Genomic DNA, 57,671 nt, shown 5'->3' with positions numbered 1-57,671 from the left:
TCAAGTACAATAAAAAAGTTTCCTAAATAGGAAACTTTTTTATTGTACTTGACGAAGAACTTATTGTTCCTCCACACTTTTATCATTTCATAGGAACTTGTATTTTCCCTGAAACAATATCCTCTTTAGCTTTTTTGACAGCAACAGATCCCTCACTAGACAATTGATGCTCTTTAATATCTACACCACTATCCTTTAGACCAAAAACTGTTACTTTCCCTCCTGGATATTGTTTTTTCTCTGTTAATTCTGCTACAGATTGGAGAGATTTCCCCACCTCTTTTATAGTAGATGCCAGAACAAAGTTTGCTTTCTTACCATCTTTTGAAACATAATTGCCTTCTTGACTTTGATCTCTGTCAACACCAATTACCCAGACTTTGTTAGATTCCTTGCGGGTCTCATTTTCAGTTTTAGCCTCACTAAAAATTCCTGCTCCTGTACCACCAGCAGCCTGGTAAATAACATCAACACCTGTTGCATACTGTGTGGCAGCAATCGTTTTACCTTTAGCTGCATCTGTAAATGAGCCTGCATAAGATACCGCAACTTTAATAGCCGGATCAATTGATTTTACTCCAGCCTTAAATCCTGCTTCAAATCGCTTAACAACGACGCCTTCCATCCCTCCTATAAAACCAACTGTTTTTGTCTTAGTTGTCTTAGCTGCAGCAACTCCAGCTAAGTAAGCAGCTTCATTGTCTGCAAAAGTAACACTAGCTACATTTTCTTTACCTTTAATGATATCATCTACAATAACGTATTTAACATCTTTATTATTTTCTGATACTTTTTCAATAGTATCATGAAGACCAAATCCAATACCAAAAATTAAATTATAACCACTAGAGGCTGCCGTATCAAGGTTATTAGCATGATCTGATTCATTAGATGACTGGAAATAATCAAAGCCATTACCTTTTGTCAACCCCTTCTTTTTTCCCCACTTTTGTAGCCCTTCCCAAGCTGATTGATTAAACGATTTATCGTCTACTCCACCTTGATTAGTTACCATCGCAACTTTGATATCTGATTTATTTGCAGACTTATCTGAACGATTACCACATGCTGTTAATGTTAGTACAGATAAAGATAGTAGAGTTAAGCCAATAATTTTTCTGTTCACCGAGAATGAACCTCCTAATAAGTTATAGTCACATAAAAACAGATTTCTATCATAACATAAAAAAATCATTTAGCAAACTTTATTCTATTTTTCCCAGAGAAAGTTTGGTTTTAGAGGCTATAGCCGTAGAATTATACCAACGATAGACCTATTAAGCTGATCGATACAATAATAAATATCATTAAAGCTAAAATACTTTGCCAAGTTTTAAATAATAAAGAACCATTTTGTTTTGTCAAAAAAATAGCCACCAATACTCCACCAACTAAACCACCAACATGGCCTGCTAAACTCACTCCGGGTGTGAAGATATTAAAAAATAAATTTAACAAGATCATCACTTGATATGATTTTCCAACTTGTTTTAAATAAGGATTTTTTCCAAAATACCCTGCGATTGCTATAGCAGAAAAAACACCAAATAAAGACGTTGAGGCTCCTGCTGCCACCACATGTGGAGTAAAAAATAGCGTAAAAATATTACCCATTAAGCCAGATAAAATATAGAGAATTAGAAATCTCAAACTTCCCCAAATACTTTCCCCCATTTGTCCTACGAAATACAGAGCTAAACCATTTAATAAAAAATGTTCCCAACCAATATGAACAAAGATAGGACTTATTAGTCTCCATAGATTTGTTGGATATGCTTTTAGATAATCACCTTGTATTCCACCAAATTGAAAAATAACTTGGCTAGACTCCGCTTGACTTCCATAAGTTAGTTGCATCAATAAAAAAACAAGGGTTGTCAGACTGACCAAGAGTACTGTCGTCGGATACTCTTTAGCGAACTTCTTCATAGACATAATACCTCCTTAACTGCTACGTCATGCTTCTCTTCTACAAAATCCTGTCTCTGACACCTATAAATAGTACTAATAGTATCACCTTCAAAATCACTCAAATAGCGATCAAAATAACCTGCACCATAACCTATACGAAAACCTTTATTGTTAAAGATAAGTCCGGGCACATGAATTAAGTCTATACTAGCTTTTTCAACAGCTCTATCATTAACAGGTTCTAATAAGCCAAACGGTGTTGTCCTCAAGTTATCTTTTTGATAGTCCACAAAAATCATTTTACCTTTTGGATAAGTTTTGGGAACAAGGACACGTTTGCCATCACATAAAGCTTGTTTAATAAGAAGTTGTGTATTGTATTCGTAGTCAAAAGATAGGTAAGTAGCAATTACACAACTATTTTGATAAGCTTTAGTTTTTATAAAAGCCTCTAAAAGTTTACAGTCAACTTCTGATTTGTAAGCTTGAGGTTGAGATTTTAAGGTTATCAAAACTTCTTTTCTTAATAATTTCTTTTCCATATATCTATGATACCATTAATATTGACCATTTATACAAAAATAGTATAGGGGAAAATAAAATGATAAAGTATGAATTTTTAAGGTTTATTTAAGGTTTCTACTGTATACTAGTATCATCCTAAAATAAGCGGTTTATCCTAGCCGTTAGGAAAATATTATCCTAAATTATTTTCCTTTTTCATAAATCTCCTGAGAAAAGTTAATAACTTTTCTCAACCCTTTTTCCAACCCACTATCGCTACCGGTGCTAGTGGGTTTTTAGTTATCCTACAACAAAACTAAAAAGTTCCTCTCTTTGAGGAACTTTTTAGTTAGATATTTTTAAAGACGTGCATTCAATTCAGCGCTAAGCTCTTCGAATCCAGGTTTACCTAGAAGAGCAAACATATTACGTTTATATGCTTCTACCCCTGGTTGATCAAATGGATTTACTGAGTTAAGATAACCTGAAAGGCCAATTGCTAACTCAAAGAAGTAAATAGTGTAACCAAGGGTGTAAGCGTCTTGTGTAGGAAGCGTTACAAACATATTTGGAACCCCACCATCTGTATGAGCAAGGAGTACACCATCTGTTGCTTTTTTATTAACAAAATCTACATCTTTTCCTTGAAGATAACCAAGACCATCTAAATCTTCGGTTAATTCAGGAATAGTCACATTTTTACGAGGTTTCTCAACGCGAACAACTGTCTCAAAGAGGTTACGGTAACCTTCTTGAATAAATTGACCAAGTGAGTGAAGATCAGTTGAGAAGTTTGCTGATGTAGGATAGATACCTTTTTGATCTTTACCTTCTGATTCACCTGCTAATTGTTTCCACCATTCACCAAAGTATTGTAATGATGGTTCGTAGTTAGCTAAAATCTCTGTGATATAACCTTTGCGATAAAGAACATTACGAACTGCAGCGTACTGATAAGCAATGTTTTCAGAGATTTTATCTGAAGATAAATCTTTACGAGCAGCATTTGCGCCTTCCATAAGAGCAGTAATATCTGCTCCTGAAGCAGCAATTGGAAGAAGACCTACGGCTGTCAGTACTGAGAAACGACCACCAACATTATCAGGAACTACAAATGTTTCCCAATTGTTAGCATCTGCTTCAACTTTTACGGCACCTTTAACTTTATCAGTTGTAGCGTAGATACGTTTATTAGCTTCTTCTTGACCGTACTTTTTAACTAGAAGTTCTTTAAATACACGGAAAGCAATCGCTGGTTCAGTTGTTGTACCTGATTTTGAAATGACATTTACTGAGAATTCTTTATCTTGGACGTATTCAACTAAATCGGCAAGGTAAGTAGATGAAATAGAATTTCCAGCATAAAGAATCTGAGGCGCTTTACGTTCTTCTGCGGTTTGCAAATTAGCAAAATGATTATTCAAAAAGTCAATTGCTGCTTTTGCGCCAAGGTACGAACCACCAATACCAATAACCACGAGTACTTCGCTATCTGATTTAATCTTTTCAGCGGCTTTTTGAATGCGAGAAAATTCTTCTTTGTCATAGTTTTCTGGGAGGTCCATCCATCCGAGAAAATCTGAGCCAGGACCAGTCCCTTGACGAAGGAAAGCATCTGCTGCACTTACTTGTGGTTGTAGGTAGTCTAACTCGTGTTCGCCTACAAATTGACCCAAGACTTTTGAATAGTCAAATGTAATATGTGTCATTTTATTTCTCCTAACAATTATGTTTCACTATCATCTTACTCTTTTGTGAGTTTTTTTTCAAGGTTTTTTAACTGTATTTTCATATTTTTTGAAACGCTACCAATTTTTATGAAACTTTCATAATTATTTCCAAAAACACTTTGACTTTTGAAAATAAAAAGAGCACACATTTAGCATCGCTTAGGGCTGCTGGATTCCTCCCCTGACCCACTTCACGAGTAAATGTTGCTCCAAAGATATTATAACAAAACTAATATTTTATTGCAAGCTATCAAATCTTAGTTTTTTCACTTAGTTTAGCTTCTTTCTTGCGTTGTCGTCCTTTTCGAAAGAAATCCTGCATTATTTTAGCGCATTGATCTTCTAAAATGCCGGTTTCAACCTCAACTCTATGATTAAGTCGGCTATCACTTAAAATATCATAGAGACTTCCCGCTGCTCCAAATTTCGTATTCTTAGCGCCATATATAACGTGGGGAATTCTAGCTAAGCCAATAGCTCCACTACACATTACACAAGGTTCTACAGTAACAAATAAAGTAGTATCTAATAAGCGCCAATTCCCTACCTTCTCATTTGCATTGTTAATAGCCATGATTTCAGCATGTAAAATAGCTTTATTAAACTCTTCACGAGCATTATGTCCTCTTCCAATAATATGACCATCTTTTACAATGACACAACCTATAGGAATTTCTTCTTTCTCTAAGGAGGATTTTGCCTCCTTTAGAGCTTCTGTCATAAACCATTCTTTTTCTTCTTGGGTAAATTTCTGCATTATAGTTTTCCTAAGTCCCAAGATTTATGTGGCTGAGCTAAATCAACAGAGATGCCACCTGCATACTTTTCAGACTGTAGTCGAAGTTCTTCCAAATGATTTTCGGGGTTTATTCCTTCTCCCGGAAACTGCGGAACATGTGTTAAAACTAATTTCTTAACTTTAGCGTTATAAGCAATCTCACCTGCTTCTTTACTAGTCAAATGTGCAATATGATTTTCATTTCCCTCGTAAAGATAAACGTCTGCTAAAAATAAATCTGCGCCTTTTGTAAAAGGTACAAGGTCAGCAAAATACCCAGAATCTCCTGTAAAGACTAATACTTGACCAGTTTCTCTTTCTGTAATCCTCATGGCATAGCAGACGACTGGGTGGACTGTTTTGATAAACGTAATATTGAAGGGACCAACTTGCTCAACTCCATTGGTATGATAAGCAATTCCTTGAGCAACGTTAGGTAATGTCAATTTAGAAAACTCATAATCATCCTCATTATGTCCATAAACTGGCAATACTTTGGGTTCCCATTTATCTTTAGGGTATAGCAAACGATAATGATACAACACACCCAAATCTGCTACATGATCTGGATGATAATGACTGATGATAACTGCATCCAAATCCAACGGGCTTATTTCTTTTTCTAGCTCATTGATTGAACGACTTCCCGCATCTATTAATAAGTGAAAATTATTTTCTCCAGTTAATAGAAAACTTGTGGTTCCTCCATCTTTATAAGGATAACCACCCCAACAACCTAACGTTGTTAATTTCATGATAATCCCCTCCTTACTGATTTAATGCTATTATACCAAATTTTATTAAGAATAACTGTTTTAGATTTTATGCACAAAAAAGACTAGTAAATCTAATATATAGCAATCTTGATTATTTTTCAGTCAAGAAAAAACTATCTTTATATTTAACAGCAACAACAGCAGCTATAATGGCTTTTATTGTATCTCCTGGGATAAATACTAAGTTTTGAAGAAGTGATTTATCTAATGGGATGTTCGTATAAGATGCCAGCCAAACTGCTCCTGCTACATCTACAAAAAGGACCCCTGCTAGCCATACAATAAGGAAAATAGCTATAAAATTCTTTTTATTTACTAATTTTACACCATATGAGATAAGCAAAGGAACAAACAACCAAGCAATAACATAACCAGCTGTTGGTCCTGTCAATACAGGTATAGTCGAACGTAAACCTGAGAATACAGGAATAACTAAACCGACAAGAAAGAAGAGCAAAATAGATAAACTCCCTTTTCTTCCGCCCAAAATAACACCAGCCATCATAACCCCTAGGTTTTGTAAGACGATAGGGACCGGAATGAAACCAAGTGGTAGAGCAGGAATGAAACCAAGTACCACCAATAAAGTAGCCATCATAGCCATCTGGATTAGGCTTTTTGTGTGAAACATTAAAAATTACTCCTTCGAAAAATAAATAGAATCATGGCGTTGACAATTTGGATTAAAAAGCATACGACAATAAGGACAAAAACCAGTTTTATACTCTTTTAATGTCAACATCTGACGACAAGAACCGCATAAGACAGGAAACGTTTCATCAGATTTTGTTGCTGCAAAACAATGCTCCTCGAGTGCATCATGACATTTATAACAAGCATAATATTTTTGACAAACAGCACATTTTAAAGCGACAATATCCAATTTAGTATGATAGTGGTAACAGCGGCTGCTACTATCAAGACCAATACCAAAGTACTCTTGCATCATGATTCCTCCTATAACATATTATACAAAAGTTTTTCTATTGTCAACTTTTTTAAAAAAACGGTTAACAAACAATTCAAAAAAAAGCCCTGTTTTACCAGGAACTTTTTTAAAAATTACGGTTATTCATGCCATAGCCATAGCGCTCCATAAAATCTTGACGGAATTCTAGAAGATTATCATCCATAATAGCTTGTCTGACATCTTTCATAAGATTGACAAGGAAATAAAGATTATGGTAACTAGTCAAACGAATACCAAAAGTTTCATCTGCTTTCAATAAGTGACGAATATAAGCGCGTGTATAATTTTTACAAGTATAGCAATCGCAATTTGGATCAAGAGGCGTAAAATCTTCTGCAAATTTAGCATTCTTAACAACTAAGCGACCTTGACTTGTCATACATGTCCCATTTCGAGCAATACGAGTAGGTAAGACGCAATCAAACATATCTACTCCTCGGATAACGGCGTCTATTAAACTATCTGGTGCACCAACTCCCATCAAATAACGAGGCTTATCATTCGGAAGCATTGGAACAGTAAAATCAAGAACTGCATTCATCTCATCATGTGTTTCTCCGACCGCAAGCCCTCCAATTGAATAACCTGGAAAATCCATCGATACTAAATCTCGTGCTGATTGACGACGTAAATCCTCAAACCCTGCCCCTTGAACAATACCAAATAGTCCTTGATCATGAGGACGGCGGTGGGCATTTAATCCACGTTCTGCCCAACGGCTTGTTCGCTCAATTGATTTTTTTACATAATCATAAGGCTGGTAAAATTGTGGACACTCATCAAAACTCATCATAATATCAGAACCAAGGTTATTTTGAATTGAAATAGCTTTTTCTGGTGATAAAAACATTTTCGCACCATTTAAATGGTTTTTAAAGGTTACTCCTTCTTCAGTGATGTTTCGACTATCAGCCAAAGAATAAACCTGAAAGCCTCCACTGTCTGTTAGAATAGCCTGATCCCAGTTCATGAATTTATGTAAACCTCCAGCTTTAGCAATCAATTCATCACCTGGACGTAACCATAAATGGTAGGTATTTGATAGAATAATTCCTGAACCCATTTCTTTTAGTTCTTCAGGAGATTGTGTCTTAACAGTTGCTTGTGTCCCAACAGGCATAAACATTGGTGTCGGAAATGTACCATGTGGTGTGATTATTTCACCAAGTCTGGCTCCTGTGTGTTTTTCCTGTTTAATTAATCGATATTTTATTGGATGATCAGTCATCGTTTTCTCCTTGCTTCCATGAAAAACAGTCATGGGCTTTAGTGCTAATCAATATCTAAATGTAATACTTTGTATTAATTTCTTTTTTAGCCATTAAGATTTTATCAAAAAAATGTACTCTTGTCATGCTCATCTTAAGGAATGTGTTATAATGAAATGAATTGTACTTTTGTGTATGGAGGAGATATGACGAATTCAGAAATTAAAAATGAGGCAAAAACTATATTAAGCAATCTTCAAGGTAAGAATCAACTTTTTTTACTCCCGATTCTCCTTAGTATTATTACGTTATATATATCATTTTATTATCAATATAATAATATGACACTACTTGATTTTTTTGTACCTCTTCCAGTTTATTTCTTTTACACACTTTTTATTATTTCAGTCAGTTTTGTAATGTTAGATGTCGTCAAAAATCAGAAACTAAACGTTAGATTCTCGGACAATACTTATGTATTTTCAAGCCATATTTTCTGGAAATTACTCTCAGTACTTGTTCTAAAAGGACTAATTTTATCTTTCTTTTATCTACTAAGTACTTTTGGTCTACTAATCATCATTTCAAGTTTTAGGCTACTTTTGAGTGGTAACCTTATCCTTGCCCCTGTTTTAATAGTTGTTAGTAGCCTAATTACTACTAAGGCAGTTATAAAACTCGTTCAACAATATTACTCCTATAGTATCTCAACTTTAGTATTTTACACTCAATTAGAAAGTGGAAACTATGAGGGACCGTCTAAAGTACTGGTTGCTAGTCGAGAACTAATGAATGGTAATAAACTTAGACTCTTCCTTTTAGACTTAAGTTTTATTGGTTGGCAGTTCCTTACAATCTTCAGTTTCGGATTAGTCTATATCTATCTCCTTCCTTACCAAACTACTGCGCGCTTAATCTTTTATAGAAACATTACAAAAAATAGCTAGGAATAATTCCTAGCTATTTTTGTAATTTAAGTACTAAAGAGAACTTACTGCCTTTTTGATACTGACTTTCGACCAAAATATCCCCATTCAGTTGATGTGCAAGTTGTCGCGCAATATAAAGACCTAGACCATGTCCTCCTGTCTTCATATTTCGTGAAGATTCTACACGATAAAGACGATTAAAAATAGAAGCAAGATCTTCATCTTTTATCCCATAGCCTTGGTCAATAATATCGATAACGATATCTTGACGATTTGAATAGGCCTTGATAGTCAAGGGACTTCCAGGATCAGAATATTTGACTGCATTGCTAATCAAATTCAATAAAATTCGTGATAATTTATCATATTGACTAGATAATTTCGAAACATCTGGCGCAACATCAATCATTACTTGGCGATTTTCTTTTTCAAACACCAATTGAAATTCAGATAAAATATCAATCAGTAGTTTATCCAGATAAATTGTTTCTTCTTTATGAGGTTCAGCCGTGTCTGACATAGTCTCTAATGTAATAAAACTTAATTCTTCAACCAGATAGTTAAGACGGTTTGTTTGACGAGAAATGGTATTGAGATAATAGTTAACTTCTTCTTCAGATATAATACCATCTAAAATACCTTCTACTGTTGATTGTATAGAAGTAATTGGAGTCTTGATATCATGTGAAAGTTGTGCAATCATCATTGTTTTTTCGCGTTCACTCTCGTTTAGAGATTTAAACGTTGACTCTAACTCCGAAGACATTTGGTTAAAGGCTGTCTCTAAATCCTTGAATTCTTGTGGTGAACAAATTTGTGCTTTTGTATCAAAACATCTTTGAGAAATATCCTTCATTTTTTGTTTTAACTTTTTCAAAGATGTAAATACACTTGATAATAAGAACAAATTAACTATACCACCTACAATACAGGCAATAATTGTAACTGAAAGGATGTAGTAAACACCTCGAGTCTCAATCAGCATATGATTAAGCCCAAAGAAAACACCTGCTACAGTTATTAACATAGAAATAAGGTAACCAATAACAATATAATATTTTAATTTCATTTTATTCCTCTAATTTATACCCTAATCCCCAAACTGTTTTGATAGTTGGGGTATTGTCTGTACTAAATTTAGCAAGGTCATTGCGTAAGGCATGGATATGAACATTCAAAGTATTAGTGTCATCTAAAAATTCTTCGCCCCAGACACGTTCATAAAGCTCTGTTTTTGAAAAAACACGATTCAAATGATTTGCTAATATCCAAAGCAAGTCAAATGATTTATTGGTTAAGGAAATTGTATTGCAGTCCACCATTACCAAACGTTGTTTTTGGTCGATAACCAAATCACCAATCGTCAACACTTCAGATTGTTGATGATTCCCATAGATACGTCTTAGAATATTTTTAACACGTAAAACTAATTCCCTAGGACTGAAAGGCTTGGAAATAAAGTCATCTGCACCCATACTCAAAGAGTAAATTTTATCTGGTTCAGATACTTTAGCGGTTATAAAGAGAAAAGGTTGGTTGGGTTCTCGAACTAGAACTTCACTAATAAAATCATAGCCATCCATTTTAGGCATCATAATATCACTAATAATTAGGTCAAAACGATTCTCATCTACCTCTTTGAGTGCTTCTATGCCATCCGCAGCTACTGACACTTCATATCCTGCTTGCTCTAGATAACGTCTATTAATATCAATAATTTCAAATTCATCGTCAACTAATAATAATTTTTGTGTCATTCTACTCTCCTAATGAGTCAAAATAGTGCTATACCTCTAGTATAACACTATTTTACCACGATAACCCTCAATAATTTTAAACAAATTTGGTGTTCTGAATTAAATACTATCCCTATCTTTGTTTAGATTTTTTAAGGCCTAGCGCAGTTAGACCTGTCGCAAAGGCTAGACTAAGCATACCTAGCACACCTACATTTTGTTGCTTTGTTTCACCTGTATTAGGTAAATTTTTAGACATCATAGACATTTTTTTACCAGCTTTATCATTTGATTTGGCTTGTGATGACATTTGCATATTAGCTGACATCTTGTTGTTAGACATCATCATACCGGTATTTATTTTAGATGAAGTCATTTCTTTCTTCATAGGCATTGTCATCTTATCTTTTTTCATCATCATTGATGTGCTATTCATATCTTTTTTAGCGACATTAATATGAATCATCACTGTCTTTTGTCCTAAAATAGTATTCATATCAACTTTGCCATCTTTCGTACCATAAATAGTGATAGTTGCTTGATAAGTATGGCTTCCATTTGCCTTAATTTGATCTAAGAGAGCTTGGCCTTTTTTACCGGCTGTATTGCCATTAAGAGAGACTTGGTAGAAGTATTTACCCTTAGTTAAATCTTTTAACGGTAATAATGGACTATTTTTACCAACACCATTGTCTGACCATTTTGCTCCCTCTGAAGCTTTAAGGATTAAACGCGTTAACATGCCATCCCCACCAAACGCTTCATATGGAATCGTTTCGTTAACACCTGCTAAAAATGGACCTTTAGCTTTTGCAGCACTAACATATTTTGCTGGGACGTCTACTTTTTCTTTAAAGGCCATCTTTAGAGAATTTTTTACTTCCATATCAGTTGTAATGTGAGGAATGTTAATGGTTACCATTTTTTGGCTAATCATGTTTTTTAAATCAACTTTACCATCTTTAGCACCATAAACTCTAATTGTGGCTTGGTAGCTATGTTTATCATTAGCTTTAATTTGATCTAAGAGAGCTTGTCCCTCTTTACCTGTCGTATTACCATTTAAAGAAACTTGATAGAAATATTTACCTTTAGTTAAGCCTTTCAATGGTAATAATGGACTATTTTTATCAACACCATTATCTGACCATTTTGCTCCTTCAGAAGATTTAAGGATTAAACGCGTTAACATGCCATCTCCACCAAACGCTTCATATGGAATCGTTTGATTTACACCTGCTAGAAATGGGCCATTCCCTTTTGCTGCATTAACATAATGAGCCGGAACGTCTACTGTCTGTTTAAAAGCAGTATCAGTTGATTTCTTTACCTCATCTACACTAGTCGTTTTGGTCATCGCTACAGGTGTCGGCGTTGCCATCATTTTTCTAACAGAGGTAGCCACCATCATAGGTTTGTCACTCGTTTTTTCAACTTTTGCCATATTTTGCATTTTAGGCATTTCTGAACTTGTCTCCATCGTAGTAACTTTTGATAATGCCTTATCAGTACTACTTTCTACATTTGTAGAAGTGTTAGCTGTTGGAGCTGTAATGGTTGTTTTAGGTTGGGACATCTCATCTGCTGAAACAATATGAGATTGCCCTAAAGCAACAATGCTTCCACTAGCAATCATTACAGATGCAGCTCCAACTTTCAATCGGCGAATTGACCATTTATTGTATTGTGATATTTTCATAAGGGATTCCTCTTTCTTTTTGTTAATGAGAGTATACCAACAAAAAATAAATCATTTTTTAAGCAATTATAAATTATTTCTTAATTATTACTTAGTAAAACTTAAACTTTTTCTCTTAGTCTATAAACAAAAAAAGATTGAACAATTACGTTTCAATCTTTTTTATATTTATCCTTACGCTTCCTCTGACACTCCGGACAGATACCATAAGCTACTAACTGAACTCTAGTCACTTCAAAACCTGTTTGTTGGTGTGCTTCTCTAGAAATATCCAATAAGTCAACATCGACAAAATCAACGATTTTCCCACAATCTTCACAGGCAATGTTTAGGTGCTGATGCCCCATAAAATCATAATAAGTTGTACTATAATTGCAAAGTTTTAGCTCTGTCACAAACCCCTCATCCACAAGGACCTTAAGGTTATTGTAAACTGTTGCCAAGCTCATGTTAGGATATTCTGGTAATAAATCATTGTAAATCTTTTCTGCACTCGGATGCTCACGACTATTAACCATATAGGAAATAATAGCTTTTCGAGTCTCAGTAATTCGAATACGTTTTTCACGGAGATGCTCTAGGACGTTTTCATAAGCATCGAGAGGTCTATGACCATGTGAATGACTGTCCATAGGACTCCTTTCCAGCACGAACTTTAATTTAGCATGGTTATTATAGCATAATTTATATTATTTGCCTATTAAACACGGTAATTAGTTAGTTTCTGAGTGTAATTTTTGGCATTCAACTTTCAGACATTTATTCATGACAATCTGTTTGTGTCCTGCTTGCTTTAGAATTGTCTCTGCTTCTTGACTTTCAAGTCCAAGCTGAGCCCAGAAAATATCAGCGTCTACTTCTAAAAATTCTCTTGCAATATCAGGTAAATACTCGCTACGTCGAAAAATATTAACAATATCAATATGTTCAGTGACATCCTTAAGTGAGGCATATGTCATTTGCCCAAGTATTTTCTGTCCTGCATTTTTAGGATTAACTGGAATAATTTGATAACCTGCTTCTTGCATTATTTTTGATACTTGATAAGCTGCAGTTTCTTGACGGTCTGACAGTCCTACAACTGCGATGGTCTTTGCTTTTGTTAAATAATTTTTTAACATAAAATCACTTGGATTTTGAAAATGATAAACCATATTAATGACTCCTTTACGTATGTTGTCCACTACTTCGCTTCATACCAAGTCTCACCTGCGTTCTCATCTGCAATCAAAGGTACCGATAAACTAATTGCTGACTCCATTGTTTTTGTAACCAACTCCCTGATTGCTCCTATCTCCTCGTTAGGGACTTCAAGTACAATTTCATCATGAACTTGCAACAGCATTTTTGATTTATAACCACCTTTATCAAGTACCCTATCTAAATTTATCATTGCAATTTTAAGAATATCAGCTGCACTTCCTTGGATTGGTGAATTGATTGCTGTGCGCTCTGCAAATTGGCGAATGTTAAAATTACGAGAATTAATATCTGGTAATGAACGACGACGATGGAAAAGTGTTTCAACGTAACCCTTATCTTTTGCTTCACGAACAACTGTTTCCATATAGTTTTTTATTCCAGGATAACGCTCAAAATAGGTGTCAATATATTGCTTCGCTAGTTTACGAGGTATTCCTAAATTATGCGATAGACCAAAATCTGAAATACCATAAACAATTCCAAAATTAACAGCCTTAGCATTTCGACGATCATTGGGAGTGACATTCTCAGGTTTTTCGATACCAAAAACACGCATAGCTGTTGAAGTATGAATATCAGCTCCCTCTTTAAAGGCAGCGATCAAATGTTCGTCTTTTGAAATATGTGCTAACACGCGCAATTCTATTTGAGAATAATCTGAACTCAATAAAACAGCATTGTCTTCTGATGGAACAAAAGCTTTTCGGATAAGCCGTCCTTGCTCTAGTCTAACTGGTATATTTTGAAGGTTTGGGTCAGAACTTGAAAGACGACCTGTCTGAGTCAAATCTTGAACATAACGTGTATGAATTTTACCATCTTCTAAAATATAATCTTGTAAACCAATAATATAGGTTGATTGCAATTTAGTGATTTGACGGTACTCTAAAATTTTAGTTACAAGAGGAGAAATCGGAGCTAAGCGCTCTAATACATCTACTGCAGTTGAATAACCTGTTTTTGTTTTTTTAGTCATTTCTACAGGAAGACCTAACGTTTCAAACAACAACTTTCCTAACTGTTTTGGAGAATTAATATTAAACTCTTGCCCAGCCAATTCATAGATTTCTTGTGTTAATGTTTCGATGACTTTTTGATTTTCAATGGCCATTTCATTCAAGGTATTTTTCTTAACCTTAATACCTCGAATTTCCATTTTAGCTAAAACATTCGCTAAAGGTTGCTCCATTTCAAACAGCAATTCTTCTTGCTCATTAGCTTTAAGCTGTTGCATAATATTAGCCTCAGAATCCACTAAAACTTTTACTTTTTTAGCTAGATGCTCAAGAAATCGTGTTTTTTCTGGTATAGCGCGTTTAGCACCTTTCCCATAAACAGCATCATCAGTATCCAGTGGCAGATTTGTATATAACCTAGCAATTGTTGATACTAGATTATCCTCAGTAGTAGACAAAAGGTACTTGGCCAATCTAGTATCAAAGGCTGGCTCTGGTAAATCAATATTAAAACGATTTAAAAGGACCTTACTTCTTTTAAAATCATAAGTTTTGATAGGTTTTGATAAAGCTTTTTTAAATAAAGCTTCTTGCAATAACGATACATTACTAGTAGCGTAGATTGTATCGCTATTTCCCCAAGCTATCCCAATTAAATCTTCTACATGGTAGTTATCACCCAACATCTCAAAGTAATAAAAATCATTATCGGAGAACATTTCTGTTTTTAATTGCTCCACTTCAGTAAAGTCAACCTCAAAATCTTCCTGACTTGTCTCCTCACCCAGAGCTGCTTTAAACTGTTTAAAATCCATCTCATCATAAAATTGAGACAAGGCTTTTATATCTTGCGGTCCACTATAAAGGATATCTTCTAAGCCGATTGTTATAGGTGATGCTATGTTGATTGTAGCTAGGGTCTTTGATAAGAAAGCTTGCTCCTTATCATTGATAAGGTTTTCTTTCATCTTAGACTGTTTCATAGCCTCAATATTTTCATAGATCCCTTCTAAGGAACCATATTCTGATAGCAACTTCAAGCCAGTTTTTTCACCGATTTTAGTAACCCCAGGAATATTATCTGATTTATCTCCCATCAAAGCTTTTAAATCAATAAATTGACTCGGCGTAATTCCCATTTTTTCCATAAGGTAAGCTGGCGTGAATTCTTCAAACTCAGCAACTCCCTTTTTAGAGATTTCTACTACCGTGTTAGTGTCTGTTAATTGAATTAAATCTTTATCCCCAGAAACCACCGTTATATCAAAATGTTCATTACTAGCTTCGGCTTGTTTTGCAAGAGTACCAATGATATCATCGGCTTCATAATGTTCCAATTCATAATGTTTGATGCCTAAGACATCTAATTGTTGACGAATGTAAGGAAATTGTTCACGAAATTCATCCGGAGTTTTAGCACGCCCACCTTTATAATCTGCATACATTTCCGTACGGAAAGTAGTTTTTCCGGCATCAAAAGCCACTAAAATATGACTAGGCTGGACACGACCTAAAATATGATTCAACATCAAATGGAAACCATATATGGCATTAGTATGAAGTCCAGAATTGTTTTTAAAGCGGTCAATTTGATTATAAAGAGCAAAAAAAGCACGAAAGGCTACAGATGAGCCATCAATTAAAAGTAATTTATTCTTGTTTGTCATAGGTCTATTATAGCATAAGCTATCTGTAAACTTCTGAATTTTGTTAGTTTATTAAACAAAAGAACCCTAAACAAACAGTGTTTAAAGTTCCCTTTATTATTCTATATCTATTTTAACGTAAAGCATAGTCATAAATAGCTTTAGCAACCCCTGCTTTGTTATTATCCACCGTTATATATTTACATCTAGATTTAATCTCATCTGATGCATTGCCCATAGCAACGCTATTGGGAACTAAATCTAATAATTCAATATCGTTAGGAGCATCACCGATGGCCATAACTTGATTAATATCCAGTCCTAATTTTGCTATCAAGGATTTTAAGCCTCTTGCTTTTGTTACTCCTTGAGGCATAATCTCATAAATATAGTCTTGGCTTCGAACTCCACTAAATTTCGAGATTAAGGCTTCTTCAACAGCTTCTTGAAAAGCAGTTACATCTGCATCTAATCCCATGTACATTGCTTGAAAGACAATTTCTTCTTGATTGCGAAGAGCATCTAAACTTGTTGACTTTGCTTTTGTAAAAACTAAATCAGCATCATAAGCAACAATTTCAGGAACTTCCTCTCCAACAGCGTAAAATGTATTTTCAGCTGTTAATGTTAAACAAACGTTGGGAAATTCTTTAACAACCTCCTCAAGAAAGATGAGTTCATCATGTGTTAAAGTTGCAGAATCAATCAATTGCCAATCTTTCGTGCTATAAGTGCTACAACCATTATTCATGATAATATACTCCTCTTTTGTTAAACCTAGTTCATTAAAATAAGGAAGTATACCTGACATCGGTCGCCCAGTACACAGTACAATTTTAATACCTGCTTGAGTTGCTTCTTTAATAGCTTGGATATTTTCCTTTGGAATTTTCTTTTCATCATTTAAAAGCGTTCCATCCATATCAATAGCAATTAATTTTATCATCTTTTTCTCCTCTATCATTTCTTACGTGGTCTGACAACTGGCAAGTGCCATTGTTTCTTATAACCCAACATCCTTAGGCTAGTTACAACTAACACTAACAAATAATAGTCAGTTGTTGTTTTAGCAATTTTAAAATATAAAATGATCCCCACTAATATTGACCAACCTGCATATATTTCACTTCTTAGTACTCCAGGTTTTCGGCCAGCCAGAACATCTCTGACAATACCACCACCTGCACCAGTTAGTACTGCTGCGACAATGACAGCACTAAGAGGTTGATGAGATTGAGTCGCATATAGTGCTCCTTGAACACTAAACGCTGCTAACCCAATAGCATCTGATACAACTTCGGCATCCCGTCCCTTACCACTCAACAAATTAGGGAAAATCATAATAAATAAAATAGCTGCTGCTGCTGCATAAAAAGCAATTCCTTGACTCCAAAGTGTTTCAATAGGCAAGCCAATTAGTACATTTCTAATAGCTCCACCACCAAATGCCGTTACAAAACCTAAGATAAAAAGCCCTAGAATATCAAATTCTTCCTCAATCGCCACAATAGCTCCCGAACTTGCAAAAGCTACGGTTCCAACCAAACTTAAAATGTTCCAAATATCAATTGACATCTGCACTCCTCACAACTAATTCTATTCTAGTTTATCATTTTTAGAATAAAAAAGAAGTGAGAAACTGCTCAAATTAAGAAATTAAAAGCTGTAACCACTTCTTTAGTTATTAATTTATTTCCTCTTCTAGTGAATACTTTGTGTCTTTTAAAGAACGTTTTAAAAGCCATTTGAATGTTTTTCCACTTACGACAACTTGATTTTTAGTCAAATCAACATTAACCTCGTCAACACCAATCACACTTGATAACTTATCAGAAACTGTTTTGGCACAACCATCACATTTCATGCCACTAACTCGATAGGTATGTTTCATATTCTTCTCCCTTCATAAAAATTCAGTCTTATTATCTTTATTATTTTAAGACTTTTAAGCGAAGTGCGTTTAAAACTACTGAAACTGAACTAAACGCCATAGCTAAGCCTGCCAACATAGGATTGAGTAAGGGACCACCAAAAAGATGTAAAACACCCATTGCCACTGGAATCGCTAAAACGTTATAAAAGAAAGCCCAAAATAAATTTTCCTTAATAATTTGAATCGTTTGTTTACTGATAGTCATTGCTTTTAAGAGATCTGTTAACTCAGGTTTCATCAACACGATATCTGCTGATTCAATAGCAATATCTGTTCCAGAACTCATAGAGATACCTACATCACTGCTAGCTAGCGCAGGAGCATCATTGATGCCATCACCAACCATCGCAATCTGTCCGCCTTTTTCTTTAAGTTCTAAAATAACGTTTGCTTTCTGATCAGGTAAAACTTCTGAAACAACTGTCGTGATACCCAATTTTTGTGCTATGGCATCTGCACTAGCCTTATTATCACCAGTAAGTAAAACTAAATTAAATCCTAATCTTTGTAACTGCTTAACTGTTTCTTGGCTATCTGTCTTTAGCTGGTCCGTTAAAGTTATTAAACCGCTCAACACTCCATTTTCGGAAACGTAAACCACAGTTTGTGCTTCTTCTTGAGCTATTTCTATATCAGCCTTTGCTAAATCTAAATTAACATCATTCTTAGTCATTAAGTTAGCATTACCTACAAGCATAGTTTTACCATTAATAGTTGCACTCAAACCGTAACCCAAAATATTTTTAAAAGCCATGACTTCCCTTAAGGGAAGTTCTTTCTCTTTTGCTTTATTAACAATTGTTTGGCTAAGTGGATGATTTGAAAGTTTTTCTACTGATGCTACCTGACCTAAAAACTCCTCTTTATCTCCCCCATATGTTTTGATAGCAACTACTTCTGGTTTCCCTTTGGTCAAGGTTCCTGTTTTATCAAAAACTATTGTATCAATGTGGTGAGCCTTTTCCAACACTTCACCACCTTTAAATAAAATACCATTCTCAGCTGCTTTACCACTAGCCACCATAATAGCTGTAGGAGTTGCCAACCCTAAAGCACATGGACAAGCAATCACTAAGACTGCAATCATAATCTTCAGAGAGAAGGCAAAACTTTGCCCCAGAATTAAGTACCAACTCAAGCCTGATAAAATTGCAATGACAATAACAAAAGGGACAAAGACTCCTGATACTTTGTCTGCTAAGTTAGCAATTGGAGCCTTACTTGTCTGTGCAGCTTCTACTAAGTTAATAATTTGTGATAGAAGGGAACCGCCAGCTTCTTTTTCAACGAAAATCGTTAAGCTACCTTGCCCATTAATGCTGGCACCGTAAACCTTACTACCAACCTTTTTTTCAACTGGAATACTTTCACCTGTTAACATGGATTCATCAATACTTGATTCTCCTGCTACAACATGGCCATCAAGAGGAATTTTTTCTCCAGGTTTGACAAGAATTGTTTCACCTATTTTAACTTTATCCAAAGGAACCATATAGTCTTCACCATCTTTGATAACTCTTGCTTCTTTTGCTGATAAAGTTAATAATTTTTCAATCGAGGCCGAAGTACGCCCTTTGGATAATATTTCAAAATATTTTCCTAGAGTAATAAGTGTTAAAATAACTGCAACAGATTCGAAATAAAGCTGGTGAGCGTAGTGTATGTCACCCTGTAATATTTCGTACAATCCATATAAGCTATAAATGAAAGCCGCTGTTGTGGCTATAGCAACTAATGAATCCATATTGGGATGCCTTTTAAAAAGTGCTTTAAAACCATTTTGGTAAAAGATACGCCCAAAATACATCACCGGTAGTGTTAACAATAATTGTATCATACCATAGTTTAGAGGTCCCTTATCTGGCATCAAAAATGATGGTAACCATAAGTTAATCATTGGTCCCATGGAAATATAGAGAAGAGGTATAGTTGCAACTGCTGACATCCAAAAGCGATGCCACATCTTTTCAATGGCTAATTGGTGCCGTTCAGATTGGCTTTTAGAAGTTTCCTCTTTGAAAAGCGATGCTTCGTATCCACTCTCAGAAACACACTCTTCAATCACATTTGGCGATAAGGTTGTATCATCAAACGTAACTGTCATTTTCTCTGTTGCTAAATTTACTACTGCACTATCCACATGGTCTAACTTGTTGACAGCTTTTTCTATCGTTAAAGCACAAGATGCACAAGTCATCCCATCAATCAAAAATGTTTCTTTTCTATTAGCCATATTTTCTCCTTTCTAATGGCATTGACACTGACCAGGAATGCAATTACAAGCTACACGTTCAAGTGTTTTGCCTTTCTTAGCTTCTAGTGATGATTGCAAATTTAATCGATCCTTCTCTGTCATTGGTATACTTTCCAATAAGTGTCTAACAATAGCAACATGTTTGGTCTGGCAAACTTTTTGAAATACACTATCTACCTCTGACATCATAGCTAAATCTTCATCAATTAAAGGAGAATAGCTAAATCCTTTTCCCATTTTTTCTCTGCTCACGTAGCCTTTATCTAAGAGCCTTCTTAATAAGGTTTTGACAGTTGAAGGAGTCCAATCATACTTCTCTAGTAAAACTGCTAGTATCTCATTACTGGTTGTATTCTGCTGTGCCCAAACCACTCTCATAATTTCCCATTCTGCGCTTGAAATAGTCATTTTCTCACCTCTTTCGATTTACGTTTGTAAACCAATTTTAGCAAATAAATCTACATTTGTAAACCGAAAAACATTTCTCATCTTTCTTTATTCTATTGACAAAGATGTTGGTTTTATTATAATAATATTACACAAAAATAACATTATATTAAGGAGAATACCTTGAAACCGTCCTTCAAAAAACTATTGCTACTATTTAGTATTATCACCATTTTATCCATCGCCTGTACACCACATGCAAAAGCAAGTGGGCGTTCATGGAAAAGTTGGTTTATCGAACAATACTTTTGGCTAAAGCGCGATAAAAGTTATTATAAAGTTCAAGATGAAAGCTCATTTCAAAAGTACTTAAATGCTAGCCGTGAACAATCTGATAAGGGTTATTACTTAGACCCAAACTCTGTTAATGGAGGGCTTGTTCAAGAGAGACTTTTTGATATGCAAGTCTATTCTTGGAATGACAACGGTAAAGCTAATCAAAAGACCATTTTCTATTTAGCTGGTGGCTCTTACTTAAATAATCCAACGCCTTACCATATCAGCATGCTTAAGACGCTCTCAACTAGTCTTGATGCAAAAATTATTTTACCAATTTATCCAAAAACTCCTCGTTATACCTATGATTATGCTATCCCTAGATTGGTTAACCTTTATAGACACTTTCATGAAAAAAACGCTAATCTCACTTTGATGGGTGATTCAGCTGGCGGAGGATTAGCACTAGGATTAGCGCATGCATTGTCTCACCAATCAGGGCAAGAGGCTATTCCTCAACCTAAAAATATTATCCTCTTATCTCCATGGCTAGATGTGACAATGAAACATCCAGAAATTCCCAAATACGAAGATACTGATCCTATCCTATCTGCTTGGGGTCTCGCACGTGTAGGTGAAATTTGGGCAAATGGTTCTAATAATACTAACCATACATATGTTAGTCCTAAAAATGCCCCTGCTACTAAACTCGCTCCTATTACGTTATTTACTGGAACACGAGAAATATTCTTCCCAGATATTCGCGATTATGCTGCACAACTCCAAGCAGCTAATCACCCCGTTAACTATATTGCACAAGAGGGAATGAATCATGTTTATCCAATTTACCCTATTGAAGAAGCTAAAACAGCACAGTATCAAATGATTGATATCATCAATAAAACTCCTTAATACTAGCTATCTCAACTCTAAAGCTATAAAAAATAAACCATGATTTTGACATGGTTTATTTTTTATTATTCTTAATCTTGATTCTAATCTTTTTTATCTAGATTGCGCAACATTTCATCAATCTTATTTCCGTATTCAATAGATTCATCTTTAACAAATTGTAAATCTGGTATTTTATACATAGTAAGGTTTTTGCCAAGTTCACGCTTAATAGTACCAGTTGCTTTTTCTAAACCAATTTGTGCTTTTTGATTATCAGAAGCAAGTGTCGAATGAATAGTATAAAATACTTTAGCCATTGAAAGGTCACCCAACATCTGAACATCAGTAATTGTGACATCTTGTACACGTGGATCATTAACTCGGAGACGCAAAATCTCATTGACTTCACGTTTAATTTCCATTCCAACGCGATCAATACGATGATTAGCCATAATTAATCCTTTCTTCATTGTGCTCATAACTTGAAAGCTAGGACGAGCCTAGCCATAATTTTGTATTTCCCTACCAACTAAAGATACAAGTTGAGTTTCTCATAGGGGTTATTTACGTTTAATTTCTTCCATAATGTATGCTTCAATAGTGTCATCTTCTTTGAGATCGTTATAATTCTCAATCATTAGACCACCTTCTTGAGCATTGCCGACTTCTTTAACATCATCTTTATAGTGTTTAAGACTTGCTAATTTACCATCAAAAATGACAACACCATCACGGATAACACGAACACTTGAATCACGAGTAACTTTACCATTGATAACCATAAATCCACCAATAGTTCCCACTTTTGAAACTTTAAAGGTCTCACGAATAATGGCTTCACCAAGGATTTTTTCTTGGTATTCAGGATCAAGTTTACCTTTCATCGCTTCTTCAACTTCTTCGATAACTTTATAGATAATGCTATGTTGACGAATTTCGACATCATCAGCATCTGCTTGTTGACGAGCTTGTGGAGTAGGGCGTACGTTAAATCCTATAATAACAGCATTTGATGCTTCAGCAAGTGTTACATCAGACTCATTAATAGCACCAACTGCTGAGTGAACAACGTTAACTTTTACTCCTTCAACATCAATCTTAAGGAGAGAAGCTGCAAGTGCTTCTACAGAACCTTGCACATCAGCTTTGATAATAACATTAACTGACTTAACTTCACCAGCTTTAAGGGTATCAAATAAGTTCTCGAGGCTAACACGTTGCGTGTTTTGGCGTTGTTTTAAGAGAGCACGTTTTGCACGTTCTTCACCTGCAGCACGCGCAGCTTTCTCATCTGCATAAACAGCAAAATGATCACCAGCCATTGGAGCTTCGTTCAAACCAGTAATAGAAACTGGTGTAGATGGACCCGCAACTTTGACACGACGCCCAAGATCATTAGTCATCGCACGAACACGTCCAAATGTATTACCAACAACGATTGGATCTTGTACATTTAAAGTACCTTGTTGGACAAGAAGCGTTGCAACGGCTCCCTTACCTTTATCAAGACGGGCTTCAATAACAGTACCAATAGCACGAACATCTGCATCTGCTTTTAATTCTTCCATTTCAGCAACTAAAAGAACTGTCTCAAGTAATTCTTGAATATTTTTACCAAACTTAGCTGAAATTTCAACAAATTCAGACTCACCACCCCATGCAGTAGAGATGACACCATGCTCAGCTAATTCACTGATAACGCGTTCTGGATTTGCACCAGGTTTATCAATTTTGTTGATAGCAACAATAATTGGGACACCCGCAGCTTTAGAGTGATTAATTGCCTCAACTGTCTGCGGCATAACACCATCATCAGCGGCAACGATAAGGATAGTAATATCAGTTACTGATGCACCACGCGCACGCATAGAAGTAAAGGCCGCATGCCCTGGTGTATCCAAGAAAGTAATTTTCTTGCCAGCTTCTTCAATCTGATAAGCACCAATATGTTGAGTAATTCCACCAGCTTCGCCAGTAGCGACACGTGAATTACGTAGAGTATCAAGAAGAGTTGTTTTACCATGATCAACGTGTCCCATGATAGTAACAACAGGCGGACGTTCCGTTAAGTTATCAGGATTAAGGTAATCCTCATCTGCAAAGAAGCGTTCAATATCAGCTTCATCAACTTCAACCTTAGCATGTGCTTCAATCCCGTAGTCAACCATCAATAGCTCAATAGTGTCTCCATCTAATGATTGATTCTGCGTTGCCATAACTCCCATCATAAAGAGTTTTTTAACAATTTCCGCTGGTTCGCGTTTAATACGTTTTGCAATTTCCGCAACGGTCATGCCCTCAGTATATTCAAATTCTTTTGGTAATTCATGGAATTTACGCTCTGTTACTGGTTTTGGAGCTCCATTAGTCTTACCTTTTTTATTTTTCTTATTATGATTCCAGTTACTATTTCTTTGATTTCTCACTTGGTTTTGATTATTCCAGTTTTTCTTATTTTTTGTTTGCTTTTGTCCATCTTCATTTTCATTTGAAAATTGACGAGACTTATCAGAACGAGTTTGTTTTTTACGACGACTATCTGCTGTCTGTGATGGCGTAGCGGCTACTTTATTGACAATTTCTTTTACCTTAGCAACAGGTTTAGAAGCAAGTTTTTCCTTAGCTTTTTGAGCTTCTTCTTGCGCTTTTAACGCTGCTGCTTTAGCTAGTTCTTGCTCCTTAGCTGCTTGACGTTTGGCTTCTTGCTCTTCACGGAAACGCTGCTCACTATGACGTGAGTATTCAGCATTTTGCTCAGCTTTCAAAGCTGCTGCTCGAGCTTTAAAGTCAATGCGATTGCCTGCAGGTTGCTGAGGACGCGTTTGGGGTTTCTGTTTATGATCAGCATAACGCCCATCATTTTTATTACGGTTATTTTGCTGACCTTGTCGGTTATCATTACGATTACCATTTGAACGCTTTTGACCTTGATGGCGTCTGTCGTCAGAGCGTGTATCATTATGGCGATTATTCTTACGGTGATCCCCATTATGTTGACGCTTCTCCGCTTCAGCTTTAGCACGAGCCTCGCGCTCCGCCTTAAAGTTACGACTTTGTGGTTTCGGTTTAGCTACAGGTTGAGTTGAAGGTTTATCATCGGACAAGCCTTGTTTGGTTTCAACAGTTTTAGATTCTGTTTTCACACCTTGATTAGTTTGAACAGAATTTGTTGGAGCTTTAGTTTTAGAAGAGCTAAAACTCTCAACAATACGTGTAGCATCATTTTCTTCAACGCTAGAAGCATGACTTTTTACAGGTAAGCCAAGCGATTGAGCTTGCTCAACCACTTCCTTACTCGTTTTTCCAATTTCCTTAGCGATTTCGTGTAATCTTTTCTTTGACAATTGATGTCCTCCTATTCTGTTATGCCATAAGAGTCCTCATTTTCTTTGAAAATCCAGCGTCTGCGACAGCAACCACTTTTCTTGGTTTGCCTAACGCATCACTTAATTCCAGTGTTGAAAACACTGTGGAGACTTCTGTTTTGTAGTAATTACTTTTATCAGTTACTTTTTTCGTCAAATTTGGGCCAGCATCATTTGCTAGAAAGATTAGCGATACTTGTTGATTTTGAATTGCTTTAATAACCAATTCTTCACCTGTAATAAGGCGCCCCGCACGCTGTGCTAACCCAATGAGATTTAATACTTTTTCTGAATTATTCAAGGCCTAACTCTCTTCTTTTGACCTTATGGTCGACATATGCCAATAGTTCATCATAGAATTCATCAGAAACTTCCATCGAAAAACTGCGATCAAACACTCGTTTCTTTTTCGCTAGGATAGCTTCATCATTGTCCAATTTTATGTAGGCACCTCGACCATTTTGCTTTCCGGTAGGATCTATAAAAACCTGTCCTTCTTTATTTTTAACAATTCGTAAAAGATCTCGCTTATCGATCACTTCACCAGAAACAACTGATTTTCTTAAAGGTATTTTTTTTGTTTTAGCCATAAAACACCTCTCTCATTTATATTATTCTGCCTTATCTGAAATAACTTCAGATTCTTGAGCTACTTCCTCAGTTTGAAGTTCTTGCGCTTCCATTTTTTCGTATTCACTTGCAGATTTAATATCAATACGATAGCCAGTCAAATGAGCTGCTAAACGCACATTTTGTCCTCGGCGACCAATAGCTAGCGATAACTTGCTATCTGGAACAACTACAGTAGCACGTTTTGTATCTTCATCATCAAAAAGTACCATATCAACTTCGGCTGGTGCAATAGCATTGTAAATGAATTCCGCTGGATCTTCAACCCATTGAATAACATCAATGTTTTCTTCAACCGGGATCTCCAATCCTGTTTTAGCATCAACGCGTTTAGGATGGAAATTACTGATAACTTTTTTAATGTTACTTCCACCGCGTCCAACAATTGTTCCAATCGCATCAACGTTTGAATTATGACTGCGTACAGCAACTTTAGTACGATCTCCAGCCTCACGAGAGACGCTCATAATCTCAACAGTTCCATCAAATACTTCTGGAATTTCTCGCTCCATAATGCGTTTGATAAACTCTGGATGACTACGGCTAACAAAAACGTTGACTCCTTTAGGATTATTCTCCACTTTATAGACATAAACATCAATCATATCATGAGATTTAAAGCTCTCTCCAGGAATCTGATCTTGATGCGATAATTGCGCCTCAAGTGAACCGAGATTGACATAAATAAAACGTTGGTCAAATCGTTCAACAGTACCAGTCATAATTTCACCTTCGTGTTGTTTGTATTCATTGAAGGTTACTTCACGCATTTGACGACGCATTTTTTCCATAATAGTTTGTTTTGCTGACTGAGCTGCCACGCGTCCAAATTCTGTAACAGATTCCTCAAAGCGAATCTTATCACCAAGTTCATACGCTGAGCTAATAGCAAGGGCATCTTTTAGGCTAATTTCCAAACGGCTATCAAAAACTTCATCAACAACTTCACGAACAGTATAGACGGTAAAGTCTGCTTTCTTCTCGTTAAATTCAATAACGCATGATTCTGATTGACCATAACGACGCTTATAGGCAGATTTTAGTGACTCAGTAACTGCATCAATAATATCTTCTTTATTAATGTGTTTTTCTTCTTCCAAAATACGGAAGGCTTCTAGCATTTCTTTGCTCATAGTGTCCATTCTTGCTTCGCAAGAATCATCCTTTCTTAAAGTTTAACCGCAAGACGGGCTTTTGCAACCGTCTGATAGGGAATATCTACAGTTTTATGACGTGTTTTGTCCATATAATCAATTGTCAAGGTTTCACCATCAAATGATAATAAGTCACCTTCAAATATTTTAACTTTATCAATGGATTTATACAGACTTACATTGATATAAGACCCAACAGCATTTGATAATGCTTCTGCTGTTTTAAGTGGTCTTTCCAACCCAGGACTTGAGACTTCAAGCATATACTGTTCTGGAAATGGATCTGGTTGAATTGTGTCAAGTAAGGGACTTACAACGTCTGTCAATTGTGCTGTATCTTCAACCGTAATGCCTCCGGGTTTATCAATTAAAATACTGAGCACATAGTCGCCACCCATTTTTTCGTATTCTACATCTACTAATTCAAACGGTGCTTGAATAGCAGGAGTTACGACTTGAGTAACAATATCAACAATAGTTTGATTTGCGATAACAGCTACCTCTTCTTTCTAACTTGCTTTAGAACTTATAATGACTATAAATTCTATGAATCACACACATAAGAGGCGAAGTAAAACTCCGCCCCTTTCTGTATTATTTAATACTATTATAGCACAAAATACGATTATTGCAATCATTTACTTTAAATTAGCATCACCGTACACTAATCTTATATCAAAAAATTAAAATTTTGTCCTCAGTTCTTTGTAAGAGCTTAGAAAACTTTATGCTAATACTTCAAGCTCAAAGAGAAACGATGATAAAATAAAAGAAATTTTTCGAAACTTGGACTTTTGACGAGTGAAAAAGGTGAACACTTAATAAACACTGATACATTAACAAGATTAAAGGAGAGGAGGGGATTCGAACCCCCGAGCCCCCATTAGGGACTACACGCTTTCCAAGCGTGCGCACTCAGCCACTATGCGACCTCTCCATAAAGGAGTAGCAAATAACTACCCACTTACTATTTACTTATTCTAAAATCGTGCTTCTACACGATAGATAACCTGTCCTTTATTTGAAAATTTGCGTTCGTACTCAGTCATGATATTTTGCTGGTAATCACTTGCATGTAAATCTAACCAAACTTGTTTTAAAGTCATACCGTATTGAGAAAAGCTAGCAAGGCTATATTCAAATAAACCTCTATTATCTGTTTTAAAATGAATTTCCCCCTGCTCAGGAAGTATGTCTTTATAGGTATCCAAGAAAGTCTTATAGGTCAATCGACGTTTCTCATGCTTTTTCTTAGGCCATGGATCACTAAAGTTAAGATACATCAAATCAACTTCGCCAGTATCAAAGTAGTTTGATAGACTAGAACCATCAACTAATAGTAATTTGATATTCTTAGCACCGCTATCTAGAACTTTATCCAAAGCATAGGAAAGCACTGACAATTGAATATCAATTCCAATATAATTGATATCTGGATTTTGCTCTGCCATACCAGTGATAAAAGCCCCTTTTCCGGAACCAACTTCTATGTGAATGGGGTTATTATTTCCAAAAATCTCATGCCAACGCCCTTTGGCTTCTTCTGGATTTGAAATAACATAGTGAGGATTATTTTCTAAGTGTTCCTCTGCACCCTTACGTTTTCTAACTCGCATTATGCTTTTTAATTAACTCTCTAAACTTTCGTAATTCATAAATTTCTTGATTGACATGCTCCATATCTCGTTTATCAAAACATTTGATTATCTGTGATAAATATGAAAATTGCCCATACCAGATAATTTTGCTCCAGACTTTCTCATTATCTTTATAACCGTAGTAAGACAGCCAATCTTTCCAGTGTTTTTGTGGAATATAATGACTTAAAATATATGCAACGTCATACATGCGATCTGTTAAACGAACAGAATCCCAATCAACCAAATAAATTAAACCACTTGTTGTAATAACCCAGTTGCTATGTTTGATATCTCCGTGAACGATTGTTGCAACCTCTGTTCGAAACTCAGGTAAACTACGCTTTAACTCAGTCACAATAGATTGCAAATAAGTGTTTTCTCGGATTTGAATAGGAGTTTGTTTTTCCCAATCCATCAACAAATCATAAGGGTTTTCAATTTTATACCCTAATTGTAACAGTTGATTTACTAAGGGACGAGACTTGTGCAGGCGCAATAAAATATGAATAATCTGTTTACTACCCATATCTTCTTTAGTCAATGTTCGACCATCTAACCATTCTTGAGCACTCATCATATCGCCATTACTTGTACGGCGTGCCCACAGTAGTTGTGGCGCAATCTGTTCCTTAGCTAAGGCTGGCAAAATAGGTGTCGTATTATATTTGACAAAGACACGTTCACCATTTGGATAAGTACCAATATAGGCTTTGCCACTTTTTCCTCTTAAGGGAGTAAGCGTCAATTCTTGATTTGATATTGTCACCAGCAGTCCCTCCTTTTCATTTAGTCGTTTCCTCTTATTTTACTTGTTTTATAGGCTTTAGTCAATCATCTTCTTTATTTTGTAAGGGATGTAATATTCCGTCACAATTAACATCAAAACTATCAATAATATAACAGGTTTCAATTCTCTTATAAGTATGCTATCAATTACTGTCACAGCATATGATAATACTCTGAGAAAACCTTTTAGCTGACTTGCTTTAGCATTTAATCTAACTGGATAGAGCTGATTCATGTATTGATAATCAAAATGGTGACCTAAAGCTAATAATTGGAACAATAATAAGTAGTTAAATACAAATGCCAGAGCAAGGGCGAGGTAGGTTTCGTTAACAAAGATGACTGATAAGATATTTAAAGTTACCAACCTTATGGTTAAACCAAGATAATCTGAGCTTCTTAGAAATGCCCTCACAAATAAGTTAGTCCATAAACGCGATGGCGTTTTAGAAATAAGTTTTAAAATACCATCTAAAAATGAACGACGTTTTACACTTGTCGAAATTCCCTTAACATTTGTAAACAAAGAGAAAAATTTTAATATACTCTGTTTTCTTTCCTGCTCATGATTTATAGCTGCATCCCAGTTCAAATTTTGATTGTTATAAAAGACCTTTACCTTGTAAGTTATCACCAACCATTTGATTATTCCTAGACCAAAAATTAACAATGTAATCATAAAAACTGACAAGCCTAACTTTATCAAAATTGGTGATATTAATACTAAAAATAAGGTTTGAATAACCAACCAAAAGATATAAGTCCGTTTTTTAGCAGAATTTATAATTTCCTTTATTGCTTCTTCTTTTATAAGTAAAAATTGTTTATCAGCCGGTTCTAAATAGCTGGCTATTCCCCCCATCGCTAGTAACATTAAGATAATGATTGACACAATCACGATAATTGGCCAATGTGTTTTTGGAAAGTCTTTTAGTAATTGGCTATACTGATATAACAAAAAACCTGACAAAAACATTAATACTAATACAAAATGATCATTAAAGACGTATCTCAAATATTTACTATTTTGAGTTAAAAAGAGACTTCGACGTTTATTAAATAACTTTTTCATATCACACCTCTTTTGTCAGAGCTATGTAGATGTCATTTAAATTAGCATTACTGTCTCCAAAAATAGCCCGTAATTCCTCTAGGGTTCCAACTGCCCGTATTTCTCCTTTATGTAAAATAACAAAACGATCACACATTTTTTCGGCAGAATCTAATACGTGCGTTGACATCAAAATAGATTTCCCTTTAGCTTTTTCTTCTGCTAGAAGATTAATCAAATCTGAAATAGCTAGTGGATCCAAACCTAAAAATGGTTCATCAACAATAAATAAACTTGGAGATACAACAAAAGCACAAATAATCATAACCTTTTGTTTCATTCCCTTTGAAAAATGCATTGGAAACCAGTCTAATTTATCTGTTAGACGAAACATCTCTAATAGTTTTTGCGCACGTTCCATAACTTCATCGGTGGCAATATCATACGCCATAGCTACCGTTTCTAAATGTTCCCTGAGAGTTAGTTCCTCATAGAGACTTGGTGTCTCAGGAATAAAGCCTATTTTCTTTCTATAAAGTTCTTGGTCGGCTTCAAGACTAATACCATCAATTGTAATATCTCCTTGATAGGGTCTCAAAATACCAATAATCTCGTTAATAGTGGTTGATTTTCCTGCACCATTAAGCCCAATTAATCCAACTAACTCTCCATCATTTACTTCAAAAGAAATATTTTTTAAAACTGGGATATTAACATACCCCCCTGTAACATTTTCAATTTTTAACATTGTCATTCTCTCTATCTTTGATATACTTCATTAACTATTATAACAAAATAAGAAAGGGAAGGTCTATTCTTATGGATAATTGTATCTTAGAATTCCCTTATAGTTTTGAAAATAACTTTAAACCTATTTTGTCCGCTTTTACATCTAATTGAAATGCCAAGCTACCCCATGCTCCCATTATGTTTACAAAAAGCACCTCCATCACTCATCGGACAAAAAAAGACACCTCAAAAAGGTGTCTTTTTAGTATCAATATAATAAATGCAAAGTAATCAGAATATTAGGCTATAAAACTATCAAACTCAATTATCAGAATAAATAACTGTATTTTTTAGTATATTCGTTGATTTTACCTTCTAATTTTTTTAGAGCAGTTCTCTTAGAAATACCCTCATCATATTTAACACCATCCAAGTCCCAAATTAGTTCTTTATGTAATTTTTCTGCTAAACTAGATTTCCCTTGCGGAAACTTAGCATCAATAAGAGCTGAAATTCTTTGATATTCTTGCTCTAGTTCTGAATACTCACTGTTTTTATTTTCAACTTCTTTTCTTAATGTGTCTAATACATAAGAATCTTGTCTTGATTTAACCTTTCTAAGTAAGGCAAGTTTTTCTTTAAAAGGTATATTTAGTTTTTTTATACGCTCCTGAAGTTCTATCTGGTTATTATAGTTATATTCCTCAGTTAAATCCATATTATTTGATCTATGTGGCTGATAGTTATTATATGTATCCGCAGTAACGCTATTATATCCTAAAAAGAGAGCAGTAAGAGCTGCAGTAGATAATATTATTTTATTTAATTTCAAAATAGTTTTCCTTCTATGATAAATCTCAATTATCATTTTTATTTTATTTATATTATTTATTATACATTTAATTAGATAAAAATGTCAATCATTATATTTAAATTTATTTTAGATACTTCCAAAATTCTAGAAATGTACTTACTCAATAATAAACATCATTAAAAATTGCAATACCCTTTAGGTCATGCTAAGATAAGTATGATGGTAAATATAGATATCACAATCAATACGGGCTACTTTCATTTCCCTGTACGACTTATGACCTATCAAACGATAAAAATTTACCATTCCTTAATAGCTACCCAATAAATTTTTCAACATGAAAGGAATTAGTTATGGATAATTGTATTTTTTGTAAAATCATCAGTGGAGAAATCCCTTCATCAAAAGTTTATGAAGATGATGAAGTATTAGCTTTTCTCGACATTACACAAACTACGACCGGGCACACCCTTCTTATTCCTAAAAAACATGTTCGAAATGTGTTAGAGATGGATGAAAAAACTGCACAGATAACCTTTGAACGCTTGCCTAAAGTGGCGCGTGCTGTCCAAGCTGCTACAAAAGCCAAAGGAATGAATATTATTAACAACAATGAGGAAATTGCTGGACAAACTGTTTTTCATGCACACGTCCACCTTGTTCCCCGCTTTGATGAATCAGACGGTATCAAAATTCACTACACTACTCATGAACCCGACTTTGAGGCACTTGCAAAATTAGCCAAAGAAATTAGAAAAGAGATTCAATTATGAAAATAGGTCGTTTAATTGCACTAGGTTTAGTTAGTTTAGGAGCGCTTGAACTTTACAAAAATAGAAAAACTATCAAGGATTCCTATCAAAATACAAAAAATGAGACAGATTCAGCTAAATTAAAATTAGAACGTATCAAAAATGATCTTGCTATTATTAGTCAGGAAAAAGAAAAAATCAGATTAATTTCTCAAGAACTCAATCATAAATTCCAAGTGTTTAATAAAGATATTCAACCTCGTTTAGAAGAAATTAATCAACGCATGGCTAAATATCAAGAGAAAGACGAATAAGCCGACGGTATAAAAATATCTACTCTAAATATAAAAAGAGCAAATAATGCTCTTTTTTATATTTTATGGATTAGTTTGACCTGGTACTGGTTGCGTTCCTGTGTTTGGATTAGGCGTTGCAGCCCCGTTATGATTATTGACACTTCCACTTGAATCAGCCTGACCTGTGTTAGTGTTACTGCTATAGTTACTAGCAGGAGTGCTACTATTATAGTAATTTTGATGAGTTGTTTGATTAGTCTCAGAACTATAAGTAGTATTACCACTGTAACTTGGTGGTGCTTCTGAATAAGGTGTTGTATTATAATTATTCTCTTGTGTTGATGAATAAGTAGAAGAATCATTACTAGCAGTAGTACCATAGTAATCTTCATATAGAATCGCGCTTGTCTTCAGAGTTTTACTACGCTTTTTATCCAGTTCTTTCTTAATTCTATTTTGAACTGCAAGTAGATGTTTCTTAGTTAAAATTTGATAAGAGCCACCATCTGATAAAGTAGCGTCTTCACCCTTCAACTGATAAGATTTAATATGTTCCAATGAATCTTTATAAGCTAACAAATTAGGAATCGTTTTTGATGATATCTCAATATTAGTTTGCATGTTATTACTTACTGCGGAAAGAATTTTTTTGTATGAACTAATACTATTTAACGCCAATATTTTTTTAAGGACTTTTTGAATTACTTCACGTTGTCTTTTTTGACGCCCATAATCTCCCTCTGGATCATCATAGCGCATACGAGAATAAACAAGTGCTTGTTCTCCATTTATTTTATGTGTCCCTGGTTCAACAACAGCCTTGTACTCTGGTTCATTGGCAGCAATTGATATTGGAAAGTCAAATTTATTAGTTACTGTTATACCACCAACAGCATTGACTAAATCAACTAATCCTTGCATATTAATTTGCATAAAGTAATCAACATTAATATCTAATAAGTCTTGAACAGTCATCAATGCCATTTCCGCACCACCAGAAGCATAGGCTGCATTTAGCTTTGCTTCTACTCCAGTCTGTCCATTATTTTTGGGACCACTCAATTTAATCAATACGTCACGTTCTAAGCTTGTCATCGTTGTTTTATTAGTTTTAGGATTTATAGTGACTAAGATCATAGAATCGCTATTTCCTGACCACTTAGATTTTCGATGCTCTGAACCTGTGTCCACACCCATTAATAGTATTGAAAACGGCTTTGTTTCTTCAATAGCATGACTTTTTGATTTAGCTAGCTTAAAATCTTTAAAAGTCTTAGACAATTCATTAGTCGAAAAATTATAAGCTGAGGCAACATAGACTCCCAATGCAATTACTGTTGTTAAAATAATTGCAGAAAACATTAAGGTTATTTTTTTCCAAATTTTCATGTATATTCCTAATCTATCAACTTACTCATTCTGTAAATGTCTAGAAATTCTCCATTTTCTCTTTTAATACCTCTTGTTTGAAGCCCATCTATTTCAAAACCGAATTTTTGGTAGAGGTGAATAGCACGTTCATTACGTCCTTGGACTGATAGTTCTAAGCGGCGTGTAATATCGTTATCTGACGCCCATTCTATTGCTTCTTCCATGAGAATATGACCAATACCATATCCCCAATAATCCTTCTGAACGGCAATAAAAAGATCCCCAACGTGTTCAATTTCAATATCAGACTGACTAATGATTGTTATCAAGCCGATCACTTTATTTTTTAATTTAGCAATCAAACAAATGCAATTTTTCGTCATTAAGGTATTTTCAATAAACGTTTCCATTTCTGACAAAGATAGTTGATTGCTCACCGTATGCAAAATAAAATCTGTTTCCTCAGTAACAGTATTTAAAAATTCAAGGATCGCAGATGCTTCCTCTCTCGAAGCTTCTATAAAATCAACAGCAAATTGTTTAGACATCTTGAATCGCCTCAATAATTTCTCTTGCGCGATGCCCATAAGCTTCTAACTGAACCTGACGTCCTTGATTGCTCCTCGTAATAACAATTTCTAAGTAGTTATTGATAAGGTTATCACTAAGCAACTCTCCCCATTCAATAACTGTTACTCCTTGACCAAACAAGAAGTCATCTAAGTCAATAGAATCAGGATCATCTCCAATACGATAAACATCCAAATGGTAAAGTGGTACACGCCCTTCATATTCTCTAACAATAGTGTAAGTTGGGCTCTTAATCATTTGTTTTATGTCTAATCCCTTTGCAATACCTTTTGTAAGAGTTGTTTTGCCTGCACCTAAATTACCAGTCAATAATACGATATCTCCTGACTTTAAAACAGTACCCAGTTTTTGCCCTAGGGCAATAAGCTCTTCTTCATTTTGAGTATAAAACATAGAGATATTATACCAGAAATATCTCTGTCTTCCAACAGTTTGCTGATTCTGACAGCCCCATAGCATATATTTCTTCACTTTTCTTAAGAAAAAAGGAAACCAGGCTACAAATCTGATTTCCTTTTATCTTATTTATCAAACTATAATATTACAAAATAGCCAAGCTGATAAAGTTTAGAATAAATAATATATCTAAAATCCACAGTACCACATGAATATCTTTTGCTTGTCCTTTGATGACTTTAGCTAGTGTATAGGTCAAGAAACCAGCTGCAATACCATAAGTAATGCTATAAGTAAACCCCATAAAAAGAGAAGTAAAGAAAGCTGGGATAGCTTCTGACATATCATCCCATTTGATATCTTTTAAATTTGAAAGCATCATAATACCAACAATAACCAATATTGGTGCAGTAGCTTGACTCGGAACGATAGATACTAGTGGACTAAAAAAACTAGATATAGCAAACAAACCAGCAACTACTAAGGCTGTCAATCCTGTACGACCACCAGCTCCGATTCCTGCTGCTGACTCAACATAGGTTGTAACGTTAGATGTTCCACAAATAGCACCAAAAGTTGTCCCAATTAAGTCTGAATAGAGTGCTTTGTCTAAACTCTTAGATTCATGATTATCACCAGTCGTTGCTAAGATACCAACTTTTTCTCCGGTACCAATGAGCGTTCCAATGGTATCAAAAATATCAGTCAGTGAAAAAGCAAGAATGGCCATTAATACACTTGGTAGACGTGAAGGATTAGAAAATAAAGAAATTAATCCTTTCTCTCCTAATGCAACTCCAAATACTTGCTTCAAATCTCTAAAAGAGGCCGAGAGGTTAGTTGCTTCCCAATTAATAGCATCTAACTTAACCACTCCCATTAAAATACCTAAGAGGGTCGTTGTTAATATCGATAGAATAATCCCTCCACGGATACCCTTTACAATAAAGAAGATGGTAATGCTTAAACCAATCAAAGATAATAAAATGGCTGGATTATCAAACGACACTAGCCCTGGCGTTGCTGAAGAATTTGCTGTAATAGTAGCCAATCCTTTCGCAGCACCCTTTCCAACAACATCATACGTCCCAGGATCAATTGAAAATTTCAAAAAACCAGCATTTTTAATCCCAACGTATGCTAAAAAAGTTCCGATTCCTGCTGTAATGGCTGATTTTAAAGTTGTTGGGATAGACTCAATAATCATCTTTCTAACTTTCGTTAAAGTAATAATCAGAGAAATCAAACCACAAATAAATACCATAGCTAAGGCTTCTTGCCATGTATATCCCAATGCAAAGACAACTGTATATGTAAAGAAAGCATTTAATCCCATCCCAGGAGCTTGTGCATAGGGAAGGTTAGCATAGAAAGCCATAACAGATGTAGCTACAACGGCACCAATAATCGTCGCTAAGAAAACTCCTTGTGCTGGCATCCCAGTCTGAGATAAAATAGCTGGATTTACAAACAAAATGTACGACATTGCAAAGAAAGTCGTTAGACCAGCAGTGATTTCAGTCCGAATTGTCGTCCCGTGTTCCTTTAGCTTAAAAAACTTTTCCATTTTAAAATCGGATTCTCCTTTATTTTTTGCTATTTTACACTTTTAAAAAAATTAATCGTTCTTATATTTACGAACGACTAATATATATTAACAAAAAATAATTCACTTTTCAAGCTTTTTCCCTGCAGAATAATCCATAAAAATAAGACACAATACCTGTAAAAATGTAAATCCTAAAATAAAGTGGAATGAATCCCTACTCGGAACCGCTAAAAGTTCGTTAATTACCACTTGTGGCTTCGTTAAGATATCCCATGAATTTAGACGGGCATAACGACCAATATGAATACCAAAACTTGAAACAAATGATACAATTCCAATAATTCCCCATCTTAAAAATATATTGCTAATTCTAAATTTACGCATAATCACAGAAAAACTTTCGATACCTGATAAAAAACCAAACAAGATACTAGATACATACAAGATATAAAGTATTAAATTTGTCTTATTATAAAGAACGTCTCCGACAAAATGCATATGAATGATATCCGTCAACATATAAAAGGTATTAGGATAGAAAAAAAACCAAGCAAGTGCAAAAAGACCGATAAGAATTTTTTTCTTAAATAAACTAGTAAGGTATGCAAAATCTAACGCTATTAGGGCTAGAGTCATATTCCAAATCAAATTTGGTCCCTGCAAATGATAATATTTAATCCCAAAAGAAATAACAATAAAAAATAGATGTATCGCAAATAGTTTTACTTTCATTCTAACCTCCAATTAATATCTCATTATACAACATATTATTAAATTAAGGTTAAATAAACTTCAAACCTAAAAGACTAACCCTGTTGTGGTTAGTCTTCCATTAATATTCCCCAAAGTAATAATTGTACTAAAAAAAGGCAAGACAAGGCTTTAAAATCAAGGTTAGCCATATTAGTCTGTATTCCATTAAAAAATGCTGACGGATTTAAAATGATTCCTTCTAAACCTAATGATCCTGATTTTTCTAAGCAAAAGGCAAAACTACTAAAAAGCATTACAGGTATAACAGTTGCTAATTGATACCTTTTACTAATATCATATGCATTTACCAATAGCTTCAAGCTTAGTAAAGCTGAAGAGATAATAAAAAGAATTGCAAGAAGGTATGCCATATATTGCATAAAGTGATTAGACTGCCAAATGTCTTTTGTTGACCACTCTAAGCTCACCAAACTAAGAAAAATCCCTAAACTCTGTGGGTAAAAAAATAAAAGACCTAAACTTGCTAAAAGACGAATAAAAATATTACGACTATAATAAGCAATGAATCCCATCTCTAACGACAAGACTGATGCCAATAGAATTACCATCAAATGATCAATTTTTACATGATAATACCATATCCCTAAAATACTGACTATGGCAAAAAGATGACTCCAAATTAACTTTTTCATAATCCACCAACTTCCATATTTCCACAGTTATTATATCATATTTCTACTGTCTCTTTTTATTGAAATCTATTTTTGATATAATGTCAGCATGACAAAGAAAATTATCGCCGTAGATTTAGACGGTACTCTATTACATAATAATAACACTATTTCTGACTACACCGCTGATACACTTCGAAAAGTTCAAGCTCAAGGACACAAAGTAATTATTACAACCGGACGCCCATACCGTATGGCACTCGCTCATTATTTACGCCTAGATTTAAAAACACCAATGATAAATTTTAATGGTGCTTTAACTCATATCCCCGAAAAAAAGTGGGCGTTTGAGCGTAGTGCAACGATTGATAAAAAATTACTCCTTGAAACCTTAAATTTATCAGATGCTATCCAAGCCGATTTTATTGCTAGCGAATACCGTAAAAATTTTTACATTACTATGGATAATCGTGATAAAATTAACCCACAATTATTCGGTGTCAATGAAATTACTGATAAAATGGCATTAGATGTTACTAAAATCACACGCAATCCAAATGCTCTATTGATGCAAACACGTCATAAAGATAAGTATGAGTTAGCTAAAGAGTTACGACAACATTTTAATCACGAACTAGAAGTAGATTCTTGGGGTGGTCCATTGAATATACTCGAATTTTCACCTAAAGGTGTTAACAAAGCTTATGCTCTCAAACATTTATTAAAATCACTCAATCTTTCACAAGAAAATTTGATTGCCTTTGGAGATGAACACAATGACACCGAGATGCTGGCCTTTGCACATACAGGATATGCTATGAAAAATGCTAATCCAACTCTACTTCCATATGCCGACCAACAAATCCAATGGACAAACGAAGAAGATGGTGTTGCTAAAACTCTAGAAAAATTATTATTGTAGTATTTTCAAAAACGATCTCTATTGAAACAGAATTCTAATAGAAATCGTTTTTTAGGTTTTCTACTATATTATTAACAAAAAAAGTTACCACTCTCTTCCCCTATTATAAAAGGTATTTGTGAAAAAAATATCTTTTTTTTTAATTTTTATTAGAAATAGTATTGATTTTTTCTGAAAACGTTTTAAAATATATCTGTTCTATAATTTCGTTGAAATGAAAAAGAATGGCCAATTTTACGATTGGAAGGAGATTATTCTTCTTTATGTCAACGAAAAAATTTTTTAAGGAGGAAGAACAAGAATGGGTATCGGTATTATTATTGCCAGCCATGGTAAATTTGCTGAAGGTATTCATCAATCAGGTTCAATGATCTTTGGTGAACAAGAAAAAGTTCAAGTTGTAACTTTCATGCCAAATGAAGGACCAGATGATTTGTATGGACACTTCAACAATGCTATCGCACAATTTGATGCTGATGATGAGGTGCTTGTGTTAGCTGACCTTTGGAGTGGGTCACCATTTAACCAAGCAAGCCGTGTTATGGGAGAAAATCCTGAACGTAAAATGGCTATCATCACTGGTCTCAATTTGCCAATGCTTATCCAAGCCTATACTGAGCGTATGATGGACGCTAATGCAGGTGTTGAACAAGTTGCCGCAAATATTATTAAAGAGTCTAAGGAAGGTATCAAAGCCCTTCCAGAAGAACTTAATCCTGTTGTAGAAGCTACTCCTGTAGCAGGTGTTCCTGCAGATGTTCCTGCGGAAGTTAAACAAAGTGGATCTATCCCTGAAGGAACTGTTATTGGAGATGGCAAGCTTAAAATTAATCTTGCTCGTATTGACACACGTCTTTTACATGGTCAAGTTGCAACTGCATGGACTCCAGCATCAAAAGCAAACCGTATTATCGTTGCTTCTGATGAAGTTTCTAAAGATGAACTTCGTAAACAATTGATTAAGCAAGCTGCTCCTGGAGGAGTCAAAGCAAACGTTGTCCCAATTAGTAAATTAATTGAAGTAGCTAAAGACCCACGTTTCGGAAACACACGTGCCTTGATCTTATTTGAAACTGTACAAGATGCACTCCGTGCAGTTGAAGGTGGTGTGGAAATCCCTGAATTGAACGTTGGTTCAATGGCTCACTCAACTGGTAAAACAATGGTAAACAACGTTCTTTCAATGGATAAAGACGATGTTGCTGCCTTTGAAAAATTACGTGACTTAGGTGTATCATTTGATGTACGTAAAGTACCAAATGACGCTAAAAAGAATTTGTTTGATTTAATCAACAAAGCAAACGTAAAATAACTTATTATCTCTGAAAACGAAAGGATATCAAAATGGCGGATATTTCAATTATCTCAATGATTTTGGTCGTTATCGTTGCCTTCTTTGCTGGTCTTGAAGGTATCCTCGACCAATTCCAAATCCATCAACCTCTTGTTGCTTGTACTTTAATCGGTCTTGTAACTGGTCACCTCGAAGCGGGTATTATTCTTGGTGGTAGTCTCCAAATGATTGCTCTTGCTTGGGCAAATATCGGAGCTGCCGTAGCACCAGACGCTGCACTTGCCTCTGTTGCTGCTGCTATTATTTTGGTTAAAAGTGGTGACTTCACTCAAAAAGGTATCAACTTTGCCTTCTCTACTGCTGTACCTCTAGCTATTGCTGGACTTTTCCTTACAATGATTGTTCGTACAATCTCAACTGCACTTGTTCACGCTGGTGACAAAGCTGCTTCTGAAGGAAACTTCGCAGCAATTGAACGTTTTCACTTTATCGCCCTCCTTCTCCAAGGATTACGTATTGCATTCCCAGCTGCGCTTCTTTTAGCTATTCCATCTTCTTCAGTACAAAGTATTCTTGAAGCAATGCCTGATTGGTTAAATGGTGGTATGCAAGTTGGTGGTGCCATGGTTGTTGCCGTTGGTTACGCTATGGTTATCAATATGATGGCTACTCGCGAAGTTTGGCCTTTCTTTGCTCTTGGATTTGCTCTAGCAGCTTTGAACCAGTTAACTCTTATTGCAATGGGTACTATTGGTGTTGCTATCGCCCTCATCTACATCAGTTTATCAAAAATGGGTGGAAGCAAAGGTACTTCTAACGCAGGTTCTAACGATCCTATCGGCGATATCTTAGAGGACTACTAGAAAGGAGCTAAACAATGACTGAACAAATTAAATTATCAAAATCAGATCGTCAAAAAGTTTGGTGGCGTTCACAATTCCTTCAAGGTTCTTGGAACTATGAGCGTATGCAAAATATGGGGTGGGCCTATGCTCTTATCCCAGCATTGAAAAAACTTTACACTACTAAAGAAGATCGTGCTGCTGCGCTTGAGCGCCATATGGAATTCTTTAACACACATCCATACGTTGCTGCTCCAATTATCGGTGTAACCCTTGCTCTTGAGGAAGAAAAAGCAAGCGGTACACCTGTCGAAGACAAAGCAATTCAAGGGGTTAAAATCGGTATGATGGGACCTCTTGCTGGTATTGGTGATCCAGTATTCTGGTTTACTGTACGTCCTATCTTAGGTGCTCTTGGTGCTTCACTTGCCTCTGCTGGTAATATCCTCGGACCAATCATCTTCTTTGTTGGTTGGAACCTCATTCGTATGTCATTCTTATGGTACACACAAGAGTTAGGTTACAAATCAGGTAAAGAAATTACTAAAGATATGTCTGGTGGTATCCTCCAAGATATTACTAAAGGTGCTTCAATCCTTGGTATGTTCATCCTTGCTGTCCTTGTTAAGCGTTGGGTAGCAATTAACTTTACTGTAGACCTTCCTAAAAAGACATTGTCAGAAGGGGCATACATCAATTTCCCTAAAGACCATGTTAGTGGACAACAATTGCATGATATCCTAGGACAAGTTCAGAGTGGCTTAAGCCTTGATAAAATGCAACCACAAACACTTCAAGGACAACTTGACTCACTTATTCCTGGTTTAGCTGGATTACTTCTTACATTCTTCTGTATGTGGTTACTTAAGAAGAAAGTATCACCAATTACAATTATCATCGGTTTGTTTATCGTTGGTATTCTAGCTCGCCTTGCAGGTGTGATGTAATAAAACTAAGAGATGGTTACAATAGTATTCCATCTCTTATATTTTATTACATAAAATCCACTTAGAGTCCCACTATTATGATATAATCAAACTACTATAAATTAAAAAGGGATTAGTCATGGCACAATCATTAAACAAAACTGTTGAATTTCAAACAACAGGAGTTTCGTATTTAGGTATGGGGAATAAAGTTGGAAAATTTTTAGTTGGTGACCAGGCATTAGAATTCTATAACGATAAAAATGTCAACGACTATATTCAAATTCCATGGACATCAATCAATCAAATTGGAGCTAATGTTAGTCGAAAAAAAATTAGTCGTCACTTTGAGGTCTTTACAGACCAAGGAAAATTTTTATTCGCCTCTAAAGACTCTGGAACGATATTAAAGCATGCGAGACGACATATTGGAGACGATAAAGTTGTTAAGCTTCCTACCCTCATCCAGACCATTTTAAAAATATTCAAGTTTAAAAAATAAGATAGACTATAGTCTATCTTATTTTTTAACTCTAATATTAATATGGGAACTTGTCATCAAACCATCTCAAAAAGTTAGAAAAATGGATTGCTTTAAATATTCGTAATCTAATACGTTCTACAATAAAAGCCAACAAATAAATTAAAATCCCTGCTCCTAAAATTAAAAATGGGTAAAGATAAATGGACTCATAAACAAACGTCTCTGCAAAATCTCTTACAAAATATTTTACTATTAGTGGGTGGAGATGACAGAGATAAACTCCCAAGGTTGAAGGGGCTAATACAACAATTATTTTCTTTAAGAATCCCGAGGGCTTAATGCTTGCTCTAGCAAATAATATAAACAAACTTACCGCCCCTAAAGTTAAAGTAGGCGAAACATACCAATACCAAATATCACCAACGCTAAACTTCATGGCATAAGTAGCAACCAATGATAATAGATAAATTATAAGTAAATATGACGTTTTAAATATATTTAAATCAATACGTTTCAAATAGGCACCAATAATATATAAAATCAGTAGCCAAGTCATTTCAAAACCCTTGCTCAATGAAAATTCTGGAACACGATTATTTAAAACAGCTGGTAAAATTGAAAAAATAATAAACATTAACAAAACCAATTGTTTTAATTGTTTATCAGTCAAGGCATTTAATCCATTATTAATAACAGGCATAAAAACCAATAGACCAAAGTAAGCAGTAATGTACCAATACTGCCCACTGACAATAGGGAAAAAAGCATCTCTCCAATTAAGCAAGGTCACTTCATGACCTGTGATTGCAAAAAGTGCTGTTATTGTAAAGGTGTAGAAAAAAACCTGTGCCCAGATAGACAGTAATTTTGAGTAACGATAACGCGAATTAATTCCCACATAACCACTTATTAGTGCGTAACAGTTAACGGCCCCATAAACTAAGACTTGGATAATCCACGTTACTATAAAATAGGAGTCTGCGTGTCCCTCAACCGAAGATCTCAGACCACCTTTTCCAAGAACATGCGTAATAACAATCATGAACATGGAAATAATCCTTAAAAGGTCTAAGCCGTAATGACGACCTGATTGTTTAATACTTGTATACTTTTCCATAATCATATTTTAGCATAGCTATTTCACTAAAACAAAGAGCAGGCTTATAAAGTTAAGGTTTACATTTTACTTATTTTTGGATATAATAACCTTAACGGATAAGTAGTATAATAGTTCTTTTCAGAGAGTCTGCGGTCGTTGCGAGCAGATAAGATTGTTTTATGAAATTCTACCGTGTTCCATTTATGGGAAATAATTTAATCAATCAATCAAGTGCACTTCTGTGAAGCTGGATGGAACCGCGCCTTTGCGCTCCAGCATGACAGGGTGTTTTTTAGTATAAAGGAGATTCCTATATGTTAGACTTAAAACGTATTCGTACAGATTTTGATGTTGTCGCTAAAAAATTGGCCACGCGTGGTGTTGACCAAGAAACATTAACAACCCTTAAAGAACTTGATATAAAACGCCGTGAACTACTTATCAAAGCTGAAGAGGCGAAAGCGCAACGTAATGTTGCTTCTGCTGCCATTGCTCAAGCAAAACGAAATAAAGAGAATGCAGACGAGCAAATCGCAGCTATGCAAACACTTTCCGCTGATATCAAAGCAATTGATGCGGAATTGGCAGATGTGGATGCTAATTTACAATCAATGGTGACCGTACTTCCTAATACACCAGCTGATGATGTGCCGCTTGGAGCAGACGAGGATGAAAATGTTGAAGTTCGTCGCTGGGGAACTCCTCGTGAATTTGATTTTGAGACCAAAGCTCACTGGGATTTAGGTGAAAGCCTTGGAATTCTCGATTGGGAACGTGGTGCAAAAGTTACTGGCTCTCGCTTCCTCTTCTACAAAGGTCTAGGTGCTCGTTTAGAGCGTGCTATCTACAGCTTCATGCTGGATGAACACGCTAAGGAGGGGTACACTGAAGTGATCCCTCCTTATATGGTTAACCACGATTCAATGTTCGGTACGGGACAATATCCAAAGTTCAAGGAAGATACTTTCGAATTAGCAGATAGCCCATTCGTACTTATCCCAACAGCTGAAGTTCCTTTAACAAACTATTATCGTGATGAAATTATCGATGGGAAAGAATTACCTATATACTTTACTGCCATGAGTCCATCATTCCGTTCAGAAGCAGGCTCTGCAGGACGTGACACACGTGGATTAATTCGCCTTCATCAATTCCATAAAGTAGAAATGGTGAAATTTGCCAAGCCTGAGGAATCATACCAAGAATTAGAAAAAATGACAGCAAATGCTGAAAATATTCTTCAAAAACTTAATCTCCCATACCGTGTCATTACCTTGTGTACAGGAGATATGGGATTCTCAGCAGCTAAAACGTATGACTTAGAGGTATGGATTCCCGCTCAAAATACTTATCGAGAAATTTCTTCATGTTCTAATACTGAAGATTTCCAAGCACGTCGTGCTCAAATTCGTTACCGTGACGAAGTTGATGGCAAAGTTAGGTTGCTTCATACTTTAAATGGTTCAGGACTTGCAGTTGGACGTACTGTAGCAGCAATCCTCGAAAATTATCAAAATGAAGATGGTTCTGTGACTATCCCAGAAGTTCTTCGTCCATATATGGGTAATATCGATATTATTAAACCAAATTAGGCACTCTAAAATGAGTTGGTATACCAACTCATTTTTTCTATGAACTTAGCTAATAGTTTGACAAACTTGATAGTAAGGTAACACTTTCTCAAAGCCTTCTAACAATCGTTGCAGAATATTTTCTAAGCTCTGGTTTTCAGTCAAAAGAACGTCATATTTTACCAATACTTTCCTTACCTTCCCTGACTTAATTTCTTGCATTAAACGTTGACGATTTTCCTCATTGCCTTCTTCTCGATGAGTTTCACCTTGCCTTTGGACCATAAAATACAATGGAGAGGCAATCGGAATCGATAACACTCTAGCCTGCTTCTCGAGTGTCTTATCAGATTTTTGCCTCTCTACAAAGCTTACCTCAAGGCTAACCCCAAAACTATCTTTTACACCATAAACCCTTAGCGCAACAGCCACATCATCTAATTGGTCTGTATCCTTTCGATAATAAACCCAAAAATGTGGACGCCCTACTTGAGCTTGATTAGCCCAATTACTCACTCTTTGCATTTTAAAGCCATCCATACGTTGTTCTAAGGCTCTTGATAACTCTGTAAAGCTATTCCTAGCAAGTTGGCCCTTTGCCTTAAAAGTTTGCATATCGTCCTTTAAAGGGCCTGCCTTCTCAGGCATAATATACTTCATTGATTGGAATTCTAAATAATCATTTAATTCTTGATACATTCTTTTTCTCCATGTAAACAATAGTTAAGTTTTCACGATTATATATATCTATACATACTTTCAAGTTCTTTTAAAGTATTTCTAGCGAAGCCTCGTTGCTAGAAACAAGGTCTAATCGCAATTATAACTAACCAAGCTTTACTTTCTTCATCACTTAATGGAACTCTTTAAAAACCAATCTTTTCATAGCCTTCTAAAATCTAATAATAGCTATTTTTTCTAGAAAATTTCTCTTCAATAACAGATAGAGTCTCAAGTTAAGGAGAGCCTAAATAATGGTACTTAGAATAAAGTGTTCGAAATGACTCTTTCTGAAAATTTTGGATTAGACTACAATCTAAAAATTGGCTAATGCTAGTGTCATTGATATATCTCCTTTTTATCAATTATAACAAAATATGAAACTATAACTATGATAATACCTTGAAAAACTAAATATAGGCTGAGTAAATAACTCAGCCTTTTTCTATTAATATTTTCTAAAACGTTGGTAACGTTGTTCCAATAAATCCTCAAGAGATAATTGTGAGAGCACTTCTAACTCTGAAATTAAACTTGTCTTAATCATATCGACAATCTCACTTGAAAAATAACCATGTTCAGGGATTACTTTGTCTACAACTTCCATATGGTAAAGTTCTCCAGCAGTCATCTTCATTAATTGTGCTGCTTCTGTTGTTCTTGTACCATCTTTCCATAAAATAGAGGCAAAGCCCTCAGGACTTAAAATAGAATAAACAGTATGTTCCAACATCCAAACCTTATCGGCAACAGCTAAAGCTAATGCTCCTCCAGAACCCCCTTCACCAATAATAATAGCTATAATAGGGACTTTTAAATCACTCATTTCTAAGAGGTTTCTAGCAATTGCTTCACCCTGACCTCGCTCCTCAGCACCTACCCCAGGATATGCTCCAGCAGTATTGATGAAGGTTATAACAGGTCTTCCAAACTTCTCAGCTTGTTTCATTAAACGTAAAGCCTTACGATAACCTTCAGGATGTGGTTGACCAAAATGACGGTCTAAATTATCTTGAAGGTTCTTACCTTTTTGAATACCGACAATCGTCACAGGACGCCCTGCCAAGTACCCCAAACCTCCTATAATTGATTTGTCATCTGCGAACTGGCGATCACCATGAAGTTCCATAAAATTATCAAAAATCAATTCAGCGTAGTCAAGAGCAGTTAGCCTCCCTTGATCACGCGCATCTTTTAAAATTCTTGTCACATCATTATTCATGACCAACCTCATTTCCATGGAAAGCAATTAGTTGAGCAATGCAGTCGCGTAATTCTGTTCGATTTATAATAGCATCGACAAAACCATGTTCTAACAAAAACTCTGCCTTTTGAAAGCCTTCAGGTAAATCTTCTCTCACTGTTGTTTCGATAACACGACGACCAGCAAAACCAACCAACGCTTGTGGCTCAGCCAGAATAATATCACCTTCCATAGCAAAACTCGCAGTAACGCCGCCGGTTGTTGGGTCTGTTAAAATTGTTAAATAAAACAATCCCTGGTTAGAATGGCGTTTAACTGCTGCCGATACTTTTGCCATTTGCATCAAACTCATAATACCTTCTTGCATTCTGGCGCCCCCTGACGCTGTAAAAATAACAATAGGTAATTTCTTTTCAGTTGCTAGCTCAAATAATCTTGTCAACTTTTCGCCTACGACCGTTCCCATAGACGCCATTATAAAATGAGAATCCATAATAGCTAAGGCCGTAGTTTGTCCTTTTATTTTAGCTAAACCTGTCACCACCGCTTCATCTAAGTTAGTCTTTTGACGTGTAGCAGCCAGTTTTTCACGGTAGTTTGGAAAATTCAAAGGATCCTTAGTTTCAATTCCTGTAAATAATTCCTCAAAACTATCTTCGTCAACTGTTAGCAACAGACGTTCTTGCGCTGAAATTCTAAAGTTGTAAGAACAAGCTGGACAAATCTTTGCTAATCCTAAATCTTTCTGATAAATCATATGTTTACAAGAAGGACACTTAGCAAAGAGTTCATCAGGAACCTCAGGAAGACTACGTTTATCAGAAGACCCTAATGCTTTGTTTGGACTAATACGGATATATTTATCCTTTTTACTAAATAAAGCCATCTTCCCTCCTATTGATTGTTACCATAATACCTTGGTAAAAAGTCTTCCATCAGGAATGAAGTATCATAATCCCCAGCCAAGACTTTTTTATCAGAAATGAGATCCATTTGAAATTCTGTATTTGTTACAATACCATCAATTTCAAGCTCATATAAGGCACGTTGCATTTTCATAAGTGCATCAAAACGATTTTCTCCGTGAACAATTACTTTCGCAATCATACTATCGTAATAAGGAGGAATAGTGTAGCCTGTGTAAACCGCTGAATCGACACGTAAGCCCATACCGCCAGCAGGTAGATGTAACCCATTAATGGTACCTGGACATGGCGCAAAATTAAATTGTGGATTCTCTGCGTTAATACGACATTCAATCGCATGACCAGTTAACTTAATATCATTTTGAGAAACTGATAAAGGAATTCCAGCAGCGATACGAATCTGCTCTTTAACGATGTCAACACCCGTTACAAATTCTGTAACAGGGTGTTCTACTTGAACACGAGTATTCATTTCCATGAAATAGAACTGTCCGCTATTCTCATCTAACAAAAACTCAATTGTTCCTGCATTTTCATAAGATACAGCCTCAGCTGCACGAACAGCTGCTTCACCAATTTGTTGACGCAGAGTGTTACCTATTGCCACAGACGGACTTTCTTCCAATACCTTCTGATTGTTACGCTGCAGAGAACAATCACGTTCTCCTAGGTGAACTATCTTACCAAAGCTATCTCCAAGTATTTGTACTTCAATATGTCTAGCTGGGTATATAACTTTTTCAATATACATAGCACCATTACCGAACGCAGCCAAAGCCTCCTGTGAAGCAGACTCAAAAGCAGGCTTCAATTCATCTGCTGATTTGACCTTCCTAATTCCTTTTCCACCGCCACCGGCTGAGGCTTTTAACATCAATGGATAGCCGATTTCCTCAGCAATTGATACAGCTTCTTCTACACTTGTAACTTGACCATCTGATCCTGGGATAACCGGAACATCAGCTTTTATCATCTCTGTACGAGCATTGATTTTATCACCCATTTTATCCATAACTTCTCCAGATGGACCAATGAATTTTAAGTTCATCTCTTCACACATAGTAGCAAATTTAGAATTTTCACTCAAAAACCCAAAACCTGGATGAACAGCTTCCGCTCCAGTCACAATAGCAGCAGATAATATAGCATTAACGTTTAAATAAGATTCTGCTGATTTGGCTGGTCCAACACAAATAGCTTCATCTGCTAAAATTGTGTGCAATGATTCCTTGTCAGCCTCCGAATAGATAGCAACTGTCGAAATTCCCATTTCACGGGCTGCACGAATGATACGTACTGCAATTTCTCCGCGATTAGCAATCAATATTTTCTTAAACATTTTTGATGCTTCTCTCCCTCTAAATTCAATACTATCTTCAATTGCCTATTGCAAATGTTAACGTTCCACTGGCAGCTAATTTCCCATCAACTTCTGCTATTGCTTCAACAACGGCTATAGTTCCTCTACGTTTGACAAACTTAGCAGTCATAACTAATTGATCTCCTGGAACAACTTGCTTTTTAAATTTCACTTTATCCATACCTGCATAAAAAACAAGCTTTCCTTTGTTTTCTTCTTTAGATAATTCTAAAACACCTGCAGTTTGAGCCAAAGCTTCCATAATTAAAACGCCTGGCATTACAGGATATTCTGGAAAATGACCATTGAAAAAAGGCTCATTGATACTAACATTTTTGATAGCGATTATCTCATCTTCTGATACCTCTAAAACACGATCCACTAATAACATTGGATAGCGGTGAGGTAAAGCCTCACGAATTTCTTTTATATCAATCATTTGATTCGTACCAATCCTTTACCAAATTCAATAACTTCTTCATTGGCTACAAGAATTTCAGTAACTACACCATCATGGGGGGCAGGCACTTCATTCATCACCTTCATTGCCTCAATAATCATCAAAGTTTGTCCCTTCTTCACGCTATCACCTACTGAAACAAAGTTAGGTTTATCTGGTCCAGAAGCTAAATAAGCAACCCCAACTAAAGGACTTTCGACAACGTCACCTTCTGCAACAGTCACAGTCGACTCTGGGATTTCTGAAACTACTTCAGTAGCTTGTTTCGTTTGCTCACCTGCTTCATTAGAGACAGGAGTTGCTATAGTTGGAGTCGCTTCAGGTTGATGACTCATAGGAGACATAGTTGGGACAAGTGGAGCTTTTCCCTCATTTTTACTAAAAGACAGCTCACCGTCACTTGTTTTGAATGAAAATTCTCTCAGACTTGACTCATCAAATTGAGTCATTAAATCCTTAATCTCTTGAATATCCAATTTAATCCTCCCAGCGTTTGAAGGCCAGAACTGCATTGTGTCCTCCAAAACCAAATGTATTTGAAATGGCATAACGAATATCAGCGTCTTGCCCTTGACCAAAAATAACATTCGCTGTAATATCTTCTGATAATTCTGTCGTTCCAGCAGTCATTGGAACATAACTATGACATATCGCTTCAATAGTTGCAATTGCCTCAACAGCTCCCGCGGCACCCAAAAGATGACCAGTAAAAGATTTAGTCGAAGAAACTGGAACGTCTGTCCCGAGTGCAGCAACAATAGCTTGACTCTCTCCTTTTTCGTTAGCAGGTGTTGAAGTTCCATGAGCATTTACATAGTTAACTTCTTCAGGTTTAATATTAGCTTCAACCAGTGCAAGTTGAATAGCTTTAGTGGCTCCTAAACCTTCTGGATGTGGTGAAGTCATATGATATGCGTCACAAGTGTTACCATAACCAACAACTTCTGCAAGAATAGTAGCTCCTCGTTTTTCAGCGTGTTCTAAACTTTCTAAGACCAACATTCCAGAACCTTCTCCCATGATAAATCCATTGCGATCTTTATCAAATGGAATAGATGCTCTTGATGGATCTTCAGTTGTTGATAATGCTGTAAGACTTTGGAATCCAGCAATGGCAAATTTTGTAATAGCAGCTTCTGCACCACCGACTACCATAATATCTTGAATACCAAATTTTATATTACGGAAAGCATCTCCAATAGCATCATTAGAAGAAGCACAAGCTGTATTAATTGATTTACATACACCATGAGCGCCTAACCTCATCGCAACATTTCCAGCTGCCATATTTGGTAGAGCTTTTGGAAGCGTCATTGGTTTTACGCGTTTTGGCCCTTTTTCATGAAGACGAATCACTTGTTCTTCAATCTCTTGAATCCCTCCAATACCTGATGCAACGATGACACCAAATCGATCTGCATCAATTTCATCTAAATTTAAATTAGCATGTTGAATAGCTTCACTTGAAGCATATAAGGCATAAAGGGAATACATATCAAATCTGTTCAGATCTTTTTTGACAAAATATTTATCAAATGGAAAATCATGAATTTCAGCAGCATTTTTGACCATGAAATCACTTGAATCAAATTTAGTGATAGGTCCAATACCAACATTTCCTTCTTTAAGACTATTCCAAAATTCTTCTGGTGTGTTTCCAATAGGTGAGGTTACACCGTAACCTGTTACTACTACTCGCTGTAATGTCATATTATTTCCTCTTTATCATTGCATCGTCATACCGCCATCAATGGCAATAACTTGTCCTGTAAGGTATTCTTGTTCTGCTAAGAAAGACGCTACCTGCGCTACTTCTTTACCTTTTCCAATACGTTTCATTGGAATTTGAGCTAAAATAGCTTCTTGCATTTTTTCTGGGATAACATCTGTCATATCAGATTCGATAAAGCCTGGAGCAATGGCATTGACACGAATGCCTCGTGCTGCTACTTCTCTGGCAACTGATTTTGTAAAGCCAATTAAACCTGCTTTAGAGGCTGCGTAATTAGCTTGCCCTACATTTCCAGTTAATCCAACGACGCTAGAGATATTAATAATAGCACCTTGACGCGCTTTTGTCATCGGTTTCAAGACTGATTGTGTCATATTAAATGCACCTGTTAAATTAATTTTAAGAACGCTCTCAAAATCTTCAACAGTCATTTTAAGCATCAATTTATCATTAGTAATACCAGCGTTGTTAACGAGCACATCCACGCTACCTAGACTTGCAATAGCTTCTTTAATCATGCGATTAGCATCTTCAAAAGAAGAAACATCTCCTGAAATAGCAATAACTTTTACACCATAATCAGCAAATTCAGCTATTAAGTCTTCTGATATTTCAGAACGTCCATTTAAAACAATATTAGCACCTAATTGTGCAAATTGATGGGCAATTGCAAGGCCGATTCCTCTACTTGAACCCGTAATAAAAATGTTCTTATCTTTTAATTGCATATTTTCCCCTAGTTTAATTCCTTAAGATTATTAAATCCAATTTTATCTTCAACAGAATGTACTGATAATGAGCTATCTATTTTTTTCAAGAAACCTGAGAGTACCTTCCCTGGACCAATTTCAACAACCTGTGTCATTCCCATTTTTTTCATGGTTTCAATAGACTCATCAAAGCGTACAGGTTCCATAACTTGGCGTGCCAATAAAGATTTGATATCGTCTTTTTTCATTATCTGCGCCTCTGTATTTCCAATTACAGGGATTTCAGAAACTGAAAAATGAACTTTATCTAAAACATCGCTCAATTTCTGACTTGCAGGTTTCAATAAAGCAGTGTGAAAAGGACCTGAAACATTCAGAGGAATTAAACGTTTTACTCCTTGTTGTTTTAATTCTTCTACAGCTGCATTTACAGCGATTGACTCTCCCCCTATAACAATTTGCTTTGGAGTATTATAATTTGCAGGACTAACAATACCAAACTGAGAAGCCTTCTTACAAGCATCTTCAATTATTTGACGATCAGCATTTAAAACTGCTACCATTTTGCCACTACCAGCAGGTGCTGCTGCTTCCATTAGTTGGCCTCGTCTAGCAACAAGTACTACAGCATCTTCAAATCTTATAGCACCTGAAGCAACTAAAGCACTGTATTCTCCCAAAGAAAGTCCTGCAACCATATCTGGTCTAAGTTCAATTTCTTTAAGAATTAAACGATAAATAGCAGTCGAAGTCGTTAGAATAGCTGGTTGCGTATATTTCGTCTGATTTAATTTGTCTAAGTCTTTATCAATCAATTCTCTCAAATCATATCCTAAAACATGACTTGCCTTATCAAAAGTTTCTTTAACAATCGGGAAAGTTTCATATAAATCTCTAGCCATTCCTAACTTTTGAGCACCTTGACCAGCAAATAGAAATGCAACTTTATTCATAGTGTCTCCTTATTTGTATTTATAAATCTGACCAGCGGCTTGCCTCAGAAAGAATAACTTGACGCGCTCCTGAATAAATATCTTCAAGAATCTCTTGACAAGTCTCTTCTGATTTAATTAATCCTGCAATTTGTCCTGCCATAACTGAACCATTAATAACATCCCCATCAACAACTGCATTGCGAAGAGCTCCCGCTCCTAATTCTTCAATCTCATTGATTGAAATACGGCCAGCTAAATAATCTTTTTCTGCTTGGCTATAGGTTGTTACTAGTTTATTTTTTAAGGCACGAACTGGATGACCTACTACCTGAGCAGAAACAGCAGTGTCGATATCTTTTGCTTTTAAGATTTTTGCTTTGTAATTAGGGTGAGCATTAGATTCTTTAGCAACAACAAAACGAGTTCCTACCTGAACAGCATCAGCTCCTAACATGAAACCCGCAGCAGCCCCACGCCCATCTGCTATACCACCTGCGGCAATGACTGGAATTGTAACAGCATCAACAACCTGTCGCACTAATGTCATCGTGGTCAGTTTTCCGATGTGACCACCCGCTTCCATTCCTTCTGTAATGATAGCATCAGCCCCTAATTTCTCCATACGTTTTGCTAATGCAACACTAGGAACAACAGGGATTACTGTTATACCTGCTTCATGAAAGCGCTCCATGTACTTACCAGGATTACCTGCACCCGTCGTTACAACTTTTACACCTTCTTCAATAACCAAATCAACAATATCATCTACAAAAGGTGATAAAAGCATAATATTCACACCAAAGGGTTTATCAGTCATAGATTTTATTTTATCAATATTTGCTTTGACAACCTCTTTAGGGGCATTTCCTCCACCAATAATACCTAGACCACCTGCCTTAGAAACTGCTCCTGCAAGATCTCCATCAGCGACCCACGCCATACCCCCTTGAAAAATTGGATATTTTATATTTAGTAATTCTGTTATACGTGTTTTCATTTTTCTTTCCTAAAATTAATAATTTGACAATCAAACTATATTGATAAGAAGAAGAGTGAGTACCGATCAACGATTGATTGAATACTCACTCTAATAAGTGATTTGGTAAGAATATCTTTTATTATCACTTGCTTCTTTTTTTCTTACGACTTAATTATTTTACTTTTTCTTCAACATAAGCAACTAAATCACCAACAGTATTTAGTCCTTCTTCTGTCTCAATTTGGATATCAAATGCATCTTCAATTTCTGAAATCACTTGGAAAACATCAAGCGAATCAGCATCAAGATCGTCAAAAGTAGTGTTCAACGTTACTTCTTCTGCATCTTTACCAAGTTCTTCAACAATAATTTCTTGTACTTTTTCAAATACTGCCATTTTTAGCTCCTTAAATTTTAAATAATCTTTTATAAATGTGCTATGCACTATATATAACTAAATTTTAACAATTAGACTTCCCCATGTCAAACCTCCACCGAAACCCGATAAGAGGATTGTTTGGTTACCATCTAGTTTCAACAAACCGTTCTCATAAGATTCTGAAAGTAAAATAGGGATACTAGCTGCACTAGTATTACCATAATCCATCATATTCTCTGGAAATTTATCACGTGCTATATCAATTTTTCGAGACATCTTATCTAAAATCCTTCGATTCGCTTGGTGTAAGAAAAGATAATCAATATCTTCTTTTTCCAAATAAGATGTTTCTATAAGATGATTGATACTTTTTGAAACTTCTTTGATAGCAAAATCAAAGATTGCTCTACCATCCATTTTCAAAAATTTATCATCAAGTACTTCATCTGAGAAAGGTGAATTTAACCCGACTTGACTGGATTGAAGTCCCTGACGACTACCATCTGTATTGAGAGACTCTGCAAGAAAATGTTTTTCCTTAGAAGCTTCTAGCAAGACACCTCCAGCTCCATCTCCAAATAAAACTGCTGTCCCTCTATCAGTCCAGTCTAATACTTTAGAAACAGTTTCTGCTCCTATTACTAAACCTTTTTGATAGCTACCTGATGATATCAATTTTTCGGCGGTAGACAAGGCAAAAACAAAACCACTACATGCTGCACTCAAGTCAAAGGCAAAAGCATTACTCGCTCCAATATGAGCTTGCACTCTTGCAGCAGTAGAAGGCATCATAGAGTCTGGTGTCATCGTTGCAACAATAATAAAGTCAATTTGACTAGCGGAATAACCGGATTTTTCAATAAGTTGTTCTGCGACCTTATTTGCCAAATCAGCTGTTGTTTCATTTTTACTAATATGACGTTGTTTTATACCAGTACGTGACGAAATCCAGTCATCACTGGTATCCATGATTAATGATAAATCCTCATTTTTAATAATTTGAGAAGGTGCATAATGTGCAAGTTGACTAATTTTAGCAAAAACCACTAGACTAAGTCCTCCAAAAATTTATGAAGATTCCCTAAAGCGCTCGTCAACATTTTTATGTCTTCTTCACCTAGGTCTTCAATAATATGAGATACCATAGATTTATGAAATTTACTATGCAATCGATCTAATAACCTACCTCTCTTAGTCAGACTCAAGTGAACAACTCGACGATCAATACTTGACCGTTTACGCTCAATGTAGCCTTTTTTTTCTAACTTATTAAGGCTGGTTGTTACAGTTCCCAAAGTTAACATTAATTCTCGAGCGACATCGCTAGGAGTTACCTCAGAATGTTTCCCAATAATTTCAATAGTATGCATTTCTTTTAAAGATACATCGCTAAATTGGCTAGTCTTTAAACTCATTTCCTCAATAATCATGATTCTATTAAAAATGTCAACTAAATAACTATTAATCTGATCGTATTCCAAGATATCACCACCTCACATTAAACTTTGATAATCAAATTATATCAAAGTTCAAACTTATTTGCAAGACTTTAATCTTAAATAATTTGATTTTCAAACTATTTGCCTAAAAAATTAGGACGCCTTCTATCAGCGTGTGCCCGAACACCTTCTTTAAAATCTTGCTTAAAGGCTAATGATTCTTGCAGTTGTAATTCAAGCTTTTTATATTGTTCCCAATCTTTAAAAGCAGCTTCCCAAGCTAATGATTTTATGGCTTGATATGAGTTTATAGAATGTCTACTTAAACGCTTTAATAGTTGATCCTTAATTTTACCTATTTTATCTGATTCACAAAGTTTATAAACAATTCCCAAAGCTTCAGCTTTTTCAGCAGATAAGCTTTCTCCAGTTAAAGCTAGTTGCACTGCACGAGTTATACCGATTGATTTACTAAGTAACAATAAACCTCCTGCATCTGGAGCTAAACCGACACCCACAAAAGCCTGGATAAATTTACTCTTCTTGCTTGCGATAACAAAATCAGCTGCTAATGCAATATTAGCTGCGGCACCAGCTACAGCCCCATCTACACACATAACAACAGGTTTCTCTAGCTGTAGTAAATCATACGATATCTGATTAACTAACTCAGCAATTTTAGTTAATGAGCTAATATCATCGCTCTCAACAGCAGCTTTCATCACTTTTAAATCTCCTCCGATTGAAAAGATTGGTCCTTGTGCTTCAATCACTAAAAACATGACATCTTTATTTTCAGACACAAGCTTTATTGCATCAATAATTTCTTGACACATTGGGATGTTAAAACCATTTGAAATATCTGGTCGATTAAGCATAATAGTGGCCACGTTGCCATCAATACCATATATTATATTTTCGAACTTCAAAATGTCTCCTCTCTTTAAGAGTGAAAGAAAAATAAAAAATAATTTGATTATCAAATTATCATGCTTTGTATTTTATCATAAACCTAGCTTTCATGGCAAGATAAAAAATAAAAAAACGGAATTAAACTTCCCGTTTTTAATAGTTATCTAATTTCACAAAAAATTGACTCAGATCGCTCACTAATACATTAGCCTGCGACTGATTCATTCCAAAGTATTTATCTTCAATAGCCCACACATCAATACCGGCTGCAATACCAGCTGTAATCCCCTTCTCACTGTCTTCTACAATAAGAATTTGCTGTTTAGGAATATCTAAAAGTTCTGCTGCTCTATTATAAATAGCTGGATTAGGTTTACTTTCTGAAAATTCCTCACCAGACAGAATTACCTTAAAATATGTATCCAGATTAAAACTTTCTAATGCTAACATGATATCATGTCTAGTAGAACTTGAAGCT

General features: G+C 35.5%; 62 protein-coding genes, 1 tRNA gene, 1 other RNA gene and 3 pseudogenes (1 of these 67 running past the window's edge). 11 read left to right on the top strand and 56 right to left on the bottom strand.

What is annotated here, in order from left to right:
- Positions 1–82: 82 nt before the first annotated feature.
- The 10 genes from QOR44_RS02250 to tgt form a co-directional block, all read right to left on the bottom strand.
- On the bottom strand, positions 83–1,126 hold the full coding sequence (locus tag QOR44_RS02250; protein WP_001080265.1) for a BMP family lipoprotein: 1,044 nt from the start codon (positions 1,124–1,126) through the stop codon (positions 83–85).
- 131 nt (positions 1,127–1,257) lie between these two features.
- A complete protein-coding gene (locus QOR44_RS02245; RefSeq protein WP_000061940.1) occupies positions 1,258–1,935 on the bottom strand; it encodes a rhomboid family intramembrane serine protease in 678 nt (225 codons plus the stop codon).
- Positions 1,926–2,453 (bottom strand): 5-formyltetrahydrofolate cyclo-ligase, encoded by a 528-nt coding sequence (locus tag QOR44_RS02240; RefSeq protein WP_000412414.1) that lies wholly within the window; start codon positions 2,451–2,453, stop codon positions 1,926–1,928. Before QOR44_RS02240 ends, QOR44_RS02245 begins: the two co-directional genes overlap by 10 nt.
- 321 nt (positions 2,454–2,774) lie before the next feature.
- Positions 2,775–4,124 carry a glucose-6-phosphate isomerase gene (locus tag QOR44_RS02235; protein WP_000148892.1) on the bottom strand — a complete coding sequence of 450 codons (1,350 nt, stop codon included), beginning with the start codon at positions 4,122–4,124 and terminating at the stop codon, positions 2,775–2,777.
- 151 nt (positions 4,125–4,275) lie between these two features.
- Positions 4,276–4,361, bottom strand: an RNA gene (gene ffs / locus QOR44_RS02230) — signal recognition particle sRNA small type.
- A 34-nt stretch (positions 4,362–4,395) separates the two neighbouring features.
- Entirely contained in the window at positions 4,396–4,902 is a 507-nt protein-coding gene (gene tadA / locus QOR44_RS02225) for a tRNA adenosine(34) deaminase TadA (RefSeq protein WP_001169006.1), read from the bottom strand.
- Entirely contained in the window at positions 4,902–5,678 is a 777-nt protein-coding gene (locus QOR44_RS02220; RefSeq protein ID WP_000779461.1) for an MBL fold metallo-hydrolase, read from the bottom strand. Before QOR44_RS02220 ends, tadA begins: the two co-directional genes overlap by 1 nt.
- 112 nt (positions 5,679–5,790) lie before the next feature.
- Positions 5,791–6,330 (bottom strand): biotin transporter BioY, encoded by a 540-nt coding sequence (locus tag QOR44_RS02215; RefSeq protein ID WP_000469149.1) that lies wholly within the window; start codon positions 6,328–6,330, stop codon positions 5,791–5,793.
- A gap of 6 nt (positions 6,331–6,336) precedes the next feature.
- Positions 6,337–6,648 (bottom strand): CHY zinc finger protein, encoded by a 312-nt coding sequence (locus tag QOR44_RS02210; protein WP_000983191.1) that lies wholly within the window; start codon positions 6,646–6,648, stop codon positions 6,337–6,339.
- A 106-nt stretch (positions 6,649–6,754) separates the two neighbouring features.
- The gene (gene tgt / locus QOR44_RS02205) at positions 6,755–7,897 is read right to left on the bottom strand and encodes a tRNA guanosine(34) transglycosylase Tgt (protein ID WP_000129510.1); all 1,143 of its coding nucleotides are present in this window, start codon (positions 7,895–7,897) and stop codon (positions 6,755–6,757) included.
- A gap of 186 nt (positions 7,898–8,083) precedes the next feature.
- Between tgt and QOR44_RS02200 the strand changes: the two genes are divergently transcribed.
- Positions 8,084–8,824, top strand: coding sequence for a DUF975 family protein (locus QOR44_RS02200; protein ID WP_000185054.1), 741 nt, complete (start codon positions 8,084–8,086; stop codon positions 8,822–8,824).
- A gap of 13 nt (positions 8,825–8,837) precedes the next feature.
- On the opposite strand, the gene QOR44_RS02195 is transcribed toward QOR44_RS02200, so the two are convergent.
- The 11 genes from QOR44_RS02195 to QOR44_RS02145 form a co-directional block, all read right to left on the bottom strand.
- Entirely contained in the window at positions 8,838–9,875 is a 1,038-nt protein-coding gene (locus QOR44_RS02195; RefSeq protein WP_000770242.1) for a HAMP domain-containing sensor histidine kinase, read from the bottom strand.
- 1 nt (position 9,876) lies between these two features.
- Positions 9,877–10,563 (bottom strand): response regulator transcription factor, encoded by a 687-nt coding sequence (locus QOR44_RS02190; RefSeq protein ID WP_000192298.1) that lies wholly within the window; start codon positions 10,561–10,563, stop codon positions 9,877–9,879.
- Between the two features lie 112 nt (positions 10,564–10,675).
- Positions 10,676–12,241: a plasminogen-binding protein PbsP gene (gene pbsP, locus QOR44_RS02185; protein ID WP_000703869.1), complete on the bottom strand. Its 1,566-nt coding sequence runs from the start codon at positions 12,239–12,241 to the stop codon at positions 10,676–10,678.
- Positions 12,242–12,393: 152 nt separating this feature from the next.
- A complete protein-coding gene (gene perR / locus QOR44_RS02180) occupies positions 12,394–12,873 on the bottom strand; it encodes a peroxide-responsive transcriptional repressor PerR (RefSeq protein WP_000377090.1) in 480 nt (159 codons plus the stop codon).
- 81 nt (positions 12,874–12,954) lie between these two features.
- Positions 12,955–13,395 carry a CoA-binding protein gene (locus tag QOR44_RS02175; protein ID WP_000262487.1) on the bottom strand — a complete coding sequence of 147 codons (441 nt, stop codon included), beginning with the start codon at positions 13,393–13,395 and terminating at the stop codon, positions 12,955–12,957.
- A gap of 29 nt (positions 13,396–13,424) precedes the next feature.
- The gene (polA, locus tag QOR44_RS02170; protein WP_000182605.1) at positions 13,425–16,067 is read right to left on the bottom strand and encodes a DNA polymerase I; all 2,643 of its coding nucleotides are present in this window, start codon (positions 16,065–16,067) and stop codon (positions 13,425–13,427) included.
- A 112-nt stretch (positions 16,068–16,179) separates the two neighbouring features.
- Positions 16,180–16,992 (bottom strand): Cof-type HAD-IIB family hydrolase, encoded by an 813-nt coding sequence (locus QOR44_RS02165; RefSeq protein WP_000593336.1) that lies wholly within the window; start codon positions 16,990–16,992, stop codon positions 16,180–16,182.
- A 14-nt stretch (positions 16,993–17,006) separates the two neighbouring features.
- Positions 17,007–17,621, bottom strand: coding sequence for a trimeric intracellular cation channel family protein (locus tag QOR44_RS02160; RefSeq protein ID WP_000020721.1), 615 nt, complete (start codon positions 17,619–17,621; stop codon positions 17,007–17,009).
- Positions 17,622–17,730: 109 nt separating this feature from the next.
- Positions 17,731–17,937: a heavy-metal-associated domain-containing protein gene (locus tag QOR44_RS02155; protein WP_000683375.1), complete on the bottom strand. Its 207-nt coding sequence runs from the start codon at positions 17,935–17,937 to the stop codon at positions 17,731–17,733.
- Between the two features lie 40 nt (positions 17,938–17,977).
- Complete coding sequence (locus QOR44_RS02150; protein ID WP_000013400.1) at positions 17,978–20,212, bottom strand: heavy metal translocating P-type ATPase; 2,235 nt, start codon at positions 20,210–20,212, stop codon at positions 17,978–17,980.
- Between the two features lie 12 nt (positions 20,213–20,224).
- Positions 20,225–20,641: a CopY/TcrY family copper transport repressor gene (locus QOR44_RS02145; RefSeq protein ID WP_000156042.1), complete on the bottom strand. Its 417-nt coding sequence runs from the start codon at positions 20,639–20,641 to the stop codon at positions 20,225–20,227.
- 162 nt (positions 20,642–20,803) lie between these two features.
- On the opposite strand from QOR44_RS02145, the gene QOR44_RS02140 reads away from it, so the two are divergent.
- The gene (locus tag QOR44_RS02140) at positions 20,804–21,808 is read left to right on the top strand and encodes an alpha/beta hydrolase (RefSeq protein ID WP_000804611.1); all 1,005 of its coding nucleotides are present in this window, start codon (positions 20,804–20,806) and stop codon (positions 21,806–21,808) included.
- 83 nt (positions 21,809–21,891) lie between these two features.
- Here QOR44_RS02140 and rbfA read toward each other — a convergent pair whose 3' ends face one another.
- The 12 genes and pseudogenes from rbfA to QOR44_RS02085 form a co-directional block, all read right to left on the bottom strand.
- The gene (rbfA, locus tag QOR44_RS02135; RefSeq protein WP_001273670.1) at positions 21,892–22,242 is read right to left on the bottom strand and encodes a 30S ribosome-binding factor RbfA; all 351 of its coding nucleotides are present in this window, start codon (positions 22,240–22,242) and stop codon (positions 21,892–21,894) included.
- A gap of 108 nt (positions 22,243–22,350) precedes the next feature.
- Positions 22,351–24,852: pseudogene (infB, locus tag QOR44_RS02130) on the bottom strand (translation initiation factor IF-2); the annotation flags it as partial.
- A gap of 129 nt (positions 24,853–24,981) precedes the next feature.
- Positions 24,982–25,134: pseudogene (locus tag QOR44_RS10290) on the bottom strand (translation initiation factor IF-2 N-terminal domain-containing protein); the annotation flags it as partial.
- 19 nt (positions 25,135–25,153) lie between these two features.
- Positions 25,154–25,456, bottom strand: coding sequence for a YlxQ-related RNA-binding protein (locus QOR44_RS02125; RefSeq protein WP_001065560.1), 303 nt, complete (start codon positions 25,454–25,456; stop codon positions 25,154–25,156).
- The gene (rnpM, locus tag QOR44_RS02120; protein WP_001140526.1) at positions 25,449–25,745 is read right to left on the bottom strand and encodes an RNase P modulator RnpM; all 297 of its coding nucleotides are present in this window, start codon (positions 25,743–25,745) and stop codon (positions 25,449–25,451) included. Before rnpM ends, QOR44_RS02125 begins: the two co-directional genes overlap by 8 nt.
- Positions 25,746–25,766: 21 nt before the next feature.
- On the bottom strand, positions 25,767–26,918 hold the full coding sequence (nusA, locus tag QOR44_RS02115; RefSeq protein ID WP_000032295.1) for a transcription termination factor NusA: 1,152 nt from the start codon (positions 26,916–26,918) through the stop codon (positions 25,767–25,769).
- 35 nt (positions 26,919–26,953) lie between these two features.
- Positions 26,954–27,430: a ribosome maturation factor RimP gene (gene rimP / locus QOR44_RS02110; protein WP_041971671.1), complete on the bottom strand. Its 477-nt coding sequence runs from the start codon at positions 27,428–27,430 to the stop codon at positions 26,954–26,956.
- 358 nt (positions 27,431–27,788) lie between these two features.
- Positions 27,789–27,876: transfer RNA gene (locus QOR44_RS02105), tRNA-Ser, on the bottom strand.
- A 43-nt stretch (positions 27,877–27,919) separates the two neighbouring features.
- Positions 27,920–28,555: a tRNA (guanosine(46)-N7)-methyltransferase TrmB gene (trmB, locus tag QOR44_RS02100; protein WP_001266024.1), complete on the bottom strand. Its 636-nt coding sequence runs from the start codon at positions 28,553–28,555 to the stop codon at positions 27,920–27,922.
- A complete protein-coding gene (gene ccrZ, locus QOR44_RS02095; protein ID WP_000155919.1) occupies positions 28,545–29,345 on the bottom strand; it encodes a cell cycle regulator CcrZ in 801 nt (266 codons plus the stop codon). Before ccrZ ends, trmB begins: the two co-directional genes overlap by 11 nt.
- 57 nt (positions 29,346–29,402) lie before the next feature.
- Positions 29,403–30,437 (bottom strand): ABC transporter permease, encoded by a 1,035-nt coding sequence (locus QOR44_RS02090; protein WP_000732713.1) that lies wholly within the window; start codon positions 30,435–30,437, stop codon positions 29,403–29,405.
- Between the two features lies 1 nt (position 30,438).
- On the bottom strand, positions 30,439–31,164 hold the full coding sequence (locus QOR44_RS02085) for an ABC transporter ATP-binding protein (protein ID WP_000912310.1): 726 nt from the start codon (positions 31,162–31,164) through the stop codon (positions 30,439–30,441).
- A gap of 71 nt (positions 31,165–31,235) precedes the next feature.
- Between QOR44_RS02085 and QOR44_RS02080 the strand changes: the two are divergent.
- A pseudogene (locus QOR44_RS02080) lies at positions 31,236–31,422 on the top strand (hypothetical protein).
- Positions 31,423–31,473: 51 nt separating this feature from the next.
- On the opposite strand, the gene QOR44_RS02075 reads toward QOR44_RS02080, so the two are convergent.
- Complete coding sequence (locus QOR44_RS02075) at positions 31,474–31,977, bottom strand: hypothetical protein (protein ID WP_000773453.1); 504 nt, start codon at positions 31,975–31,977, stop codon at positions 31,474–31,476.
- 335 nt (positions 31,978–32,312) lie between these two features.
- Here QOR44_RS02075 and QOR44_RS02070 point away from each other — a divergent pair, with 335 nt between their 5' ends.
- Positions 32,313–32,732: an HIT family protein gene (locus QOR44_RS02070; RefSeq protein ID WP_000368097.1), complete on the top strand. Its 420-nt coding sequence runs from the start codon at positions 32,313–32,315 to the stop codon at positions 32,730–32,732.
- Positions 32,729–33,025 carry a hypothetical protein gene (locus QOR44_RS02065; RefSeq protein WP_000690175.1) on the top strand — a complete coding sequence of 99 codons (297 nt, stop codon included), beginning with the start codon at positions 32,729–32,731 and terminating at the stop codon, positions 33,023–33,025. The genes QOR44_RS02070 and QOR44_RS02065 overlap by 4 nt, the downstream gene beginning before the upstream one ends.
- 63 nt (positions 33,026–33,088) lie before the next feature.
- Here the strand turns inward: QOR44_RS02065 and lytR are convergent, their stop codons facing one another.
- From lytR to QOR44_RS02035, 6 genes are all read right to left on the bottom strand, one after another.
- A complete protein-coding gene (gene lytR, locus QOR44_RS02060; RefSeq protein WP_000708156.1) occupies positions 33,089–34,396 on the bottom strand; it encodes a glycopolymer--peptidoglycan transferase LytR in 1,308 nt (435 codons plus the stop codon).
- 8 nt (positions 34,397–34,404) lie between these two features.
- Positions 34,405–34,926, bottom strand: coding sequence for a GNAT family N-acetyltransferase (locus QOR44_RS02055; RefSeq protein WP_000043146.1), 522 nt, complete (start codon positions 34,924–34,926; stop codon positions 34,405–34,407).
- Positions 34,919–35,362: a tRNA (adenosine(37)-N6)-threonylcarbamoyltransferase complex ATPase subunit type 1 TsaE gene (gene tsaE, locus QOR44_RS02050; RefSeq protein ID WP_000500161.1), complete on the bottom strand. Its 444-nt coding sequence runs from the start codon at positions 35,360–35,362 to the stop codon at positions 34,919–34,921. Before tsaE ends, QOR44_RS02055 begins: the two co-directional genes overlap by 8 nt.
- A gap of 148 nt (positions 35,363–35,510) precedes the next feature.
- On the bottom strand, positions 35,511–36,932 hold the full coding sequence (locus QOR44_RS02045; RefSeq protein ID WP_000410400.1) for an NCS2 family permease: 1,422 nt from the start codon (positions 36,930–36,932) through the stop codon (positions 35,511–35,513).
- A gap of 102 nt (positions 36,933–37,034) precedes the next feature.
- Positions 37,035–37,646, bottom strand: coding sequence for a DUF1361 domain-containing protein (locus QOR44_RS02040; RefSeq protein ID WP_000865226.1), 612 nt, complete (start codon positions 37,644–37,646; stop codon positions 37,035–37,037).
- A gap of 89 nt (positions 37,647–37,735) precedes the next feature.
- Positions 37,736–38,320 carry a hypothetical protein gene (locus tag QOR44_RS02035; protein WP_000734042.1) on the bottom strand — a complete coding sequence of 195 codons (585 nt, stop codon included), beginning with the start codon at positions 38,318–38,320 and terminating at the stop codon, positions 37,736–37,738.
- An 88-nt stretch (positions 38,321–38,408) separates the two neighbouring features.
- On the opposite strand from QOR44_RS02035, the gene QOR44_RS02030 reads away from it, so the two are divergent.
- The 5 genes from QOR44_RS02030 to QOR44_RS02010 all read left to right on the top strand — a co-directional run bounded on the left by QOR44_RS02030 (position 38,409) and on the right by QOR44_RS02010 (position 42,785).
- Positions 38,409–39,221, top strand: coding sequence for a Cof-type HAD-IIB family hydrolase (locus QOR44_RS02030; protein WP_000162326.1), 813 nt, complete (start codon positions 38,409–38,411; stop codon positions 39,219–39,221).
- A gap of 301 nt (positions 39,222–39,522) precedes the next feature.
- Positions 39,523–40,533: a PTS sugar transporter subunit IIB gene (locus QOR44_RS02025; protein ID WP_000511103.1), complete on the top strand. Its 1,011-nt coding sequence runs from the start codon at positions 39,523–39,525 to the stop codon at positions 40,531–40,533.
- Between the two features lie 32 nt (positions 40,534–40,565).
- Entirely contained in the window at positions 40,566–41,378 is an 813-nt protein-coding gene (locus QOR44_RS02020) for a PTS mannose/fructose/sorbose transporter subunit IIC (protein WP_000763690.1), read from the top strand.
- Between the two features lie 14 nt (positions 41,379–41,392).
- The gene (locus QOR44_RS02015) at positions 41,393–42,304 is read left to right on the top strand and encodes a PTS system mannose/fructose/sorbose family transporter subunit IID (RefSeq protein ID WP_000139227.1); all 912 of its coding nucleotides are present in this window, start codon (positions 41,393–41,395) and stop codon (positions 42,302–42,304) included.
- Between the two features lie 118 nt (positions 42,305–42,422).
- Complete coding sequence (locus tag QOR44_RS02010) at positions 42,423–42,785, top strand: DUF956 family protein (RefSeq protein WP_000079341.1); 363 nt, start codon at positions 42,423–42,425, stop codon at positions 42,783–42,785.
- A 37-nt stretch (positions 42,786–42,822) separates the two neighbouring features.
- Here the strand turns inward: QOR44_RS02010 and QOR44_RS02005 are convergent, their stop codons facing one another.
- Positions 42,823–43,884, bottom strand: a complete 1,062-nt coding sequence (locus QOR44_RS02005) for an acyltransferase (protein ID WP_000417629.1) — start codon at positions 43,882–43,884, stop codon at positions 42,823–42,825.
- Positions 43,885–44,180: 296 nt separating this feature from the next.
- On the opposite strand from QOR44_RS02005, the gene serS reads away from it, so the two are divergent.
- The gene (gene serS / locus QOR44_RS02000; RefSeq protein ID WP_000886193.1) at positions 44,181–45,458 is read left to right on the top strand and encodes a serine--tRNA ligase; all 1,278 of its coding nucleotides are present in this window, start codon (positions 44,181–44,183) and stop codon (positions 45,456–45,458) included.
- Positions 45,459–45,503: 45 nt separating this feature from the next.
- On the opposite strand, the gene QOR44_RS01995 is transcribed toward serS, so the two are convergent.
- The 15 genes from QOR44_RS01995 to QOR44_RS01925 all read right to left on the bottom strand — a co-directional run.
- Positions 45,504–46,136, bottom strand: coding sequence for an HI_0552 family protein (locus QOR44_RS01995; RefSeq protein WP_000284171.1), 633 nt, complete (start codon positions 46,134–46,136; stop codon positions 45,504–45,506).
- A 469-nt stretch (positions 46,137–46,605) separates the two neighbouring features.
- Positions 46,606–47,379, bottom strand: a complete 774-nt coding sequence (locus QOR44_RS01990) for an acetyl-CoA carboxylase carboxyl transferase subunit alpha (RefSeq protein WP_001058274.1) — start codon at positions 47,377–47,379, stop codon at positions 46,606–46,608.
- Positions 47,372–48,247, bottom strand: a complete 876-nt coding sequence (gene accD, locus QOR44_RS01985) for an acetyl-CoA carboxylase, carboxyltransferase subunit beta (protein WP_001173385.1) — start codon at positions 48,245–48,247, stop codon at positions 47,372–47,374. Before accD ends, QOR44_RS01990 begins: the two co-directional genes overlap by 8 nt.
- 8 nt (positions 48,248–48,255) lie before the next feature.
- The gene (gene accC / locus QOR44_RS01980) at positions 48,256–49,626 is read right to left on the bottom strand and encodes an acetyl-CoA carboxylase biotin carboxylase subunit (protein ID WP_000473511.1); all 1,371 of its coding nucleotides are present in this window, start codon (positions 49,624–49,626) and stop codon (positions 48,256–48,258) included.
- A 37-nt stretch (positions 49,627–49,663) separates the two neighbouring features.
- Positions 49,664–50,086 (bottom strand): 3-hydroxyacyl-ACP dehydratase FabZ, encoded by a 423-nt coding sequence (gene fabZ, locus QOR44_RS01975; RefSeq protein WP_000565429.1) that lies wholly within the window; start codon positions 50,084–50,086, stop codon positions 49,664–49,666.
- Entirely contained in the window at positions 50,083–50,583 is a 501-nt protein-coding gene (gene accB, locus QOR44_RS01970; RefSeq protein ID WP_000354298.1) for an acetyl-CoA carboxylase biotin carboxyl carrier protein, read from the bottom strand. The genes fabZ and accB overlap by 4 nt, the downstream gene beginning before the upstream one ends.
- A gap of 1 nt (position 50,584) precedes the next feature.
- Positions 50,585–51,817, bottom strand: coding sequence for a beta-ketoacyl-ACP synthase II (fabF, locus tag QOR44_RS01965; protein ID WP_000175069.1), 1,233 nt, complete (start codon positions 51,815–51,817; stop codon positions 50,585–50,587).
- 15 nt (positions 51,818–51,832) lie between these two features.
- A complete protein-coding gene (fabG, locus tag QOR44_RS01960; protein WP_001176108.1) occupies positions 51,833–52,567 on the bottom strand; it encodes a 3-oxoacyl-[acyl-carrier-protein] reductase in 735 nt (244 codons plus the stop codon).
- An 8-nt stretch (positions 52,568–52,575) separates the two neighbouring features.
- On the bottom strand, positions 52,576–53,502 hold the full coding sequence (fabD, locus tag QOR44_RS01955) for an ACP S-malonyltransferase (RefSeq protein ID WP_001044779.1): 927 nt from the start codon (positions 53,500–53,502) through the stop codon (positions 52,576–52,578).
- Positions 53,503–53,521: 19 nt separating this feature from the next.
- Complete coding sequence (gene fabK / locus QOR44_RS01950; RefSeq protein WP_000857467.1) at positions 53,522–54,481, bottom strand: enoyl-[acyl-carrier-protein] reductase FabK; 960 nt, start codon at positions 54,479–54,481, stop codon at positions 53,522–53,524.
- Positions 54,482–54,635: 154 nt separating this feature from the next.
- On the bottom strand, positions 54,636–54,860 hold the full coding sequence (locus tag QOR44_RS01945; protein WP_000257836.1) for an acyl carrier protein: 225 nt from the start codon (positions 54,858–54,860) through the stop codon (positions 54,636–54,638).
- A 57-nt stretch (positions 54,861–54,917) separates the two neighbouring features.
- Positions 54,918–55,889, bottom strand: coding sequence for a beta-ketoacyl-ACP synthase III (locus QOR44_RS01940; protein WP_000230695.1), 972 nt, complete (start codon positions 55,887–55,889; stop codon positions 54,918–54,920).
- Positions 55,889–56,323 carry a fatty acid biosynthesis transcriptional regulator FabT gene (gene fabT / locus QOR44_RS01935; RefSeq protein ID WP_000455488.1) on the bottom strand — a complete coding sequence of 145 codons (435 nt, stop codon included), beginning with the start codon at positions 56,321–56,323 and terminating at the stop codon, positions 55,889–55,891. The genes QOR44_RS01940 and fabT overlap by 1 nt, the downstream gene beginning before the upstream one ends.
- A gap of 95 nt (positions 56,324–56,418) precedes the next feature.
- Positions 56,419–57,210: an enoyl-CoA hydratase gene (locus QOR44_RS01930; protein ID WP_000667362.1), complete on the bottom strand. Its 792-nt coding sequence runs from the start codon at positions 57,208–57,210 to the stop codon at positions 56,419–56,421.
- Between the two features lie 136 nt (positions 57,211–57,346).
- Positions 57,347–57,671: the final stretch of an HAD family hydrolase gene (locus QOR44_RS01925; protein ID WP_000335411.1), read on the bottom strand. The gene runs 326 nt beyond the window's last position; only the last 325 of its 651 coding nucleotides appear in the window; the start codon falls outside the window, past its right edge; it ends in the stop codon at positions 57,347–57,349.

This window comes from Streptococcus agalactiae (genome assembly GCF_949788565.1).
In the GTDB taxonomy this organism is placed as follows: domain Bacteria; phylum Bacillota; class Bacilli; order Lactobacillales; family Streptococcaceae; genus Streptococcus; species Streptococcus agalactiae.
The sequence above is the reverse complement of the archived record's forward strand: the minus strand, read 5'-3'. Positions and strand labels throughout refer to the sequence as shown.

Coding starts and splice junctions, on each gene's coding strand:
- rnpM (WP_001140526.1), bottom strand. CDS start 25,745: ATGGCTAAAACAAAAAAAATACCTTTAAGAAAATCAGTTGTTTCTGGT.
- QOR44_RS02150 (WP_000013400.1), bottom strand. CDS start 20,212: ATGGCTAATAGAAAAGAAACATTTTTGATTGATGGGATGACTTGTGCA.
- QOR44_RS02165 (WP_000593336.1), bottom strand. CDS start 16,992: ATGATAAAATTAATTGCTATTGATATGGATGGAACGCTTTTAAATGAT.
- QOR44_RS02030 (WP_000162326.1), top strand. CDS start 38,409: ATGACAAAGAAAATTATCGCCGTAGATTTAGACGGTACTCTATTACAT.
- QOR44_RS02190 (WP_000192298.1), bottom strand. CDS start 10,563: ATGACACAAAAATTATTATTAGTTGACGATGAATTTGAAATTATTGAT.
- QOR44_RS02090 (WP_000732713.1), bottom strand. CDS start 30,437: ATGAAAAAGTTATTTAATAAACGTCGAAGTCTCTTTTTAACTCAAAAT.
- QOR44_RS02220 (WP_000779461.1), bottom strand. CDS start 5,678: ATGAAATTAACAACGTTAGGTTGTTGGGGTGGTTATCCTTATAAAGAT.
- QOR44_RS02145 (WP_000156042.1), bottom strand. CDS start 20,641: ATGACTATTTCAAGCGCAGAATGGGAAATTATGAGAGTGGTTTGGGCA.
- QOR44_RS02045 (WP_000410400.1), bottom strand. CDS start 36,932: ATGGAAAAGTTTTTTAAGCTAAAGGAACACGGGACGACAATTCGGACT.
- QOR44_RS02210 (WP_000983191.1), bottom strand. CDS start 6,648: ATGATGCAAGAGTACTTTGGTATTGGTCTTGATAGTAGCAGCCGCTGT.
- lytR (WP_000708156.1), bottom strand. CDS start 34,396: ATGAAAATTTGGAAAAAAATAACCTTAATGTTTTCTGCAATTATTTTA.
- polA (WP_000182605.1), bottom strand. CDS start 16,067: ATGACAAACAAGAATAAATTACTTTTAATTGATGGCTCATCTGTAGCC.
- QOR44_RS02245 (WP_000061940.1), bottom strand. CDS start 1,935: ATGTCTATGAAGAAGTTCGCTAAAGAGTATCCGACGACAGTACTCTTG.
- QOR44_RS02065 (WP_000690175.1), top strand. CDS start 32,729: ATGAAAATAGGTCGTTTAATTGCACTAGGTTTAGTTAGTTTAGGAGCG.
- accD (WP_001173385.1), bottom strand. CDS start 48,247: ATGGCTTTATTTAGTAAAAAGGATAAATATATCCGTATTAGTCCAAAC.
- nusA (WP_000032295.1), bottom strand. CDS start 26,918: ATGAGCAAAGAAATGCTAGAAGCCTTCCGTATTTTGGAAGAAGAAAAA.
- perR (WP_000377090.1), bottom strand. CDS start 12,873: ATGGACAGTCATTCACATGGTCATAGACCTCTCGATGCTTATGAAAAC.
- QOR44_RS02025 (WP_000511103.1), top strand. CDS start 39,523: ATGGGTATCGGTATTATTATTGCCAGCCATGGTAAATTTGCTGAAGGT.
- trmB (WP_001266024.1), bottom strand. CDS start 28,555: ATGCGAGTTAGAAAACGTAAGGGTGCAGAGGAACACTTAGAAAATAAT.
- QOR44_RS02240 (WP_000412414.1), bottom strand. CDS start 2,453: ATGGAAAAGAAATTATTAAGAAAAGAAGTTTTGATAACCTTAAAATCT.
- accC (WP_000473511.1), bottom strand. CDS start 49,626: ATGTTTAAGAAAATATTGATTGCTAATCGCGGAGAAATTGCAGTACGT.
- serS (WP_000886193.1), top strand. CDS start 44,181: ATGTTAGACTTAAAACGTATTCGTACAGATTTTGATGTTGTCGCTAAA.
- fabZ (WP_000565429.1), bottom strand. CDS start 50,086: ATGATTGATATAAAAGAAATTCGTGAGGCTTTACCTCACCGCTATCCA.
- QOR44_RS02055 (WP_000043146.1), bottom strand. CDS start 34,926: ATGTCTAAACAATTTGCTGTTGATTTTATAGAAGCTTCGAGAGAGGAA.
- QOR44_RS02035 (WP_000734042.1), bottom strand. CDS start 38,320: ATGAAAAAGTTAATTTGGAGTCATCTTTTTGCCATAGTCAGTATTTTA.
- rbfA (WP_001273670.1), bottom strand. CDS start 22,242: ATGGCTAATCATCGTATTGATCGCGTTGGAATGGAAATTAAACGTGAA.
- QOR44_RS02040 (WP_000865226.1), bottom strand. CDS start 37,646: ATGAAAGTAAAACTATTTGCGATACATCTATTTTTTATTGTTATTTCT.
- QOR44_RS02005 (WP_000417629.1), bottom strand. CDS start 43,884: ATGGAAAAGTATACAAGTATTAAACAATCAGGTCGTCATTACGGCTTA.
- QOR44_RS02085 (WP_000912310.1), bottom strand. CDS start 31,164: ATGTTAAAAATTGAAAATGTTACAGGGGGGTATGTTAATATCCCAGTT.
- QOR44_RS02155 (WP_000683375.1), bottom strand. CDS start 17,937: ATGAAACATACCTATCGAGTTAGTGGCATGAAATGTGATGGTTGTGCC.
- QOR44_RS02235 (WP_000148892.1), bottom strand. CDS start 4,124: ATGACACATATTACATTTGACTATTCAAAAGTCTTGGGTCAATTTGTA.
- QOR44_RS02015 (WP_000139227.1), top strand. CDS start 41,393: ATGACTGAACAAATTAAATTATCAAAATCAGATCGTCAAAAAGTTTGG.
- QOR44_RS02020 (WP_000763690.1), top strand. CDS start 40,566: ATGGCGGATATTTCAATTATCTCAATGATTTTGGTCGTTATCGTTGCC.
- tadA (WP_001169006.1), bottom strand. CDS start 4,902: ATGCAGAAATTTACCCAAGAAGAAAAAGAATGGTTTATGACAGAAGCT.
- QOR44_RS02195 (WP_000770242.1), bottom strand. CDS start 9,875: ATGAAATTAAAATATTATATTGTTATTGGTTACCTTATTTCTATGTTA.
- QOR44_RS01995 (WP_000284171.1), bottom strand. CDS start 46,136: ATGTATCAAGAATTAAATGATTATTTAGAATTCCAATCAATGAAGTAT.
- tgt (WP_000129510.1), bottom strand. CDS start 7,897: ATGACTGATCATCCAATAAAATATCGATTAATTAAACAGGAAAAACAC.
- fabG (WP_001176108.1), bottom strand. CDS start 52,567: ATGCAATTAAAAGATAAGAACATTTTTATTACGGGTTCAAGTAGAGGA.
- tsaE (WP_000500161.1), bottom strand. CDS start 35,362: ATGTTTTATACTCAAAATGAAGAAGAGCTTATTGCCCTAGGGCAAAAA.
- pbsP (WP_000703869.1), bottom strand. CDS start 12,241: ATGAAAATATCACAATACAATAAATGGTCAATTCGCCGATTGAAAGTT.
- QOR44_RS02070 (WP_000368097.1), top strand. CDS start 32,313: ATGGATAATTGTATTTTTTGTAAAATCATCAGTGGAGAAATCCCTTCA.
- fabD (WP_001044779.1), bottom strand. CDS start 53,502: ATGAATAAAGTTGCATTTCTATTTGCTGGTCAAGGTGCTCAAAAGTTA.
- fabK (WP_000857467.1), bottom strand. CDS start 54,481: ATGAAAACACGTATAACAGAATTACTAAATATAAAATATCCAATTTTT.
- QOR44_RS02215 (WP_000469149.1), bottom strand. CDS start 6,330: ATGTTTCACACAAAAAGCCTAATCCAGATGGCTATGATGGCTACTTTA.
- QOR44_RS02160 (WP_000020721.1), bottom strand. CDS start 17,621: ATGTCAATTGATATTTGGAACATTTTAAGTTTGGTTGGAACCGTAGCT.
- QOR44_RS01990 (WP_001058274.1), bottom strand. CDS start 47,379: ATGAATAATGATGTGACAAGAATTTTAAAAGATGCGCGTGATCAAGGG.
- fabF (WP_000175069.1), bottom strand. CDS start 51,817: ATGACATTACAGCGAGTAGTAGTAACAGGTTACGGTGTAACCTCACCT.
- QOR44_RS02010 (WP_000079341.1), top strand. CDS start 42,423: ATGGCACAATCATTAAACAAAACTGTTGAATTTCAAACAACAGGAGTT.
- QOR44_RS02175 (WP_000262487.1), bottom strand. CDS start 13,395: ATGGTTTATCATTTTCAAAATCCAAGTGATTTTATGTTAAAAAATTAT.
- QOR44_RS02200 (WP_000185054.1), top strand. CDS start 8,084: ATGACGAATTCAGAAATTAAAAATGAGGCAAAAACTATATTAAGCAAT.
- QOR44_RS01945 (WP_000257836.1), bottom strand. CDS start 54,860: ATGGCAGTATTTGAAAAAGTACAAGAAATTATTGTTGAAGAACTTGGT.